We start from the raw sequence: 57,671 nt of genomic DNA on the forward strand, positions 1-57,671 counted from the left end.
CGCCACGCTCATTTTTCTGTATGATATAGTTTTAACAAATAACCTAAGGTATTACTATCATCAAGTTTTCTAAAACTTTAAAGAAAAGTTAAATAAAACAATATGCGCGCGTCGCTCATTTTCATGAATATATGCGCAAAGAGCAGTTTTACTAATCAATTAACGACGATATTTAGCCACTTTCAATGACTGGTTGGACTCACAGCTCAAAGCAGCCCTTTAGTGCAATTATGTTAACTCATCTTGGGGCAGAGACGAGTTATATACATAACCCGCCTCTGGCACTTTTCTACCTATCAAAAATAGAGCTATTCGTCATTTTCACTGGCTTTTATTCGATGGCTCAGATAACCACCAAACAACACCCTGCTCTTTTCGTTAAAACTTGTTGCTGCTTGTAATTGTTTTCGCATTATCCACCATTAGATCACGCTTATTGTCCAAAGGGTTACGCTGTCGAAATGGTCTATGTGATACCGTACTGGTTTTGTTCTTTGTCGTGCTCTGCTGCGAAGGTGCATTAAAATAAGCTCAAGCTATCTTAACTTTATACCAATCGTGTTAAGTTACTGACCATTTATAGCGACAGATAAATACAGTGATAACAAGGCGTAAATTTTGACATGCAGTTGTTCTAATTGAAAAAATTATAACGCAGTTAGCGCTTTATTTAGCTCGCTAGAATGGTTAAATATTTAAGTCGATTGGTATTACACCTTGCCTACTAACAAGCTGAGTTTGTGCAGCATTTGGACCAGCTATAATAGCAAGAAATGCAAATTGCCTTATAAAGATTAACTCTGAACCAATTTATCCAATATGTAAAAGTTACTCTTGATGCTCAAACTGACCGCGATATACTTCAAATACTTTTAAAACCGTATGTTGCGCTTTACTAAGGCCATCAAACCAAGCATCAAAAATTTCATCATCGTCTTGATCACTTAATGCCAAATACTGTGCAAGCAATTCAACAATGTCATTATGGGTGCAGCTTAATGGGTCTATTTGTTGTGCTAGGACACTATGATCACGACTACGTAATGTCTCCATGACGCCCTGATCTATTTCCTGACTTTGTTCACTACTATGCTGTTGCTGGGCTGATCCACTCATAATAATCTGACTCCTATTCTTGATTACTTATTATTTATAACAGGCTAATTCCCAATAGCTAGTTTTTTTAAATCAACTGCTGATTTTTTAACTTGTTTGTGTGAATAAACATCAAATCAGCTACTTTACCAACAACTCAAAAATAGTATTTGCAAAGAATTCTTATTTACTATAAATTATAGTGATAATATCACATAACATTAATTTCCAGTAAAAGGCTATTTATGAAACCTAATATTCACCCTGATTACCAAACGGTTGCTTTTCATGACACGGCCGCCGATAGCTACTTTATTATTGGTTCAACAATTAAAACTGATCGAACCGTTGAGTTAGATGGCAAGACATACCCTTACGTACCTATTGATGTATCAAGTGACTCACATCCATTTTATACCGGTAAGCAAAAATCTGTTGCAACAGATGGTCGAGTTGCTGCGTTTAATCGCCGCTTTAAAAACTTAGGGAGCAAATAATCATGAAAGTCTTGAGTTCATTGAAAAGTGCTAAAAACCGCCCGGGATGTCAAATTGTCAAACGCAAAGGACGCGTTTTTGTGATCTGTAAAGACAATCCACGCTTTAAAGCAGTGCAAGGTATGAAAAAGAAAGGAAGAAAATAAACAACTATCACAGACTGTACACCTTGATATAGGCGTACAGTCTTTAAGGCTAAACTTAAATACAATCTAACACTACTTACCGAACAACAGCTCCCAAAACCCTGGTGGCTCATGCAGTTTATGGTATTGCTTACGGAGCCCATCAATGGCTTTTAACGGTCCTTTGGCTGCTTCGAGTCCTTGCTCATTCGCTAATTTTTTTGCAAGTTCAGCTTTTGCGATCACTTTATCTAAACCTTGCAGTGACTGCTCAGCCTCTTTGTGAAAAGTGGCTGTTTTACTTCGCTTAACCAATATCATAAATTCATCGATCGCGGTATTAAACTCCTGTAGTTGTGTTGCTTCAACAGTATGCTTGAACGCAAGCCCCATATTCTTCATGTTGGCTTCAAGATCTAAATCGTCGTTAGCAAATAAACTCGGAACAAACAGCAGTGCCACAAGACACAGAAATACTTTCATAATAATCCTAACAGTTACAACTCAAAAAAGATGAAAAATCATTATACACTCCAGCAGCTATGAATATAACCTTACTCTAAGTGTGGTGAAAATTAATTTTGTGTTAGAATTCGTTTTTGTTGATGAGATGTGTTTTGGGTTTAGAGCGAATGCGAAGATTAAAAAAACAATTTCTGATTTTCTTGTTGTGTTTAATAATTAGCCCTTCTAGCTTTGCCAAATTAAACATTACCTTTGTAAATCCTGGTTTTGCAGATTCATCAGATGAAATAAACACAACGGGTAACTTTTGGTTCAAAGTATCTAAGATTATGCTAAATGCGGCGGATGACTTAGATATAAACTTGCACATAAAATACGCGAATCGTAATCATATCTTAATGAAAGAACTTATTAGGCAGGCAATTAAAGACAAGCCTGACTATTTAGTTGTGGTAGATGAAAAAAGCGTTGTCAGTAAATACTTAGCAAAATTAAATACCAGAAATATCCCTATTTATTTTTTATATAGCCGACCTGCTATCGGAAAATTTATATCATTAAAACGAGCTGGCGTTAATATTATTGGCAGCCTCATACCGGATAATTATGCTGCAGGGGAAGCTCTTGCACAACAGTTACTTATAAAACACACAACCACATCAACTCAACCTGCTAATATACTCGCTCTGATGGGTGATTATACAACGCCTGCATCGGTAGAACGTGTTGCAGGCCTAACTGAATTTGTTGAGCAACATGAAGATGTTAACTTTATTGGAAAAGAGGTTGCCAATTGGTCTGAACAGGAAAGCTATATAAAAACGTTAGCGTTTATGGAGTTTGCTCCTGAGATCAATATTATTTGGTGCGCAAATGATGCTATAGGATTTGGTGCAAAACGGGCATTACAAGCGCTCAATAGTGCACATAAGGTAGTTGTTGGTGGGATGAATTGGGATTCTGTGCCACAAGGTATCGAAGCATTAGACATAACATTGGGTGGTCATGTGCTATTAGGTGCCTATGCACTTATTAATATAGTTGATCATCATAATGAAAATACTCGAGTTCCCCTAAATCATTCATATTTATCCATATTCAGTAACCTTACTACTGAAACCATACCTCTTGTAAAGCACATAAATGAAACTGATTTAGCCGACATTGATTTTGCTCAATTTAGTAAAACTGTAAAGGGGATTTACAGCCCTTTACAGTAACTCTGCCGTTTTCCAGTAAAATAGCTAACTATTGTCGATTCGATAGCCATAGCGGCTGATAAGGCGCAAGTTCAATACTTTGTTGCCCCTGCTCTATTGCCTGAGCAGAAATAAGTTCAAACCACTGCTCAGTATCAATTAAGTTCAGATCAGCTAATAGCAGAGTCTGAGGCTCATCGCTAATGTTATAAACACAAAAAACACTTTGCCTACGGTCTATACTTTGACGCCAAAAACCAAATAAAGCACCGGTTAAATGTAAGGTAAATTGCGTCGCATTAGGGTGAAAAGCATCTTGCTGCTTACGAATAGCCAGTAAATTATTGATTTGAGTAAACACGTGATAATGATGACTTGATTGATCGGCAAGCTTTTCAAGTAGTGCCGACTCTTGCCAACGATGACGGTTAATACAGCGGTTATGCTGGCTATTTTCAAAGCTTTCATAATCATTGGTGGTACCAAGTAAACTATGAATATAAAGCCCAGGAATGCCTTCGAGGGCAAACATAATAGCATGAGCACAGGTAAAACGTTGTAAGCCCCACTTATCCACGCCTTTATGAGTGCCTTGTAAGGCATCAAATAACGCAATATTAAGTTCATAGGGTGAGCTGGTGCCATTATTCGCTGTGCGCATTGACACCTTTGCGCCAAAGCGACTAACCGTATTGACCATTTGCCCTAGTTCATCCTCGTCAAGCAACCCTTCGACAGGACGTAAGCCAATTCCATCGTGAGAAGCTATAAAATTAAAGTAGGCAGTACCATTTTGCGCTGGCGGCATGCTCATCATCCAATGTTTGAGCGCTTTACTGTCACCACTGAGCAAGGTATGTAATAACAAAGGCGGCAATGAAAAGTTATAAATACAATGTGCCTCATTGGCATTACCAAAGTAAGATAAATTTTCACGATTAGGAATGTTTGTTTCAGTGATTATAACTGCACTTGGCTCCACATGCTCTATTAGCGTTCGCAGTAATCTGATCACTTCATGTGTTTGCGGTAAATTAATGCAAGAAGTATTAAGTTCTTTCCATAAAAAAGCCACAGCATCAAGGCGAAATATCTTTATACCATTATCCAAGTAATGGCGAATAATACCTACAAATTCATTAAGCACTAATGGATTAGCAAAATCTAAGTCAACTTGATCTGGGCTAAATGTGCACCAAACATGGCGCTCCCCTAGTGCCGTTTGCACTGTATTAAGTAGCGGTGATGTTCTTGGTCGCACAACGTCAGATAGATCGTCATTTAAGCTAGCTGTTTTAAAGTAGCTTAACCCCGGCTCTTTGCCCTGAATAAAGTTTTCAAACCAACGACTGCGACTAGAGCAGTGGTTGATCACTAAATCAGCCATTAGCTTTACATCTTGAGCTATTCCTTGAATATCATCCCAACTACCAAGAGATTCATTCACTTGTACATAGTTCATTACCGAAAAGCCCTCATCAGAGCTATAAGGATAAAAAGGTAATATATGCAACGCGTTAATCGTTCCCGCACACTGGTTTTTCATAAACCGATGAAGGGTATGTAACGGTGGTTCACTCGGTACCGCAACTGCTTGATCTGCATCGCGATAACGCATAATTGAATCGCCATAAGCAATCAAAATTACATCTTGCTGATCCCAGCGGTTTTTATGCGGCGTAGGGTCTCGAACCGGGTCGTCTCTTAACATGGTAGTGATCAACATGCTTGCAAGCGCATCAATACTCATACATAAGTCAACACCCTCATATATACTCGTCAGGTGCTGTTCAACCCGTTGTTCAAATAACGCTTTACTCATTACCCTACCCCGTTGTTTATACTAATTTTTAATTATTTATCTGTAATTACTTCTCTGCTTAAGTATTATTATGAAAACTCTTTATTATCAAGCTCTACTGCTTCTTCTAAACGCGCAAACACATCTGGCATTGCTGAAGCAACTCGGTTCCAGCTTGGCACAAATGGCGCTTCCATTGGATACTGTAAAAAATGCTCACCTGCGTTCATAATGTTTTGCGCAAACATTTCTACTGCTTTTTCTTCTTGATGAATATCGAGTTTTAAGCCGTTCATCATGGCATCGTTATGATAAGTTTCAATAAAATCCAGTGCGATACGATAATAAGTTGCTTTAAGTGACCGAATGGTTTCCGTGGTAAATGTCACTCCTTGCGTGGCTAACTTACGAAACAGCGCTTTGGTGATATCTATCGACATTTTTGATAAGCCAGCCGCTTGATTATCCAGTGACAGCGCTTGGTGTTTATGATCATAGTTATCTGCAATATCTACTTGGCACAAGCGATTGTGTGAGTAGTTACGGTACATTTCAGACAGTACGCCAATCTCTAAGCCCCAATCGCTAGGAATACGAATATCGTTGAGCACATCACGGCGAAACGAAAATTCCCCCGCCAGCGGATAACGAAATGAATCCATATATTCAAGGTAGTCAGTGCTGCCTAAAATGGTTTTAAATGAACGCAATAAAGGAGTAACGAGTAAACGCGATACACGGCCATTGATCTTGCCATCAGCAGTACGAGGGTAAAAGCCTTTACAAAATTCATAGTTAAAGCGCGGGTGAGCAACTGGATAAATTAATCGCGCTAATAAACTACGGTCATAAGTTAAAATATCACAATCATGCAGTGCTATTGACTCAACTTTTGCCGTTGCCAATTTATAACCCATGCAGTACCACACATTACGGCCTTTGCCGAGTTCACGCGGCGCGACGCCTAACGCTTGCAACTCTTTATCGAGTGCTTGCAAACGTGGCCCTTCGTTCCAAAGCACGCGGTGATGTTGGTCAAGCTCTGCAAAAAATTGTAATGCATGACGATACTGACTCTCATCGGCCCTGTCTAAGCCAATCGTAATTTGCGACAAATAAGGAACATGTTTCAATTCTTGCACAATATTTTGTAATGCAGAGCCCTCAAGTTCACTGTACAAGGAGGGTAAAATCAAGCCCATTGGCCGTTGTTTTGAAAAGCTAACGAGTTCAGCTTCTAGATCAGCCAGCGGACGGTCGGCAATATTATGTAATGTTGTTATGATGCCATTTTGGTAAAAATCAGCCATGTGATTGCTCCTGATTAGACGCTAATTGCGCTTTGATAACACTTAGATCTGCTACTTCATCGAGCCAACCTTGTGGGGCTGGGTGTTCACTAACACGCCATGGTTTGTGGGATAATTTTGCCTTGGCTTTACTGGCAGGATTATTAATTAAAATCGCGATATCTGCGGCATCCAACATCGCCATATCATTTTGGCTATCACCCAGTGCAATAGTAGTGAAAGCATGACGACAATGTTTTTTAAATTGCTCTACTAACCAGTTTTGCGCTTTACCTTTATTGGTACTGCGATTTAAATGAATAAAACGCCCGCCTATTAACACTTCATAACCAAGCGGTTTTATTGCTTCTAAAAAGTCAAGTAGCTGTTGCTCTGTGCCTTGCCAAAAAAGCGGATCTGAATATTCACGAATACGGGCAAGTTCGCTTTGTGCTAGGCTCAAGTCTGTTATCTGACTGACTTCTTGCGCTGATAATTGACTGAACAAACGGTAATAAGCACTAAACTCGCTACCGTATTCAAGTAATTCACTGTACAACTGCTTATTGGTTGGCGAAAGCGCATAACGCCAGTGTTCATCCAGCTCTTCGCAGCCAATTGGTTTTAATGAAAAATAATTTTTTGGGATATATACAGCCCCGCCATTTTCAATAATAAACGGCTGGTTTAACCCAAGTGATTTTTGCAGTGCGATTACCTCTGCAAACGTTTTGCTGGTATTAAAAACTACAGCGATACCTGCGCGACTCAATTGGCTTAAAAACGGAGCAATCTCAGTACATTGGTAATCGTTATGATCAAGTAACGTACCGTCTAAATCAGTGAAAATAAGTGGCATTGCAACATCATCAGCGCGAAGCTTCATGGCACTAATATCACGTACTTTATCTAGGCTCAGTAATGCATCGGCCTGCTCTGGTAACTGAGTTAAATTTTCTCGCGTAATACGTTCAAAATGAGAAATAAATCGCACTAATTGTTGCTCATCGAACGTTCCTTGGCCTCGTCCTTTATGCGACAGTAATTTTTGCTCTTGCTCTAATCGCCACCCATATACATCGGCAAATGACGGTGCTTTTAGCATCACGGTATAATCAATCATTGCAAAAATATCTTGGTATTCATTCGCTAAACAACTGTTTACACAGCGTCGCCAAATACCTTCAGGATCCTCGTATTGTTCTAATTGATTAACTGATTGATGTAATTGATAAGGTTGTTGCGCTATGCTACCAACACACCAACCTTCAAAAAAAATGATATCAACAGGCTGTTTATTAGTAGGCCATAACGCTTGCGTAACTGGATCATCGGTTTGTTTATCAAACTGTGGCAAAGGCACCCCTACTTCACCTGCAAGTAACGCGGTAAAAGTCTGCTGCATAAGTGCTGTATCATGGGTACCTGGCACACCACGCGTTGCAAATAACGGATGTACATCTTTACTTAATTGTTGACGATGCGCGTGGCTGTGATAAAAATCATCAATCGACATCGCAATACTATTAAACGCTGTATTACAGTTGATCCAAGTAACTAAAAAATCTGCTAATGTCGTTTTACCTGAGCCTTGGCAACCATTGATTGCCACCAGCATTGGACCATCAGTTGGTTTGCTGTGGAGAATATCTTCAGCGAGTGGGACGAAATACTGTTCACTCAAATACTGATATTTGAGTGGCAGCTGATGTTTTGCTAAAAATGGGGGGATATCCACAATATTTGTCTCTTGCATTAAACGCTCCTGATCAGTATGACACTGTTAATGAGGTAAATGCAGTTACTAGACCAGTTTTATAACTTTATATTTTTTAGTTAGTTAAAAAAATAGCGCATATTAAATGCGCTATTTTGGTGCAAATCATTAGCTGAATGTGCAAAATATTACGTTGGCTTATCAGCCTTTGGTAACACTAAATTAAGCACTATGCCTAAAATAGCGCATAGGCTCACGCCTTGTAAGCTAAATTCGTTGCCACCGATATGCATACCACCAATGCCACACACTAAAATGAGTGCCACAATACTGAGGTTACGTGGAGCCGTTAAGTCTTCTCCACTTTTCACTAACGAATTTAAACCCACCACAGCAATTGAGCCAAACAGCAAAATCATGATCCCCCCCATCACAGGTACTGGTATGGTTTGCAAACCAGCGCCCATTTTAGCCACAAACGCTAAAATAATGGCGATAATGGCAGTCCACATCATCACTTTAGGATTAAAGTTACGCGTAAGCATCACTGCACCGGTGACCTCTGAATAGGTGGTATTAGGTGGCCCGCCGAATATAGACGCTGCAGTAGTAGCTAATCCATCACCAAACAAGGTGCGATGTAAGCCCGGTTTTTTCAAATAGTCTTTATTGGTGACTTGGCTAATCGCCATCATATCGCCAATATGTTCAATAGCGGGGGCTATTGCCACCGGCACCATAAATAACACCGCTTGCCATTTAAACTCAGGCCAAGTAAAAGCTGGCATTGCAAACCACGGTGCATTAGTAACAGCATCAAATTGCACGATCCCTAAATATAGCGATAAACTGTAACCTGCGATGACTCCAGCTAAGATAGGGATCAGCTTAAATACACCTTTGCCCCATACCGCGAAAATTAGCGTCACTAACAACGAAAATGCCGCCACCCAAATGGCTTGCTCGTACGCAATCAACTGAATTGAACCATCGCCGCTTTTACCCATTGCCATATTAACTGCAACAGGTGCCAGTGCTAAACCAATTACCATGATCACCGGACCGACCACAACTGGTGGTAATATTTTATGCAGGGTAGCTACACCTTTTAATTTCACTAATAGACTTAACAACATATAAGCCCCGCCTGCAGCCATTAAGCCCCCCATTGTGGCAGGCACACCCCATAGCTGCACGCAGGCAATAATAGGGGCGATAAACGCAAATGATGAAGCTAAAAATATCGGCACCTGACCTTTAGTTACCAAATGGAACAGCAAGGTACCAATACCAGCCGTAAAAAGTGCCACATTTGGATCAAGCCCCGTTAATAAAGGAACTAACACCAAGGCACCAAAGGCGACAAATAACATTTGCGCCCCAGTTAAAATTGTTTTGATTGAAAAGGTAGAGTTATCCACTGTTAGACAGTACCAAAAATTTTATCGCCAGCATCACCAAGACCAGGAATTATATAGCCTTTCTCATTTAAGTGGCTGTCTAATGATGCGGTAAAAATCTCTACATCAGGATGAGCTGCAAGGGTTTTTTCAACCCCTTCAGGTGCGGCAACCAATACAATCACTTTAATTTCTTTACAACCCGCTTTTTTCAGCATATCGATAGTCGCAATCATCGAGCCCCCAGTTGCGAGCATTGGATCAATAACGAGGCTCAAGCGCTCATCAATTTTGCCTACTAACTTTTCAAAGTAAGGAATTGGTTCTAATGTTTCTTCATTACGTTGCAGGCCCACAACACTGACTTTTGCAGCAGGCAGTAACTGCATAACACCATCCATCATGCCAAGGCCAGCACGTAAAATTGGCACAACAGTAATTTTTTTACCTTTGATGTGTTCAACATCTAATTGATTACCATCCCAACTGGTAATTGTTACTTTTTCCAGTGGCAGGTTTTTAGTCGCTTCATAGGTTAATAATGTACCCACTTCAGACGAAAGCTCACGGAAACTCTTAGTACTAATGCCATATTCTCGCATAAGGCCAAGTTTATGTTGAACAAGTGGGTGGTTAATTACATGAATAGTCATAATAGCGCCTAAAAGAAAAATAAATTGCGCTTATTTTAGCTTAAAAAATTCCATCAGACTTTAAAAAAGCATGATCAGTGCAATAAAAAAATTATTTTATGTTCCTAATACAGCGCTTTATCTCATTTAATCCGATAATTGTCATTTTCAACGCAACTACACTATAATAATAGCTATGAATAATTTGCTCACATAGGTTTTATGTCAAAGTTTGTTATTGGGCTCTTGATTGGTATTTTAGCAATAATGCCTTCATTAGCGATGGCTAAAAAACCATTAAAGGTGCAAATGATGACCGACTTTGCATCACAGGAAAATGATGATCCATTTAACATAGCCACTCAATTTTTGCTCGATATTGAAAAGCAGCTCAATGGTGCAATCGCGTTAAACTTTATCACAGCGAGTAGATTAAGGGAGTGGCAACAATTGCATGCAATGAAAGATGTGTGTTTGTACAATAAAGTCAAAACACCTGATCGCCTTGAAAATGCATTATTTAGTACCTCCCCAATTATGGCTTTTCCGGCCAACCGCTTAGTGGTGTATAATCATCCAGAACTGCCTGAAAATATTAGTTTAAATGATGCGGTAAATAAATATAATCTCACCATCGGCATTGCTTCAGGGCGTTCATATGGTCACGAAATAGATAATTATATTACCAAGCATCCTAAATCATTTATGAGCTTAGGCGGCACAACAGGTGCTTATCGCCTTAGTCAAATGCTATTTCAAAATAAGTTCGATGCCGTTATTGAATACAGATCGGTGTTTACTTCTCGTCACGGTACAGATCCAAGCACAGAAAATATCCGCTATCTCAGCCTAGACGACACGAATCAAACAGTGTTTGGCTATATTGCATGCTCGCAGTCAGAACAAGGAAAGCAAGTGATTGCATTATTTGATCAAGCATTACAAACGCCTGAAATCCAGAAAATAATCATTAGTAGTCACACACAAATATTTGCACCGCCGGAGCAGGCGCTGATATTACACGCATTACAAGATGCTTTTAACGTAGCAATACCTGCACGCTGATTTAGTTGTTTAAAATTTGCTCCATCACCCAACTAGTATGTGCGGCCGAATGACCTGTTGACGGATGTGTAATATTTTCAAATAATGACGAGGCCATATTTTGCACATGATATTGTTGAACATGAGGCGGGTTTTCAATGCTCAGTTGTTGCTGACCACTTTCGTTAATAACCGTAATTGCTTGCTCATCAAATACGCTAAAGCTGATCTCGCCCTTTTCACCGTATAAAGTAACAACATCAAAACGAGAAAAACCACCAAAGTTCCAACTTCCTGAGCCGGTAATACCGTTTTTATGCTGCCAACACGCAGTGATTGCATCAAAAGCGCCATATAAGTTTTGCTGGTTTGTCGCCAGTCCTTTCACTTGTTCATAATCACCAAATAAGTAACCAAATAAATCGAGACCATGGCTGGCTAAATCATCAAAATAACCTCCTGGTGCGATAGTTTTATCGGTACGCCAATTGTAAACACCTGATCTATCTTGCTCGCTGGAGGCTTTACTTAAGTGCCAATTAATATGTCGCACCTGGCCGATTTCGCCCGTGTCAATCAGGCTTTTTACTTTATTAAAGCGCGGTAAAGAACGTCGATAATACGCGACGAACAAGGGAACATTTTTACTGCTGAAAGCTTCAAGAATAACTTCACTGTGAGCCAATGTAGGCGCCAGTGGTTTTTCAATACAACATGGTTTGCCCGCAGCAGCAACTTTTAGCGCAAGCTCCATATGGCTATCTGGAGGCGTTGCGATATACACGGCATCAATATCAGAACTTACGATCAATTCATCGGCCGTTTTAAATACCATAGGCACGTTATGGCGTTTTGCGTAATCTTCAGCGAGTGCGGTATCTCGTCGAGTAACGCCTTGCAACACAAAACCTTTCGTATTTTTATACGCAGGGCCACTTTTCACCTCGGTTACAGCGCCACAGCCAATCATTCCCCAACGGATCTGTTTCGTCATTCTACGTTACCCCAAAATTTGTTTTTGTAATTTGATATTGCATATAAGCATTAATTTTTACGTGTTCTGGACTCCAGCCCATTAAAAATCGGTAAAAGTCAGCCCATACAACTGGCCATAAGGTTTGCCATTCGTTAATAGCAGCATGGCTATATGCGCTTTTATCAAATATGTGCATGGCGTTGGCAAAATATTTAAAGTAATCGGCTAAGTAATCATCAGCTCTTTGTTGTAATTGCTGTTCATTTAAACAACTACCCAAAAAGTACATAACGTCAATAACACCTACTCCAGCGCCAACATATTGAAAGTCATATCCTAAAACTTCCATAGTCGAACTATTAACAGCGAAGTTCGCAAGTTTTGCATCACCATGAATAAGCGTTTGATACTGACATGCCCGAATAGTTTGATCGATGCTGTGTGCTTGTTGCTTGATAGCACAATCTGCCATTTTTTCATACTCGTCTGGCCGAGTGGCTAAATGCCAATAACTCCCCTGCGGCCATAAGCCATCAGCTTTGACTTGAAAATGAAAAGCATGAAAATACGCCAACCACTTAATAATGGCTGTAACATGTGTATGGATTGGTTTTGCGTTTACAAAGCCACACTCTGTAAAATCAGCAAACACTAAGACTTTGTGCTGCTCATGTTCTATGGCATTAAAACACCTTAAAGCACCTGCTCTAGATGGTAATCGCGTCGCATAATGCTGATACCAATAAAATTCGACTTCATAAGAGTGACGCTTTCGGTTAATTGCAAACTCAGTTTGCGAAATTCGCGGATGATTTATGTGATCGGGCACACTAATCGCTTTAATGACGCAGGCTTTACCGTCTAAACGACAACGCACTATTTCACCACAGCCACTCCATAAAGCAGTGATTGTTTCAGTGATTTTAATATTTTTATAATGAAGACCAATTAATGGCAGATAAAAAGACATACGCACCAATATTCATAAAACACCTAGTATGACATAAACATTTTAAGATTAAAGCGCTTACAGGCAACACAGCTCACTACTTAACTACATGTTAGCAATCATTATCTTTTGCCAGCTTACTATTTCAACATAATGTAAACCAATGCATTGATTGAAACGTATCAATCTGCACCAGTTATTAAACGAGTAATATATGTTTTCATTCTTTAAGAAAGACCCAACTAAAAAGTTACATAAGCAGCTTTCTATAAAACTAGAACAAGCAATGCATGCCCAACGTAATGGCGATATACGCAAATACTCAGAACTTTCCTTTGAAGCAGATCAAATAGACAAACAAATAATAGAAATAGAAAAACAAAACAAGTAAATATAATATTTAGCCCGCAGTCTAAAATTATGAAATGGGGCTTTTTATTGAGCCCCGAGAATCGTGGTTGAGTCAATTCATACAAATCAGCCCTTTACACAAACTCACCCTCACTATTTCAACTACTTATCCTGACACCTAATGGTGCTGGGCTAGATTGAATGACCTGAACACAAAGAGCATCCTAGCGCTTGTTAGGGAAGGAATAATTTTATTAACATAGCGAGAAACGTTGAGGCACTATGAGTAAAAACCGGAGGTATCGTAATACCTCCCATTTTAAAAGGCGTTGTTACTTAATAAAGTTATCTCGGATTAATGAAATCACTTCATCTGAGCGACCATTAAGAACGGCTTTTACTCCAAATAAGGCAGTAGAAGCAACTTGGTTAGCCTCTATTTTAGGAGGCATTACTAATTCCATGCGATTAACTTTAACTTCTAATAATGCAGGTCCTTTATGATCTAACCAAGCTTGCATCGTATCTGGGAGTCGCTCTGGAGTATCGACTTGCCACCCCTGCAGACCAATTTGTTCAGCTAATGAAGCAAAATTTGGGTTATGCAGACTCGTATAGTTATCTAGTAGACCTTCAACCCGTTGTTCCATTTCAACAAATCCAAGGGATTCGTTATTGAAAACCAATAATTTCACTGGGATTTGCTCTTGTACTAGTGTCAGCAAATCCCCCATTAACATTGTTAAACCACCATCACCACACATCGCAATCACTTGACGCTGTGGGTATGCATTTGCAATACCTAGCGCTTGGGGATACGCATTTGCCATTGTTCCATGCAGTAGGCTTGTTAAGAATCGACGCTCGCCTGTAGCCTCTAAATGGCGTAGTAACCAGACCATCGGACTCCCACCATCAGCGGTAAATATGGCATTTCTATCGGCTTTATCACTGAGTAATTGCGTTAGATACTGAGGGTGAATGAGCTCACTCTCATGCCTTGCTTTTCCTGCATACTCTTTTTTGTCCTTGTGCCACTGCTCTAGTGCATTATTTAGATGAGAATCATCAGAGCGCTGTTCAAGTAAAGGCAGTAATGCCTCAATTGTATTGGCTACATCACCCACCAACCCCAAATCGATAGGTGTACGTCTTCCTAAATGTTTCGCCTGTGTATCAACTTGAACAATTTGTGCATTTTTCGGATAAAACTGGGTATAGGCGAAGTCAGAGCCTAAACATAGCAATAGATCACAGTCATCCATTGCTTGCATGCCAGCCAAATTACCTAGTATACCTGTCATACCTACATTAAACGGATTATTAGGTTCAACAAACTCTTTTGAACGAGAGCTGTGTGCAATAGGTGCTTTTATTTTATCAGCAAGCGCAACTAGTTGGTCATGTGATTCACGTGCGCCAATCCCCGCATAAATCGTGATCCGCTTTGCACTATGGATCATACCCGCCAAGGTGTTTAAATCTGCGTCATTTGGACGAATTAACGGCTGTGGTTGGTGTACCGACCAAGCGATATCATCTTCAATTTTATTTTTAAATATATCGCCATTCACTACAACCACCACGACACCTTGATGAGTTAACGCAGCTTGGGCCGCTTGGGCAACGATCCGTCTTGCTTGACTAGGATGATTAATACGCTGGCAAAAAACGGAGCACTGATCGTATATCTTAGTTTGGTCTAATTCCTGTGGAAACCCCATGCCTTCTTCAGAGCTATCTACATTTGAAGCAATGAGTACAACTGGCGATCCGTTACGATGGCTTTCAAAAATACCATTAACAAAATGCAAGCTTCCAGGACCACAGGTGCCGGCACACACAGCTAATTGCCTAGTCATATATGCTTCACTGCCAGCAGCGAATGCCCCCACTTCTTCATGTCGAACATTGATCCACTCTAGAGACGTTTTACTGATTGCATTAGTAAAGTGGTTAATTGTATCACCCACAATACCATAACAACGTTTTGCACCCGCTTTTATTAGCGTGTCAGCAATTACTTCGGAAACTGTAATACTCATTAATAATGCCCTCTATTATGTGCTGATAAAGTTTTTCCCATCGCTTGTGTTATGTCTTTAATGGGTTTGAATGTATCCGGTGAAGCCGCCTCCCACCAATCGCCATAGGCTGTATCTTTAGGTGCGTCAAGCAAGCTATTTGCAGGCAAAAGCGGGTGAATATCAATAATCGACTTAGATTGAGCAGCGTTAACACGGGTAATAATTTGATGCGGGTTAAGCTCGCTTGGGTGAATAACACCACTTGAGCCTACAATTTCAGCCAGTGCTGAGAGAGTTTTGGCATGAAAGCGAGCAGCCCGTTCAGATTGTATATCAATATCTAAGGAGCGTTGACGTTGCGGATCTTGTGTTGCAATGCCTGTAGGACAAGTTCCCTTGTCACAACGCCGCGCCTGAACGCAACCAATCGAAAACATAAATGCACGCGCCGCATTACACTAGTCAGCTCCTAAAGCAATGTGCTTTGCCATTCCCATACCATTATAAATTTTACCGCTGGCACCTAACTTAATATGTTTTCTGAGCCCTGTGCCCACTAACATATTTTGCATCATTACGAGACCATCTTCTAAAGGCATACCAACCCAATCAGACAGTTCACTAGGAGCTGCCCCGGTGCCGCCTTCGGCACCATCTACAACGATAAAATCAGGATAAATCCCTGTACTTAACATTGCTTTGCCTAATGCCATCACTTCATGAGGCATGCCAACACAGAGCTTCAGACCTACGGGTTTATTGCCTGATAACTGACGCATATTTTGCGCAAATTCCAGAAGCTCAATCGGGGTTGAAAATGCAGAATGCCCTGAGGGAGACAAGCAATCTTGATGAATAGGCACTTGTCGCGCGTTGGCTATTTCTTGGGTTACTTTAGAGCCTGGCAACATGCTACCATGACCCGGCTTTGCACCTTGGCTTAGCTTAATTTCAGTCATTTTTACTTGTTCGATTTGCGCTTGGTCAGCAAATTGCTTGGGATCAAAACGATCATGTTTATCACGACAACCAAAATAGCCAGTGCCGAGTTCCCATACAATATCGCCACCGTGTTTTTTATGATATTTGCTAAGCCCTCCTTCACCGGTGTCATGATAAAATCCACCAATTGAAGCGCCCTTATTTAAAGCCTCTATCGCTCGCCCAGATAAAGCACCGAAGCTCATGGCCGAAATATTTAATAAAGATGCATTATAGGGTTGGCTAGACTGCTCATTACCAATCGTGACACGTGGTTTTTTATCAGGCTCTGCGCTTGGTGCCATTGAGTGGCACACCCATGTATAACCATCTTCACGGACATTTCGCTCAGTGCCCAGCGGCTGTGTGTCACTTTTACCCTGAGCCCGATTATAAATAAGATTACGCGCAGCAAAACTATATGGCGTCCCTTCTAAATCATCTTCTACAATGTATTGACGCAAAAATGGACGCAAATCATAAAAAATATGGCGCACCCATGCAATTACAGGGTAATTTCTCAAAAGTGTATTACTCTTTTGAAAGCGGTCTCTAACGCCAAGAAAGGATAAAAGTGCAAGTATAATAATTAAACTGAGTGTCCAATAATTATATGAGTCAAAAATGATTAGAAACAAGGCTGTTATCGCCGCGCAAATAGGTAGAAAAGATCGTAGTACTAAATGAAAAAAAGACATGACTTACTTCATGAGACTATAATCCTTTGTCTATTTTAATGAAAACAGCAAACACACTATTCCTAGGTGCGAGTACAGCTTACTTAGTAAATAACTTATTTTTACCCTATCATTTACCTTCTGAACACCACCTTAAATAATCAACAAAAAATTTTATCTTACTCGTTTGGCGAGTTTACATATAAAGATTAATCAATAAATCTCATCGCAAAGCGACACGAATAAACTCTGTAGCTAGATGTTGGTGATATTGTAAACGTGTATGCTAGGAGCTGAAGGTACTAAAAAATAGTCGGCTTTGATTTACTTTCATTCGCAAGTTTATGGCTTTTTGCATTACATTGGTGTTTGGCAACAATGACATTGCCCACTCACTTTAAGTACAAAAAGTGATTAGATCTAATCAAGTAAACTACCTAAGAAGGAATAGCTTACCCGCTTTAACTTGCGGGGTAAGCTATGATAAATAGAGAGTGGTTAAAACTGATACCTTACTGAAGCTTCAATATTACGGGGTGCGCCAAAGAAGCCTTGGTTATAAAAATCAATACTGGAGTAGTACTTTTTATCAAATACGTTGTTGATATTCATTTGACCGCTAAACTGATCTGTAAACTTGTAACGCGCCATCATATTAACCAGCCAATAACTTGCCTGCTCTGCACGATAGGCATTATTAGGGCCAACATTTTCATTATAGATTTCATTTTGCCAATGTGCATTTACACCAAATTTGAACGCCTCATTATAATCATACATTCCAGAGAGCTTAACTAAGTGTTCAGGGTTATGGGTTGCAAAATCATCACCATTTTCATCTTCAGATTTAGTGTGTGCATAACTGAAATTAGCGTTAAATGAATCAGTTACTTGCCCCGAAATTTCCACTTCAAAACCTTTACTCTGCGTACCTTTTTTCCCGATATATGGAAAGCTACCATCAGGCAATGGTTCAGTGAATGAAGGGTCTAGTACTGCTACATTATCTTTTTCGACCTTAAATACGGCAGCAGTAACAAGTAATCGTTCATCAAGCCAGGTGCTTTTTACCCCAGCTTCTAAATTACTGCCTTCAACAGGGTCAAGACGTTGATCATTTTTGTCTTTTGCATTTTGTGGCTGGAAAATTTCAGTGTAGCTTGTATAAATTGATACCGTAGGTACAGGTGAGAACACTAGTCCCGCATAAGGAGTGTTAATGCCCGTTTGTTTGTAATTATCAGCACTGTCTATCTCATTTTCATAATCATAGCGACTAAAGCGGTTACCTAGAACAAGGGTTAGTTTATCCGTTATACTCAGTTGTGTAGCAATATACGCCCCAACCTGCTGTTCGTTATTTTTTCCGGTAATAGCGGTATCTGCATAAGTAGGTTCAGATACACTGCCATCCCACTGTAAAAAGTTTCCAACGGGATCACCACTGATAGCATAAAATGAATCAGAAGTGACATGCTGATCACTTAAGTTAGCCCCAACAATCAAGCGGTGCTCTCGAGAAAACAACTCAAAAGGACCATCTGCGTATATGCGCGCACTATCCAAAGTACGATCACTTTGATAAATCATTGACGAACCACTCATACCAAGCCCAGTGTCTCGATCAGGATGCCCGCTTAAGTATAATAGTTTGCCATCCATTTTATCATCTCGGCGTTCGTATTCTGCTCTCAACTGCCACCCATTTGTAAAGCTATGCGCTAAATTAACAAAGGCACTGGTATTATCGCGGTCCCAATAGGTCCAGTTTGCTGCCGTTGTACTTGATATAGCTAAATCATCAGCAGAGGAGCCATCTGCATAAAATAAAGGTAATGCACCCCATGTAGAGCCTTTAGGCCTACGTTTCGCATGCTCTATTCCGATGTTCATCTCAGTATTCGCGCCTAAATCAAAACCCACGGTTGTATAAAGTTGAAGATTATCTTTTTCAGCTAAATCAACATGGCTTTCACCTTGATCAATACTCGCAGCTACACGGCCACGAATACTGCCATCGCTATTGAGTGGCGTGTTAAAATCACCTTCAAGTCTAACATTTTGCCATGAACCAACTTTCGCAGTAACGTAACCTTGTTGTTCAAAACCTGCTTTTTTACGGATCAAATTGATTGCCGCTGAAGGTTCACCTGCTCCAGAGAGTAAGCCAGTGGCGCCTCTAACTACTTCCACACGCTCAAAAAGAATGGAATCTGATACTGCTTCTGAAAAAAAGCTATTGTAAAAAACCGGTAAGCCATCATACTGAAAATTGGTAACGGGATTACCACGTGCGCTAAAGAAAAAACGGCTGGTTTCTGCTTTTTGAACATTGATCCCCGCAGCCATTCCCACGACATCTGCAACATTATCTAGTGCAAAGTCTTGAATTGCTTGCGCATCAATTACAGAGATAGACTGAGGAGTTTGTTGCACTGAAAGCATTAAGCCTGTAGCGCTGGTATTATATTCTAACCGTTGCCCTAGCACAGAGATTTTTTCGATATTTGCTTCTTCTGTGCCTTGCTCATTTGCAAAAGCTACACTCGACATTGCTAATGTAACTGCCATAGAGATGTAAGAAATAGTTGGATTAAACATGGACCCTCAAGTCAAATAAAAACAATTTGCACTTAGATTAACGTTTTTTAACAACAAATACAATCATAAAGTTTTACAACCTATAGACTTACAATTGAATAACATATTACTGTGCCGGCGGAATAACACTTGTCTTATTAACGAATAAATATGGATTCTAAGTTTTTTTAGCACAAAAAAAGCGCCTATACTGCAGGCGCTTACATTGTTGAATTAAAAAATATTACTGATTAACAACACTTTTCAGTGGGTTTATCGGTTTTGCATTTTCGTCTAATAAGTTCATATCAAAATCAAACTCATCAACACGAATTGCGCGTTCACGTTTTTTGTTGTAATCAATCAGTTTAGCGTATTCTTCTTCAGTGATTACATTTGCTACAAGTGCATTATCAAGAGTAAGTGCAAAACGAATACCTGGTTTGATTGTTTTAGCACGCAAGGCTTTTTTCACTTTTGCGAGTAAATCTAAACAGCCCATTTTCGCTTTATACGCTTGCTCGTTAATGTAATGTCCATCACCTTCAATAGGTTTAACTAAGTGTGTGATTTGCTTTTTAAATGCCGTGTCAAGTTGCGCTTGTGTAGCTAATTCGCGAATTAAGTCATCGCTAATTTTTGGCATTTTAGTCGAATAGTTCATGGTAATAAAACGCATAAACTTACGTGTGCCACTTGCAGGGAAGTTGTCTAAAAACTTATGCAATGCTTGTTCGGCGCTTTGTAATGCAAAACGTGTTGCGTAGTGGAAATATGGCGCTGCTTGCTCGCGTTCACTGCTTGCCACTTTTTGCTCATAATATTTAATTGATGCCATTGCCGCATATAAGAAGCTCATTACATCGCCTAAACGGGCTGATAGCATTTCCGCTTGTTTAAGTTTTCCGCCGAGTACCAGTAACGAAAAATCTGCATATACTGCTAATTTAGCTGATAATTTATGAGCTGCTTTTTCATATTCACGTACTTCTGGAAGTGGTGAATTAGCACCTGCTGTAAATGGTAATACGCCTAAACGAAATGCACGTAAACTGTTTGCTACGCTATAACCGACTGTTTTACGTAGAATGCGGTTAAATTCTTTATCTGCGTTTTTATCTTCGCTGTGGATTGATTCAACCATCGATTGTAAATATGGGTGACAACGCATTACACCTTGACCAAAGATCATCAAGTTACGTGTAAGAATGTTGGCGCCTTCAACCGTGATGGCAATTGGCTGTGCAACATAGCCGCTTGCTAACGTATTTTGCGGGCCGTTCTGAATTGCTTTACCAGCTTGAATATCCATTGCTGAGTCAAGCACGTCGCGACCAATTTCAGTCATATGATATTTTGCAATTGCAGTCACAACCGATGGCTTTAAGCCCATGCCTAAACCTTCGGTTGTAAGTACACGCATTGCTTCTTGCAGGTATGTTTTACCAGCAATATCAGCGAGTTTTTCTTGAATACCTTCAAACTGACCGATTGCTAAGCCAAATTGCTCACGTACCGCAGCGTATTCAGAGGCACCTTTAAATGCTACCTGAGATGAACTAACACCTAATGCAGGTAATGAAATACCTCGGCCAGCACCTAAACAGCTAACCAACATTTGCCAGCCACGGCCGATGTTCTTTTGCCCACCAATAATGAAGTCCATTGGCACAAATACTTTGTTGCCACGCGTAGTACCGTTGTAAAAACGAATCCCCATTGGATCATGGCGATTACCAAGTTCAACACCTGGGTGCTCTTTTGGAATAAGTGCACACGTAATACCGAGGTTTTCTTTACCACCTAGCAAGCCATTTGGATCAACCACTTTAAATGCTAAACCAAGTACGGTGGCAATTGGCGCAAGGGTGATATAACGCTTGTCCCAAGTGATCTCAAGGCCAAGAACTTCTTCGCCGTTATACATGCCTTTAGTCACTGTGCCTAAATCTGGAATGCCACCGGCATCAGAACCAGCCTCTGGGCTAGTGAGTGCAAAACATGGAATGTCACGGCCATTGGCTAGGCGTGGTAAATAATGTGCTTGCTGCTCTTTAGTACCAAAGTGCAGTAGTAACTCACCAGGGCCTAACGAGTTAGGAACCATAACGGTTACTGCAACAGCAGAACTTTTAGTGGCGATTGTGCCAACGATAGTTGAGTTTGCGTAAGGGCTAAACTCTAAACCACCGAATGATTTAGGAATGATCAGTGAAAAGAAACGTTCCTTTTTCAGAAAATCTAAAATGTATTCAGGTAAATGAATGCCATTTTGAATTTCTGTATCGTCGATCATACCCAATAGCTCTTGTAATGGGCCGTCGATAAATGCTTGTTCATCTGCGCTCAATACAGCAGCAGGGACTGCGCGAAGTGCGTTGAAGTCAGGCTTACCTTGGTAAATAGAGCCTTCTAACCACACATCACCCGCATCAAGGGCTTCTTGTTCAGTGATAGAAATACTTGGTAATACTTTTTTTAATTTTGTACGTAAACTCATAATCAACTCATCCGACCAGACAATAATACCTACATTACGTCATAAAAAATGGTTTAGATCAATTACTCTAAGCAATTTTTTAACAGTTTTTTCAATTTATTTATTTTTAGGCTATCTAAGCCATTGAATAAAAAGAGCTAACACTTGTACGCTGAAAAGTATTTAGTTGATTTTTTTTTACTAAAAAACGCTAAAATAATTAAACCTCAATAACAATAGAAAAAAATGAGGGAAAATAAACATATGTTAAAGTTTGTGCAAGGTATTACTGTTAGCTTATCGACTGTTAACTAACACTGTAAATCACCACTAAAAGTCAGCTAATTTGCCATTACACAGTTTTATTAATGTATTGGGATCAAGTGCAATTTCAAGGCCGCGTTTACCAGCGCTTACATAAATAATATCAAACTGCTTTGCGCTACTATGAAGGTAAGTTGCTAAGCGTTTTTTTTGCCCTAATGGACTTACGCCACCAAGAATATATCCGGTGCTATTTTCTACCTTTTGTGCAGCGGCCATATGTACTTTTTTAACACCACATGCTTTTGCTAAGAGCTTTAAGTTAACTTGTTGACTCACAGGCGTAATTGCCACTACTAACTGCAATTCATTGGTTTCAAATACTAAGGTTTTGAAAACCTGCTCAGCGGCTAGATTTAACTTTTCAACAGCTTCTAAACCAAAGCTATGTGTACTTGAGTTATGCTCATAACTGAGCAGCTCAAAAGTGGCCTTGTGTTTTTTTAATAATTGTGTGGCTGGCGTCATGACTAACTCCATTGAATTGTTAACTGCTTTAAAATTAACAAAAAAAGAGTACCAAGGTACTCTTTTTTAAACTATATATACTGGCTAAATAATATTAACAACAGGGATTAAACGACTCTTTGCAGCCATTTTATTACCATAAATACGCATAGAGCTTATTGCCAATGCAATAACGACAGCGCACCCGAGTAACCAAAATGCCGAAAACATCGGAGATTGCTTAAAGTTACCCACTTGATACACCACAGAGGCTGTGATGTAAGCAAGCCCTGTTGACCAAATTGCAACAAATAGCATCCATTTCATTCCAGCTTCTCGGTACATAGCGCCCATCACCGCCACACACGGTGTATAAAGCAATACAAAAACTAAGTAACTGAATGCAGCAAGTTGACTGCTAAATAGGTTTTCCATGGTTGCGAAGGTCGATACATTCACTTCTTGATCAATGGCCGCACTACTTTGATCGCTCACATTAGTGACATTTAAACCCAGTGGATCGAGTAAATTACCAAATACGTCTATTAGGTTTGCAGGAATACTCGCGAATGCTTCAGCCACTTTATCGATGACATTAACTGGCTCTTCATTCACAGCCGCTACGCCATCTAAATTTGAATATAAACTATCTAAAGTGCCAACTACTGCCTCTTTAGCAAATACGCCAGTAAAAATACCGACAGTTGCAGGCCAATTATCTTGCTCTACCCCGATAGGAGCAAACACCGGTGTTGCAATTTTTGAAATTTCACTGAGCATCGATTTATCTGTGTTGTCATTGCCAAAAGTAAAATCAGTACCTATGGAGCTTAATATTTTTAAAATAACAAACACCACAATTATAGTTTTACCGGCGCGCATACAAAAGCTTTTTAAGCGCTCCCATGCTTTGTAAAGTACGCCTTTTGCCGTTGGCATATGATACGCAGGTAATTCGAGAATAAACGGGGTAAGCGTTGGACTAAACAAGGTATTTTTAAGTACCAAACCGGTTAATACCGCCATAACAATACCTAAAATATACAGTGCAAATACTAAGTTTTGGCCATTAGTGGTAAAAAAGGCAGCGACAAACAAGGCATACACACTTAAGCGCGCGCCACATGACATAAATGGTGACATGGCAATAGTCAGTAAGCGATCTTTATGGGTTTCTAAAGTACGAGTTGCCATTACTGATGGCACGTTACAGCCAAAGCCAACAATTAAAGGCACAAAAGCTTTACCCGGTAAACCAATGGCGCGCATTAATCTATCCATGATAAAAGCAGCACGCGCCATATAACCTGAATCTTCAATAAAGGCTAAACAAAAGTATAAAAAGCCAATCACCGGGATAAAGGTGGCAACAAGCTGAATACCACCACCTATACCGTCCGCAAGCAATGCGCGTAGCCAATCAGGTGCGCCTAATGAAGTTAATATTTCACCAAAGCCATCGACTAAAATCGCACCTACAGCAATATCGAAAAAGTCTATAAATGCGCCGCCTACATTTACCGCAACAGTAAACATTAAATACATGATCCCTAAAAATATTGGGATCCCTAAAAAACGATTGATCACTACCGCATCTATTTTATCACTAATGGTTTCAGAGGCGATGCCTTTAGTATTTTGAGCAAGTACAGCCAGTTGATGGGCAAACTCATAACGACCATTGGCAAAAAGCACATCAAGTTCATGGTGATCGGCAAACTGTTCAAATTCAGCTTTTGCCACTGCCAGTGTTTGTTTATCAGCATAGCCAAAACAGCTTTCATCTTGCTCTAATAACCGCAATGACAACCAATCAGTGTCGATGTTTTCTATCGGTTTATTATTGGCAGTAAAACTGGCTGCAATGTTGTTGGCCGCTTGCGTTATTTTTTGCTCATAACTAGGGATATGCATTGATACTTTTTTAAGTTTAAGCCCTTGTGCAATAAACTCTTTTAAACCAGTAATGTCTGTTTTATTATTTGCACTTAAGGCAATCACAGGGCATCCAAGTCGCTTTTCTAGCGCCTTTGGATCCGTTACTAAACCATTTCGTTTTGCCACATCGACCATATTTAGCACGACGAGTAAAGGTACTTTCATCTCAAGCAGCTGAGCGGTGAGGTATAAATTGCGTTCAAGATTTGATGCATCAAGAATATTGATGATCAGTTGTGATTCACCACTGAGTGCATAATCACGCGCAATTTTTTCATCTAAAGGGGTTTGTGCATTTACATCTAAAGAATAAGTGCCGGGCAAATCAACCAAGTCGACAGTCTGATCAGCCACTTTAAATTGACCAATTTTCTTATCGATGGTCACCCCTGACCAGTTACCTACTTTCTGTTTGCTACCGGTTAAAGCGTTGAATAGTGTAGTTTTACCACAGTTTGGGTTACCTATTACGGCAATGTTTGGATTCATACTGCGAGTTCCAAATTAATTGATTTTGCCTCGGATTTACGAAGACTAAGAACGGTACCGCGAACTTTGACAATCATCGGATCGCCAAATGGAGAAAAGCGCAATACGTGGACAGGAGCGCCTGGCGTTAAACCCATTGCAAGTAATTTCTGGCGCAACAAACTCGCATTAGGATCGATGCTTACAACAGAGCCATGTTGGCCAATTACTAATTCGTCTAACGTTAACATGCCATCTCATTTCATTTAATACATCAATGGCGCTGATTTTACGCCGATTATTCAATCATGCAAGTGAGACTAATTATCATATCGATAAGTAATGCAAAATAAAGCAGCAATGGCATTTAATTACCCATATAGGGTCCGGAATTTCATTTGATAAGATAAAATAGCCGTTAAGTGACAGGTGATTAACGAGCCTAATCGCTCTGTAAAGGTAGCATTATGAATATGTATTACTGCGTGGTTGTCAACAAAGCGCTTATTTTTGTCAGATTAATAAGCTTTTGTTAGCCAATAAAAAATGGCGCTAATTAGCGCCATTTTGTAAGTAATGAGTGATTACTTAGTTAAATCATCAAAGAACTTTTTTACACCATCAAAAAAGCCTTTTTCTTTTGGACGGTTTTTAGAACCATCCTTACCCATGCTTTGCTCAAGCTCTTGCAATAACTCGCGTTGGCGTTCATTTAACTTAACGGGTGTTTCTATTACCACTTTACAGATCAAGTCACCAACTGCGCCACTACGGACAGACTTAACACCTTTACCGCGCATACGGAACATTTTGCCCGTTTGACTCTCAGCTGGGATCTTCAATTTAGCACGACCATCTAAAGTCGGTACTTCAATTTCGCCACCAAGAGCAGCCGTTGTAAACCCAATCGGCACTTCACAATATAGGTTATTACCATCACGCTCAAAGATACGGTGTTCACGTACCGATACCTGCACATACAAGTCACCAGCGGGTGCACCATGTACCCCTGCTTCACCTTCGCCAGATAAACGAATGCGGTCGCCAGTATCAACCCCGGCTGGGATTTTAACCGATAATGTTTTGGTTTTTTCCACACGGCCTTGACCATGACAGCTATTACATGGATCAGAAATTATCTGACCAGTGCCCTGACAGGTTGGACAGGTTTGTTGCACAGCAAAAAAACCTTGGCGCATTTGCACTTGGCCTGCACCATGACAAGTCGTACATGTTTTCGGTTTAGAACCCGCTTTTGCACCGCTGCCGTCACACGGCTCACAGCTCACCCACGTAGGTACTTTAATTTCTACTTCTTTACCACGAACCGCTTCTTCTAAGCTTAAGTCCATGTTGTAACGTAGGTCTGAACCTCGTTGCTGACGCGATTGACGACGGCCACCACCGCCTCCAAAAATATCACCGAACACGTCACCAAATACATCACCAAAGTCACCATGGCCGCCATGACCACCACCGCCACCGCCTTGTTCAAACGCAGCATGGCCGTATTGATCATACATTTGACGTTTTTGACTGTCAGTGAGGATCTCGTAAGCTTCTTTTACTTCCTTGAATTTAGTTTCAAGTTCTTTATCGCCTGCGGTACGATCTGGATGATATTTCATCGCTAAGCGTTTATACGCTTTTTTTACGTCTCTTTCGCTGGCGTCTTTTGCCACTCCAAGGACTTCATAATAATCGCGTTTTGACATATCTATCACACTACTCTTTTCTTACTGCAGCATTGCTGCGGATAAATCGATAAATCGTATCGATTTATCATCTAATTTACATGCAAAAGGCGCGTCAAGCTTTAGCCCGCGCGCCTTAGTTGTTCATCCTAACTTAAATTGCGATATCAGTCATCGTGTTTTCAGTTAGGCGAAGCGCTAACAACAATTACTTGTCGTCTTTAACTTCTTCGAACTCAGCATCCACTACGTCGTCATCTTTCTTCGCAGATTGTTGCTGCTCGGCACCGGCGTCACCACCTTGTTGTGCTTTAGCTTGTGCAATTTCCATTAACTTTTGTGACTTTTCAGCAAGCGCTTGAGTTTTTGCTTCAATCTCGTCTTTTTTGTCACTCTTAATCGCAGCTTCAAGGTCAACAACAGCCGCTTCAATTGCGTCTTTGTCTTCGCTTGGTAATGCATCACCCGCTTCTTCAATTTGCTTACGTGTACCGTGAACAAGTGCATCAGCTTGGTTACGTGCAGCTACTAACTCTTCAAACTTTTTATCGTCTTCTGCGTGTGCTTCGGCATCACGAACCATTTTTTCAACTTCTTCATCGCTTAAGCCTGAAGATGCTTGAATGGTGATTTTTTGCTCTTTACCTGTGTCTTTATCTTTTGCAGATACATGTAAGATACCATCAGCGTCCACATCAAAAGTAACTTCGATTTGTGGTGTACCACGTTGTGCTGGACGAATACCTTCTAGGTTAAATTGACCTAGTGATTTGTTGTCGCTAGCACGTTTACGCTCACCTTGTAAGACATGGATAGTTACTGCGGCTTGATTATCTTCAGCAGTTGAGAATGTTTGCGATTTCTTCGTTGGAATAGTCGTATTTTTCTCAATTAACGCAGTCATTACAGAGCCCATAGTCTCAATACCTAGAGATAATGGCGAAACGTCTAGTAATAGTACATCTTTCACATCACCAGCAAGTACACCACCTTGAATCGCTGCGCCCACGGCTACTGCTTCATCAGGGTTAACGTCTTTACGTGGCTCTTTTCCGAAGAAATCAGCAACTGTTTTTTGTACTAAAGGCATACGTGTTTGACCACCAACAAGGATGATGTCGTCAATGTCGCTTACTGATAAATCAGCATCAGCAAGGGCACGTTTTAATGGCTCTAGTGACTTCATTACTAAATCTTCAACTAGTGACTCAAGCTTAGCGCGTGTTAGTTTCACGTTCATGTGCTTAGGACCAGTTGCATCAGCAGTTACGTACGGAAGATTTACTTCTGTAGATTGTGCAGATGATAATTCAATTTTTGCTTTTTCAGCCGCTTCTTTAACACGTTGCATTGCAAGTGGATCAGTTTTTAAGTCTAAACCTTGATCTTTTTTGAATTCAGCAACTAAATAGTTGATTACGCGGTTATCGAAATCTTCACCACCTAAGTGAGTGTCGCCATTTGTAGCTAGTACTTCAAATGTGTGCTCACCTTCAACTTCATCAATTTCAATGATTGATAAATCGAAAGTACCACCACCTAAGTCATATACTGCAACAACGTTTTCGCCTTTGTTTTTGTCCATGCCATAAGCAAGGGCAGCAGCAGTTGGCTCATTGATGATACGTTTAACTTCAAGACCTGCAATACGCCCAGCATCTTTAGTAGCTTGACGTTGTGAATCATTAAAGTAAGCAGGTACTGTAATAACCGCTTCAGTTACTGCTTCACCTAAGAAGTCTTCAGCTGTTTTTTTCATTTTTTTCAAAACTTCAGCTGAAATTTGTGGTGCAGCGCGTTTTTCGCCGCCCGCTTCAACCCATGCATCACCATTATCTGCTTTGATAATTTTAAAAGGCATGATGCCGATATCACGTTGTACTTCTTCGTCTTCAAAGCGACGACCAATTAAACGCTTAATTGCAAATAATGTGTTTGTCGGGTTAGTAACCGCTTGACGTTTAGCAGATTGACCTACTAAAGTTTCACCGTCTTGCGTATAAGCTATAATAGACGGAGTGGTACGATCGCCTTCCGCGTTTTCAATAACACGTGCTTTGCCACCATCAAGTACTGCAACACAAGAGTTAGTAGTACCTAAGTCGATTCCGATAATTTTACCCATGAAATATCTCCAACTTCAAAATTCATTAATACTTTCGATGACTAGTAGATAGGGATGCCACAAACTTAATTCAACTGTAAAAATGAAAAAAAAGTGCTTTTTTGTAATTTATTTTGCAAATAACCCTAATTAATGTGTGGATTGACGTTTTTTGCATCATTAGGGGCCATTTCACAATCTGGTCTGATGAGTTTTTCTGTGTTATAAAATCACTAATAAATAAAAAATGTCTCAAAGGATCACTATGCATTTTGACCAACTACTACAGCAAGCGGCACTTATAGGTCAGCTTCCCCCTTCAGAGCAAACTTACGCAACAATGCAATTTCCTGCTAACTGGTGCCAAGGTCGAACTGCTTTTGGCGGTTTATCAGCCTCATTACTGTATCAGGCAATGCGTCAACAAATAGAACCAAGTCGTCGTTTGTTATCTATTAGTACAAATTTTGTAGGTCCTTTATTAGCAGATGCTGATTTTTCTCTTTCCGTCGAAATTTTACGGGAAGGAAAAAGTAGCACACAAGTACTGGCTAAAGCGCTGCAGAACGGCCAAGTAAGCGTGGTCGTACAAGCGTGTTTTGCAAAATCGCGAGATTCAGCTATTAAGGTACCAGTGACAAAAACAATGAGCCTAAAACCGGTTAATGAACGTTACACTTTACCATTTCAGTCAGGTGCCATGCCGGAATTCTTCCAACATGTCGCGCTTTGTCCTCAGCAAGGTGCAATGCCGTTTACAGCAGCCCAAACGTCGCATTTAGGCGGCTGGATGAAATTAAAACAGTCGCCAGCAGAACTAAGTGAGGCACATATTATTGCCTTAACGGATGCATGGCCGCCTACTTTATTACAAATGTTTAACCAACCAGCGCCCGCCAGTAGCATGTCGTGGTATTTAGAGTTTGTGAAAACACCGCAGTTGGCAGCCGACGAGTGGCTTGGATTTGAAGCAGTAACCCACCACTGTAAAGATGGTTATGGTTTAGAAGATGGCTGTATTTGGTCACAATCCGGTGAGTTGCTTGCGCTTACCCGCCAAACAGTAGCATTATTTGATTGAGTTTGGTTCTACAGCCTGAGCATAATCGCTGCCATCAAAGGCCATAATTTTACTGTACTGCCCATTTGCAATGATATGGGCAAGTCCCGTATCAAAAATCTCTTGTAGCACTTTACTATTAAAGTAGGCAGGGCGAGGTGCCTCAGGAAATATAGGGTGTATAGTAATAGGCTTAATTGGGTGCGATTCTTTATACTGCTGTAAATAATGTAAAAACACCCGTTTCTCTAGTACCACCACATCAACCCACTCTTTCATTAAATGATCCACCTGCGCCGCTTGGTATACAACTTCTTCATAGGAACTCAGTTTAGTTGTTAATGTTTTAAATGGTGGCGGCAAAAATTCGGTGGCATTTTGAAAGGCGACAACACTCTTACCCGATAAATCATACACAGTGTTAATTTTAAAATGATTTTTCTGCAGGCTCACCGCTACATTTTGATAAGCCAATAGACTTTGACTGGAAAAAATAGCAGGGCTCGTCACGCCCGCATAATTCATCGCAATATCGACCTGCATTTGTTCTAAGGACTGCCCTGCACGCTTATTAGACATGTAAACGATATCTAGGTTGGTTATACCTTGATCTTTAAACGCAGATTTTAAAATCTGCAACTGCAAGCCGGTATCATCCTCACTAAAGACGTAAGGAGGCAAAGAAGGGCTTACCGCAACGGTAATAATGTCGCTAGATTTTGGCGCAGCTAAACTCAATGCAAAAGTGCTATATAAAACAAAAAAAAACACTATAAAATACTTCATTCACCACCCACAGATAGATGCTTTTTAGCAACTGTAAAATTACATGACAACTTTCTTATTAGGCTAGCCTAGTTAAACCAATTTCGCATTTGTATTTAGCATATAATTGATGCAAACTTGATCTAAGATACTTCTAAGTGGTTATTAATTTGCAAACTGCCTGCCCTAATTGTGACTTGATTATTGATATCCCGCACATAGTTGCAAAACAAATGGCTGTCTGTCCACATTGTCACAGTAAACTATGCGCAGCAAATATAAATTATGACAGCCGTATTGTAGCACTCAGTATTAGTGCTTTACTCATGCTGCTAAGCAGTATGTTTTATCCATTTATCTCATTTAGTAGTAATGGCATTACACAGACGATTACCTTGCCCGATGCCGCTCGTATTTTGTTTAATTACGACAGCGATTTATTAGGCATTTTTATTGATGTTAGTATTATTGGTTTACCAATGGCATTACTCACTATTTTGATCCCACTGCATTTAGGCTTACTTAAAGTACTTCCACAAACGATTGCCAGACGCTTACTCAAATTCACCTTAGCGCTAGAGCCATGGATAATGTCAGAAATATTTTTAATCGGCGTATTGGTCAGCATGGTAAAAATAATGTCGCTAGCGGAAGTCAGCTTTGGCGTTAGTTTTTGGGCCTATGCCGCGTTTGTACTCTTCTATATTGGCTCATTAGCACACTTAAATCGTGCTCGATTATGGGATCAAGTACAGCCTCAGGCTGAAATTGCAGCCGCAAAACTTTCTTATCGTGCCATAGATAGTAACATTCGAGCCTGTCATGTCTGCCATCAACTAAGCGATAGCGAATACTGTTCTCGCTGTAATAGCAAAACCCATATCAGAAACCCCCACAGCGTACAAAAAGCAACGGCATGGTTAATAACTTCAATTGCCTGTTATATTCCGGCAAATTTATTGCCAATAATGTACACCACTAGTTTGGGGGATGAATCCCCCTCAACATTAATTGGTGGGGTAATAACACTGTGGCAAGCTGGCTCATACCCTATTGCATTAATCATTTTTTTAGCGAGTGTAGTAGTACCATTAGCTAAAGCGCTCATTTTAACATTTTTATGCTTTTTGGTTAGCAAACCCGCTAACGGCCAAACAAAGGGCTATACTAAAGTTTATCAATTAACTGAGTTTATTGGTAAATGGTCCATGATCGATGTATTTGTTGTCGCAATTCTAGTAGCCTTAGTGCAACTTGGGAATTTAATGTCGGTAACACCAGGTTTAGGCACTGTATTTTTTACTATCATGGTGATTTGCCAAATGTTGGCAGCACACGCGTTTGATCCTCGGCTATTATGGGATTCGCCAAACAATGATAAAAAGACCATAAATTAGAGAAACAGCATGAGTGAAACGGCTAATATAAAAAAAGAACCTATTATTTCTGCGATTTGGATCATACCGGTTATAGCTTTGCTCGTTGGTGTGTGGATGCTTTACCAATACCAAGCTAATAAAGGCGCAACCATTTATATTTCAATGCCTCATGCTGAGGGTATCGTGGCAGGCAAGACTGAAATAAAAGTACGTAGTGTGAAAATCGGCCAAATTGATCACGTTCGCCTCTCTGATACTAAAAACAGTGTGATTGCTCGAGCTCAAATTGATAGACATTATGATGGCTTACTCACGGAAGACGCCAACATCTGGGTAGTAAAACCACGTATTGATGAAACGGGTATCAGCGGTATGAGCACGTTACTATCGGGTGTATATTTAGAATTTTCACCAGGTGAAAGTAGTAAAACAAAAGAGCATTTTAAATTACAAGAAGAGCCAGCGCTGATTGATAAAGATGTCAAAGGCGGTCGCTTTTCATTACTCAGCTATGATGCTGAGGTTATGGATGTCGGCACCGGTATATTTTTTAAGAATTATAAAATTGGTCAAGTTGAAACAGCGACATTTGATTGGAAGAATCAAGCGATGAAGTATGGTATTTTCATCAACGAACCTTATCAAAACCTGATCACCTTAAATTCTATTTTCTGGGTCAATACGGGTGTTGAAATTGATTTATCTGCCGATGGCATTAATGTAAAAACAGGTTCATTAAGCAGGTTATTAAAAGGAGGGATCTCGGTTGGTTTGCCTAAACAACAGTCACCGGGTAATTTAGCCCAAGAAGGCCATAGCTTTTCGCTTAGTAACAGCTACAAAGATGCTCTTGAGGAGCGTTTTTATAATTTTGACTATTACCTAATTGAGTTTGAACAGTCTATTCGAGGTTTACGTGCCGGAGCCCCGGTTGAATATCGTGGCATGCGCGTCGGTACTGTTGTTAAAGCACCTGCAAATGTGATGATCGATGGCAAACCCGCTCACTTTAGAACTGATAATACCGCTGTGCCAGTACTGATAAAAATAGAGTATGGCCGCATTTACCACGATAATGCCTCAGCCAAACAATTTTGGCAAAACAGTGTTGATGGTTGGATCAAAAATGGCATGCGCGCTTCTTTAAAACCAGGCAACTTACTCACCGGTGCTGTGTATGTCGATTTTGATATCTACCACGATGCCCCAGCTGCGAAGTTAGAAACACTGTCTCAATATCAAGTATTTCCAAGTGTTTCCAGTGGCATTACCGTATTAGCAGATCAAGTGTCTGACGTATTAAATAAGGTAAAAAACTTAAAAATTGAAGACAGCTTAGCGCAAATTGATTCCGCGTTTGCTGATTACCAAGCGCTGGCGAATGAAATGCGCACATTGTTAAGTAAACAAGATACCCAAGATTTACCCGGTGATATTAATCGTAATTTTGCTGAAATGACCAAAAGTATGCAGCAATTTGATGTCACTATGAAACAGTTTGAAAAAACCATGGCCAGTTATCAACAAGGTTCCTCATTACATCAACAATTACAACAAACGCTCTCAGAGTTTAAGCGTTTAAGTGAAGAACTACAGCCACTCTCGCGTGGCTTAAATGAGCAACCAAATATGTTTATTTTTGATAAATCATTGCCTGCCGATCCAACGCCGAGGAAACAATAATGCGGACATTTTTACGTATACAATTTTTTGCTGTTATCGGCGTAGTGTTATTATCAGGATGTAGCCAATCACTTAATGCCCCCGTTAAATACTACCAGTTTGAGCAAAGTATTAAACCAATGCAGCGCAGTAGCACTAACACATCAGCTCAATTACGGATCAATACAGTAAGTTTACGAGGCGCATTAAATAACCGTGGTATTGCAATGAAAATGGATAATAATCAGGTCAATGCTGCTAATTATCACTTATGGAGTGAAGCGCCAGATCAAATGCTAACAGCAAGCGCCCATCAAACATTATTTACCACGCTTGATAACTGGATGGTGGTCAAAGGATTACCTGTTATAACAGATAAAGATCAGCAAAGTTATTATGAATTAGAATATGAGCTACATCATTTCAATGGTGATAACCAAGGTAATGCCGATATTTCTGGTTTGTGGCGCCTATATTATACGTCGTTTGAAAATGGCCGCTCTTTAAAAACAATTCATTATTTTAGTGAGGTTAACCCTTTAACTGGTGATGATTACGAAGGCCTCGTCGAAAGCTTAGAGCAAAACTGGCAGAATATTAATCAACAGGTAGCAACTACCCTGAGTGTTCTTATTCAAGAATAAACACCACTAAAGCAGTGCCATCATTATTAAGCACTGCTTTGCTTATATACCTAAACCCGAGTTTATTTAATAACCCATGCGAAGCGGTATTGTCAGCGTCGGCTATCGCGGCAATGTAGCTGAACTTACCTTGATACGCGTGTAATAGTTTTGCAGCCGCTTCATAGGCACTGCTAATGCTTCTCGTTGGAATAAGCCCACCATGCCCATGGCAACGCCTTGTTTATTTGCCACAATATAAGGTCCAAAACCTTGCTGTTGGTGGCCATCAATAAAGGTTTTTTGTAAATAATCTTCGGCTTGTTGTTTGGTATAAATGCTTTTATCAGCAATATAACGATAAAAACTCGGCTGATTTAATAAACTCAAGATAAACGACGCGTCACTAAGCTGGCCATGGCGAAGAATTAAACGTTGCGTATTCATATCTCGTTTTCCTATTAATGATAGTGATCGTTTAAGCTAAATTAAAATGCAGCACTATCAACTGTACCGGTATAATTTAAACAGGCTGCGACACGATGTTGTTGAACCTTGGAAAGCTCCGACAATTTATAATAACGATGTGCTAAGTGTTCATCGCTGAGCGTGATCACAGCATCTTTTAACAAACTAACTCTAAAAATAAAAGCATGAGAATTAAACGCTTTGTGATAATAAATACCGGTTAAGTGTTCAATTTTCACTTCACAGCCGAGCTCTTCTTGGCATTCGCGTATGAGTGCTTGATGTACAGTTTCACCGACATCTAAGGCGCCACCAGGTAATCCCCAGCTTAGCTCGCCATAGCTTGCCTTTAGCAGCAAAACCTCCCCGCTGGCATTAGTGATCACCCCATGGGCGCTGAGTCGATAAAAATCTGTAAATGCCATGTTTCCCCCTAAGTTGATAACCTTAAACAATAACAAAAAGCCCCGCAATTGCGAGGCTTAAAGATTATGAATCACGGTTAATAATTAATCATGGCTAATTTTCACTACCTGCTTTCCGGTAAAGCCACCAGCAATTTGTTTATTCAGCGCCTGTGAAATACTACTGGCGTTAAATTCAACCTCAATGATCTGCGGTATTTTGATACTGCCACTGGCTAAATTGTCTAGCAATAAATTGCCCATAAAACTCATTTTTTGCTGAGCACATAAACTGTTTGCTAACCACGCTCCACCTAAAGAAACAATACCTATATTTGGCGCACGTCTGAACATCAGCTCCTGCTCAAACTTAGGCAGTGGATTTAAGCACGCAATACGGCCACAAAAACGCATTAATTCAACATTACGCACCGTGGTTTCACCACCAATCGAATCGAGCACCGCATCAAAGCCTTGTGGACCAAGTTCTTTACGAATTTTATCGCTAAGCTTTTTATCGTTGTAATCAAACACCACATCAGCACCCAATTGTTTAACAAGCTTATGGTTGCGTTTGCTCGCGGTGGTAAATACCGTAGCACCACGTTGTTTGGCAAATTGAATGGCGAACTGACCGACGGCCCCCGCACCAGCTTCAATTAAAAGTGAATCACCTTCGGTTAATTGCAGTTTATCAAGAGCTATTAATGCCGACATCCCTGCGCAGGGTAATGTCGCGGCTTGCTGTAACGTAACGCTATCAGGAATTTGCGATACAGCAAAGTTAGGCACTTTAGCGTATTGTGATAACACCCCTTGGTCGCCAACATTACCATGCCACATAACCCGAGTACCGACACTTGGAAATACCCCTTTAGTGGCTTTTACCACCACACCTACAGCATCAAGGCCTAGGGTATGAGGATAGTGCCATTTACAAAAACCTTGTTTAGCAAAATACGCATCAACCGGATTCAACGCAACATACTCAACCTTTATCAACAATTCGTTGTCTACAACATCAGGCACCGGCAATTCAAGCTCAGATAAATTAATCTGTTCATTAGGTTCAAGTAACGCAATCGCACGCATTGTCGCGGGGATTGTTGATAAAAGATCAGTATGTGGCATCAAAAACTCAACTTAACTTAATTAACTAACGCATAACTCCAACGACCATTAAATACTTGGTAAGTGTCTACTTTAGCAAGTAATGATGAAATCGTTGAGTCAATTGCATTTTCCTGCGCTATTAAAACATCCTGTCGCGCATCTAACAACTCTAAGTAAGGTATTTGCCCTTCTTGGTACATCGCCTGCGCTTGTAAAAAGGCATTATTAGCAAACTCATAACGTGCTTTGGCATAGCCTAGTTGTTGAGTTTGTTTGACTAATAACTGCAGTGAAAGTTCACTCTGCGCTAATGCCTCCAACACCACTTGTTGATATTGGCTGTAAGCGGCTTCACTGAGATATTGCTGAGCATCACGTTGCGCCAATAACGCAGGGTAGCTCAATAATGACCACTGAATGCGTGGGGCAACTTGCCATTGCTGCGTAGTGTCAGAAAGCTGGTTGTTATCTAAGCTCAATACACCTGCAAACGCCGTTAAACTGATATCAGGTAATAATGCTTTACTCGCAGCCACGCTTAATGAATTAGCTTGGCTAAATTCAAATAATGCTTGGCTAATATCAGGACGCAGTGCAATGGCATCACTTGGAGTGGCTAAACTTACAGTAAATGCATGCTCAAACAGCGCTTGCTCATCAACTAAGGTTAGATCAGCAGGTAACTGCCCTGTTAATGTCGCAAGCGTTGCTAGATCACGAAATTGCGCGTATTCAATATCTGGCAACAAAGCTTGCTGCTGCTTCAATTGTGCTAAGGTTCGATTTAAATCAAGCTCATTAGCGACCCCTTCCTCAACGCGAGCCCGCAGAACCGCAATACTTTGCTCTAATGCTTCAATTTGTAGGTTAATGATCTGCTGTTTTTGCTTATTACCTTGAAAACTGACAAACCCTTTTACCACAGAGGTAACAACTTCAATATGCAAAGCACGTAATTGTTCCGCTTGACTCATTGCCCCTGCATTCGCAGCATCAACAAGCGCAGTTATTTTACCAAATAAATCAAGTTGCCAATCAAGGTTAACATTGGCTTCCGATTGACGCGTGTTAACGTTACCAGTACTTGAGCGAGTGGCATCAACTGCCACTGCACCTTGGGGAAGATACTGTGCTTTTTGCCCACCTAAACGAGCAAGCGCGCTTTGTAACTGCAACTGACTAGTGTGCAAATCATGATTATTAGCGCGCGCACTGAGCACTAGATTATTTAACTGGGTTGAATTTAATTGCTGCCACCAGTTAAGTTCGTCTTGACCTTGTAACTGTGCAGCGATCTGTGTTTTTGCAACAAATTCTTGTAGCTGATTTTGCTGTTGCTGCTCATCAATTTTACTGGCGCAGCCACTTAATAAACCCGCCACAACAAGAGCGGTTAACTTATACTTACTCATTAATTTGCTCCTGCGTAGTCACTTTACGGGTTTTAGTTACCAAAATATAAAATACAGGGGTAAATAATAAACCAAACACGGTTACACCAATCATACCCGAGAACACTGCGTTGCCCATTGCATGGCGCATTTCTGCTCCAGCTCCCGTTGCTAATACTAAGGGAATAACACCCGCAGTAAAGGCAATTGACGTCATTAAGATAGGTCGTAAACGCATCCGACAAGCTTCTAAAATAGCGTCGAAATGACTCAACCCATGATTATTTTTATCGCGTGCAAACTCCACCATTAAAATGGCATTTTTAGAAGCCAAGGCAACCAATACAATCAATGCTATTTGCGTGAAAATATTATTATCAGCGCCAACCAACCATACACCCATTAATGCTGAGAATATTGTCATTGGTACAATAAGAATAATAGCCAGTGGTAGACGTAAGCTTTCATACTGCGCAGCCAATACCATGAACACTAATAACACCACTAATGGGAATACATAGACCATGGTATTACCCGCTAGAATTTGCTGAAAAGTAACTTCGGTCCATTCGTACTCAATACCCGTAGGTAAATTATCAGCCAAGATCAGTTCAATTGCCTGCTGTGCTTGATCTGAACTGTAACCAGGCGCTGGACTACCATTAAGCTCTGCACTTGGGTAACCATTGTAATGCATCACTCGATCAGGGCCTGTTGTAGGCGTTGCCGTTAATACCGAGCCCAATGGCACCATATTCCCTTGATTATTGCGCACTTTTAGATTCAATATTTGTTCTGGATCAAGGCGGAAATCAGCATCAGCTTGGGCATTAACTTGGTACGTACGGCCAAATAAATTAAAGTCATTAACGTACATTGAGCCCAAATACACTTGCAACGCATTAAATACTTCATTCAATGGAATACCTTGAATAAGCGCTTGCTCTCGGTCGATATCAATATCCATTTGTGGTACTTGAATTCTAAAACTTGAATAGAGCCCCATTAACGCAGGATCTTGCTGAGCTTTAGTTATCACCGTTTGCAAACTGTTAAATAGTGTTTCAAAGCCTTTATTACCGCGATCTTCAATTTGCAGTTTAAACCCACCCGTGGTGCCTAAACCTTGGATTGGCGGCGGTGGAAATACAGCCACAAATGCTTCATCAATGGCACTAAAACGCTGGTTTAACTGTGCCGCAATAGCCATCGCCGATTTACTCGGATCGCTTCGCTCACTAAAGGCTTCTAGCGGTGTAAATACAATGGCACTATTAGGGCTGTTAGTAAAACCATTTACCGACAAGCCAGGAAAGGCAACTGTGTTTGCAACACCAGGTACTTGCAGTGCAATTTCTTGCATTTGCCTAACCACATCTTGAGTACGGTCTAAACTCGCTGCATCAGGTAATTGTGCTATCGCAACTAAATACTGCTTATCTTGTGCAGGAATAAAACCACCCGGCACGGCATCAAATAGCTTAATTGTTCCGCCTAATAAAACCACGTATGCAATCACCACTACCACGCTCATGCGCATTAGTTTTTGTACCAGCTTTTGATAGCCTTTGGCGCCACGGTCAAATACTCGATTAAAGGGTGCAAATAACCAGCGACCAAATAAACGATTTAATAAACGCGTCAGCGCATCCGGTTTAGCATCATGGCTTTTAAGTAATAGTGCCGCCAACGCCGGTGATAAAGTTAATGAGTTAAATGCTGAGATAACCGTTGAAATAGTAATAGTTAACGCAAACTGTTTATAAAATTGACCTGATAAACCACTAATAAACGCGGTAGGAATAAACACTGCACACAACACTAACGCAATCGCGATTATAGGCCCTGTCACTTCAGTCATCGCCACGCGCGTTGCTTCCAGAGGTGATAAACCTTGTTCAATGTTACGTTCAACGTTTTCGACCACCACGATAGCATCATCGACCACAATACCTATGGCAAGTACTAAACCAAATAACGACAGCGTATTGATCGAGACCCCTAACCACTGCATCACCGCAAAAGTACCAATCAGTGAAACTGGCACAGCTATAAGTGGAATAATCGAAGCACGCCAGGTTTGTAAAAATAACACCACTACAATTACCACTAACGCGATAGCTTCAAGTAACGTTTTGATCACCGCATCAATCGAACCGCGAACAAATACCGTAGGGTCGTAGACAATGTCGTACTCAACACCAGCTGGAAAATCTTTCGATAAACGCGCCATGGTTTCGCGTACTTGATCTGAAAGCTCAATCGCATTAGAGCCAGGACGTTGAAATATCGGCATCGCCAGTGCTGGTTGATTATCAAGTTCAGCTCTAAGTGAGTAAGTATTTTGGCCTAAATCGACTCGAGCAACATCGCTTAGACGTGTTAATTGACCTTGTTCACCCACTTTAATGATCACTTGCTGAAACTCTTCAATACTGTTTAAGCGCCCTTTTACATTTAACAATATTTGAAATTGACTGTCTGTTGAAGCAGGTTGTGCACCTAAGCTACCCGCTGCAACTTGTTGGTTTTGCGCACGCAATGCGTTGACGACGTCCATTGCGGTTAATTCTCGTGCCGCTAATGCATCGGGGTTAAGCCACACTCGCATTGAATATTGACCACCACCAAATAATTTTACATCGCCTACGCCACTCAAACGTGCAATTTGGTCTTTCACATATAAGTCAGCGTAGTTAGATAGATACGCCGTATCATGTGTTTTTTCCGGTGAGAATAAGTGTACCACCATGGTTAGATCCGGTGATGATTTTTCAGCGACGACGCCTAAGCGCTGCACTTCTTGTGGTAGTCGCGGCAAAGCACTGTTAACCCGATTTTGTACTTGTACTTGCGCACGATCTAAATCCGTTCCCAATGAAAACGTTACCGTCAGTGTCATACGCCCATCACTGGTCGCCTGGGAAAACATATACAACATGTTTTCAGTACCATTGATCTCTTGCTCCAATGGAGTAGCCACAGTTTGTGCTATTACGGTTGGATTTGCTCCTGGGTAGTTCGCAGTTACCACAACTGTCGGCGGAACAACTTCAGGATACTCACTGACCGGCAGTTGAAACAACGAAATACCACCGGCGATTAAAATCACCAATGACAGCATGGCTGCAAATATCGGTCGTTGAATAAAAAAGTGAGAAAATTTCATTATTCGTCCTACTTCTTAGCCATAAGCGTGTGCTGCGCCGTTGGCGATAACGTAAAAGCAACACCAGTTGTGTCTAGGGTCACTGTATTAGGTGAAATCGGCATGCCAGGTCCAACACGCGCAGGACCATTAACCGCAATCACATCGCCAGCTTTTAAGCCCGAGGTAATAGCGCGAAAACTGCCATAGCGCTCACCGGTTGTAACCAGTTTATATTCGAGAATATTGCCTTCACCGACAGTGAGCACAAAGCGATTTTTCAAATCGGTGCCAATTGCTCTATCAGGCACAATAACTTGCTGTGTAACGTCATTGGCCGCTAACTTAATACGTGCAAATGAACCGGCGCGTAAGGCGGTATTTTCATCAAATCGTGCACGCACTCGCAAAGTACCTGTTGCTGCATTGATTTGATTATCAATAAAGTCGATATAACCGGTGTGTGCAAAGCCATTTTGACCCACTTTTTGCATGACTACTTGCTGATGATCAGCGGCGGTTACTTCATCAAATGAACTATTCCAAGTACGTTCATCAACATCAAAGTAAGCATACATAGTTTGATTTGATACGATTGAAGTCAGTACACTTTGCCCTGCAAGCACATTATTACCTTTGGTAATATTTGCACGCGAGATCACACCATCAATGGGTGAACGTATATCTGTAAATTCTAAATCTAAATTAGCTGCAATTAGCTGGGCTTTTAAGGCAGCAAGTTGTGCTTCACGTTGGCGTAACGTTGAGGTACGTGATTCCGCTTGCTCTGTTGAAATCGCTTTTCGCTCGGTTAATCGCACCGCTCTTTTAGCTTCACTTTGCGCTTGCGATAAAGCGGCTTCAGCACTGACTACTTGTGCCTCTAAACTTGCTACAACCGCAGCATATGGGCGAGCGTCAAGTTTAAACAGTAAGTCACCCTGTTTAACCTCGTCGCCCTCATTAAACGCAATATGCTCAATAACTCCGGCAACACGTGGCATAAGTGATACTTCTTCCGGCGCTTCTAAACGCGTAGTGTAGGTGTGCCAGTTTTGCACTGGCTTAATGATCACCGAGGCAACATCTATTGGTTGAAGATGTGGTTGATTGCTCTGTTGAGCAGGCTCTTCTGCACAACCGGTGAGGGCAAGTGATGCCCCTAAAACTGCAATAGCTATTAAGTGTTTGTTCATGACGACGCTCCATTTAGTGTATTTTTCTATGTTACGGAACATTGTTGTGGACAAAAACCATAGATTTTTAAATTCATTAATGCCAATATGGCATCAATTAAATATTGGTGAGTAATTAATGGATACCACAAGTCGCTTATTGATGTTGTTAGAAGTCGTTGAGCGAGGCTCATTCGCTAAAGCAGCAGAAACCCGTAATATTGATCGTTCAGTGATCTCAAAACAAATAAGTCGTCTCGAAGATGATTTAGGAGTACGTTTACTGAACCGCACCACCCGCTCATTTTCACTGACAGCTGCAGGGGCCGAAATGATTAAAAAGGCCAGTGAGTTGAGGCAACTACTAGGTGAAACTGTACGTTTAGCCGAGAATTATCACCAAGAGCCACGCGGTGTATTAAAAATCACTTCATCAACTATTATCGGCAGGCGTTATCTACAACCTGTGATTAATGATTTTCAAAAACGCTTCCCGCAAGTAGAAGTTGAACTAAGACTCGATGATAAGTTAGTTGATCTGGTATCTGAAGGCTTTGATCTTGCTTTTCGGGTCGGTGAGCCAAAAGACTCATCACTGATCGCACGTAAAATTGCGCGCAATAGATTACTAATATTAGCCGCACCTGAGTTTATTCAAACGTATGGATTGCCAAGTAAAATAGAGGACTTAATTGATTTACCCGCAGCCAGTTATTCCAGCACTTCGTTGCGCGTTGAGGGTATTCGTTATGTAGATCAATATGGTCTACCGCAAGAGCAAAAAATTAAGAGTGTGTTTAGAGCCAATGATGCCGAGGTACTGCTCGATAAAACGCTTTCTGGAACAACCTATGTGCTCGCGCCAGCATTTATTATTAATGATGAAATAAAACAAGGACGTTTAGTGCCCTTATTAACAGACATCAAATTACAAGAATACAGTGCGATGTACGCGGTATATCCACACCGTGATTTACCTGTAAGAACACGGTTATTTTTTGATGCGATACGTGATCACTTAGGTAAAGAAACACCACTTTGGGAAAGTAACATTCCCGGTTTCGAGCACATGTATCAAGGTTAAGAAACCTGTTCTAGTTTTGCTGAGTATTGCTGCGAGTCAGAATAAACGTTATTTCGACCATGTTTTTTTGCATAATAAAGTTGCTCATCTGCTGCTTTAACCGCTTGTTTTAGGCTATCGCCATCACGATAAGCAGCTAAACCGATACTTGCTGTTAAACTTATTTCACGCTCACCAACATTGATAGCCGTACTTTGCAAACCGACTCTGATATTTTCAGCAATTTGATAAGACTCCTGTTGATTCGAATCAGGAATGAACAGCGCAAACTCTTCGCCACCAGTACGAAAAACTCGCCCCTTGTTAAGTGTTTCTCTTAATATAGTGGCAATTTCGACCAGAACTTGATCGCCCACATCATGACCAAATTCATCATTTACTTTTTTAAAGTAATCGAGATCTAGCACCATAATAAATAAATTAATTTTGTCTACCAGCTCAACTTCAAAGTAATGGTTCATTGCTAAACGGTTGCCGGTGTTTGTCAGCGGATCTAACAAGGCAAGGTTTTCTAATCGTTCTGCAAATTGTGCTCGACTCGCTTCAAAAGTATGTGCAATGACCCAAATGCTCAAATAGCTAAAGCTCATATTTAGGTACAGGTTAAGGTCTAAAAATGGTGCTAAAGAGGTTTTACTAGTAAACACAGCGGTTTGTATACACACCAATAATAGCGATAGATAATAGCCGCGTTTACATCCTAATAATAAATAAAATAATACGGGTAAGGTAAAGGTCCAAATGAACAAACCGCTCCTCATCGCAGCTAGGTAAGTTCCCAAGGTTACTAATAGCATAATACAAAGGCACAATAATAACGGCTGCCAAGTCTGAAATTTTCGTGTCCGAGCATAGTTAAAAGTATAAAAACAATAAATAGCAAACACCCCTTCTAAAATCCCTAATGAGTAAAAGTCATTAATAAAAAGATTAAAATAGGTAAAAACACTCGCTAAAATTCCGAAACAGAAACAAATCCATTTCAGTAAATTTTCACGTAATACTTGAGCGCTATCTAAGGCTGCGATATCCATTGATTAACTTTAATTCGAACGAAAAAAAGTCAGTCTAACGGTTAATTGAAAGAGTACAAGCTCTATTTGTTTTTGATATATTCATTTTTATAAAAAATTTTTAAAATTAAGATCTTAGTAACTAACAGCCTATTCATCATTAATTAATTGTTCTATATCTTCTAACATATCGGAGAACTCAGCATTAGCATGTTGGCGCTGTTTTGCTGTCAACGTGGCTCTTAAACTCACAAGTAAACGCGCATAGCGCTTTGAATTTTCAGCATCTAAGCGAATTAATTGGTCACTCATAAACACCTCTCGCTCAGTAATGACAGCTGATAATTGGCTAATAAATTGATCGCGGCTAAGTTGGCTATCAAAAAATACCTGTTTGAGTTTATCCAGCCGAGTTTGCTTGTAAGCTTGCCTTAATAAAAATGTTGCTTGAAATTCGCTGTTCGCTTGGGTGATCAAAGACACTTGTTGTTCACTCAGTTTACCAAGCCACTGTTTATAAGTATCTAACTGACGTTCAAGGCGATCTTGCTCACGCTGTGTTGGGGTTTGCTCATTATACTCGTCACTTTCTGTGGTTATATCCTCTGCAATGGCAGCAACAAATTCTTCTCTTTGCTCCGTGGATAAACCAATAGCAAGTTCAATAAGATCGTCTCTTACATACATAACTAACGATTGCCAATGTGTTTTAAAACCTTGAAAATACGTTAATAATGCTTGCTCTGAAGGGTCTTCATCAAGTAGCTTTTGTAATGCCAACAGATCCTGTCGATACAAAGGTAATTGCGTCTTACGATGCCAATCCCGACTTTGCTTAATTAAGTCTTTAGCTTGTTTGCTTTGCTGCTTCGATAAATCAACGTAGTCATCAATCCAAAACGCCGATAACCAGCCTATATTATTGTAGGTAAATGTAGCTGAGCACCCAGTCAGAGCTAATAGCAACACACCAACTACTGCGAACTTATAATTCAAGCACATGTTTTTTATCGACATTTTTTATTTTTCTTACGATTATTTATAGCACTACGTTAATCAACTTAGCGCATTATGTAAATGAGGGAATTAAAATAAAACCGAACAAATAGAAATAATTATCATTTAGCTATTGACGCACACTCAAATACAAGTAATAATCGATCGCATCAACACCAAGCAGCCCAACACGACAGGTTTGCGCTTCTTGTAAGAATTGAACGTACCGACCTCAGTGCCCTAGGGAAGATCGACCAGTAAGGATGCTGGGCCCCTTTAGTACAAAGTTGTTGATGAAGATGGTGACGCTTCGAGCATATTACTTACTCGACCCAAGTAATATAATTAAAAGATCACACTCACTTGCTACATTGCTCATATCGGTGACGGTTGATATGACCCAAAAAGCCCCATCAGGGGCTTTTTTTATTCCTTTAAATTTTCTGTAATATCTGTATCTTATGTCTAAGTTTTATCATTTATAGTGCGAAGCTGGGCAATTGTGGTTGTTGAGACTAAAATTAAACAGTAACACGCTAATTGGAGGTATTGTCATGTGGCAGCCGAAGTTTAAGATATTGTTGATGGTCGGTGCACTTAGCATCTGTGGTGTTGCTCATGCGGGACTTGAAGAAGGGATCCGCGCAGCCAATGAAGGTCAATTTGAAGATGCACTTAGAGAGTTTAACTACCTTGCAGAAAAAGGCTTTGCACCAGGAATTTACGAGCTAGGGCAGCTATATGAAGGTGGCCACGGCGTAACGCGCGACTATCACAAAGCTGCTGAACTTTACCAGCAAGGCGTTAAAAAGAACCACGTCGACTCAATGTTTGCATTAGCTGTACTTTATCAAGAAGGTAAAGGCGTTAAACTTGATAAACAAATGTCAGTTTCACTCTTTAAGCAAGCCGCGGCAAAAAACTTACCTGCTGCTCAGTTTAACTTGGGTGTGATGTACGCCAACGGCGATGGCGTTGCGCAAGATTATAAAGAAGCTATTAAATGGTATGAAAAAGCCGCTGGTAATAATTATACGCTAGCACAGTTTAATATGGCGCTGATGTATTTCGAAGGCCATGGAGTCGAAAAAAACATCGAAAAATCATACATCTGGAACACTGTTGCTGAGTATAATGGTAATTTAGATGCCAGTCACAGTCGCAAGCTAGATGAGCGCAAGCTGATGCCTGCGCAAATTGCAGAAGCCAAAGAAAAAGCTGATGCATTGTATGAAAAAATCCAAGCTGGGCTGTATGCGGGCGAAGATCGGATGTTTTAACTGCCAGTTAAAACGCTATTGGATTGTACTTAACGCCAATTTATGGCCGCAAGTACAACCATTTAAGTATTTTAATCAATATCTTATTTTGCGCCAGCAACAATCCCAATTTAGGATTAAAACCACCCGTTTTCAATGTATTACGTGCATGGCTAAAAGTTAAAAAGCCTTCTATACCGTGATAGTTTCCCATCCCAGAAGGACCTAAGCCACCAAATGGCGCATCATCAGCAGTCACCTGCATTAAGGTGTCATTTATTGCGAAGGTACCACTTTGTGTTTGCTGTTGAATACCTTCATTGATTTGTTTATCTTGCCCCATTATGTACAAAGCTAACGGCTGAGGACGTTGATTTATGTATGCAATCGCCTGAGGTAAAGCTTGATAACTGACAATCGCAAGAATTGGTCCAAACAGTTCTTCTTGCATCAACTTCATATTGTCATTCACATCAGTCACAATGTGCAAACCAAGACGATGCTTATGTTCGTCGCTTTGGTTTTCATCTAACGGCTTAATTATCTGTGCGCCCTGTTGCTGTGCATCTGCCAATAAATCGGTTAAACGCTGAAAATGGTGGTGATTAATAACCGAGGTTAAATTTTTCCCCTCGACACCTAAGTTATAATGTTTTTTATATAAGCTACAGAGACTTCTGACTAACTGATGCTGTAAGTTTTCCGGCACTAAAACATAATCGGGGGCAACACAGATTTGCCCTGCATTGGTCATTTTACCAAATAAAATAGCTTTAGCTGCCTTATCTATATCCGCTTGCGCGGTAATGATAACGGGCGATTTGCCACCTAACTCAAGAGTTACTGGGGTAAGGTTTTTACTCGCAGCGGCCATAACATGGCGCCCTACAGCTGTAGAGCCGGTAAAAAATAAGTGTGCGAATGGCAAACAGCTAAACTGTTGACTTAATTGCGCTTCACCTTCGATCACTGCGCAATGTTCGCTAAGCTCGCCGATAAATAGTTTTTTGATTACTTGATTGGTGTGCGGAGTAAATTCACTGACCTTTAATAATACCCGATTACCTGCGGCAATTGCGGTTATCACCGGCACGATTGATAATTGAATTGGGTAATTCCATGGAGAAATTATTCCCACCACTCCTTTGGGTTGATAGCTCACAGCAACTTTTGATGGCGCTAGGCTCAAACCCGCTTTTCGTGGTGAATTTTTTGCCCATTTAGGTAAATGCTTGATGGTGTGGCTGATCGTTTTGACCGTAGGCAGTATATCACCCAAAATCGTATCAAAAGCAGTGCGAAAGCCAAAGTCTTTCGAGCTTGCAGCTACCAATTCAGCCTCTAATGCCAACAGTTCACGTTTTAAAGATTTTAATAAACGGATCCGCTGTGATAATGCTAAATATGGCTGGGCATCAAAATGCAGCTGCATTTCATCAAATTGCGCTTTTAGCTCAGGGTTACATACAGTGCCAGTGTCAGACAAAAGCATACTCATAAACAAAATAAAGATTTAACCACTATAACTTTGTTTCTTAGCAGGGGCAATATAGAGCGCTATCAACAAACGAATAGCGCTCCGGTTGGGTAACTTTGAATTACTTAAAAATTAAATACCGATGCAGCAAGGGTCATAGTGACAAATGTGATCAGCGCAATTGCAACAATATTTAATGCAAAGCCGGCTTTGATCATATCCCGCATTTGAATTTGCCCAGAGCCAAACACAATGGCATTAGGCGGGGTCGCTACAGGCATCATAAACGCACAACTACAGGCTATAGCCGCAGGAATAACCCAGACCAATGGCGAACCTGTGACTGACTCAGCGACAGGGCCAAGTAGTGGTAAAAATCCAGCTGCGGTTGCTGTATTACTGGTGATCTCAGTTAAGAAAGTGATTAAGGTTGCAATTACTAATACACTCAATACTAATGGAATGGCGCTGACGCCTTCAATCATATGAGCTATGTATTCAGCCAAACCTGATGACTTTATTTGTGCCGCTAGGGTTAAGCCACCACCAAACAACAATAACACTCCCCAAGGAACTCCTGCCGCACTTTGCCAGTCAAGAATACGTTCATCACTGCCTTTATTAGCAGGCAAAACAAATAATAATAATGCTGCAGCAATGGCAATACCGGTATCCGATATTTTTAAACCAGAAAAATCAGCGATCAGAGGTCTAAATATCCAGCACACAGCTGCAAATAAAAACACACATAACACCCCTTTCTCAGCGCGTTGCATGGTGCCAAGACCTTTTAACTGCGAGCTAAATAGTGACTTGGTGTCGACTTTTTGAGATTTTTCATTTGTTTTATCAACTTTATAAGCAAACTTGGTCAGCCACAACCAACAGATGATCAACATAGTCAGTGACAATGGCACACCCACCATCATCCATTGCGCAAAACCAATTTCAATTTTATAACTATCTGATAAATAAGCGGCCATCAATGCATTCGGTGGCGTACCAATTAATGTTGCAATGCCGCCAATGCTGGCACCATAAGCAATAGAAAGTAACAGTGCTTTACCAAAACCATTATTATTTGGATTAGATTTTTGCACTAAATGGGTGATAGACATAGCAATAGGTAACATCATCACTGCTGTTGCAGTATTTGACATCCACATTGATAAGAATGCCGTTACTAACATCATCGCTAATATCTGCAAACTCGGTTTTGAGCCCGCGTAGAGCATAGTACGTAAAGCAATGCGCTTGTGTAAGCCCCAACGTTCCATCGCAATGGAAATTAAAAAGCCACCTAAAAACAAAAATATTAAGGGGTGCGCATACGGTGCAGCGACACTTTTTATCGCAGCAATGTCAGCCAACGGAGAAAATACCAACGGCAATAGCGCCGTAGCTGGGATAGGAACTACTTCACTCACCCACCATGATGCCATCCAAAATGCTAATCCTGAAGTACGAAGAGCAGCGGTACTCATGCCAGCAGGAGGATCGATCAAACACGTAAGTAGCATGACCGCAGGGCCCAATAACAGCAGCAACATCTGTATCATTGGATTTTTTTCAGGTTTATCGTCTAAAGTTTGTGTGCTCATATTCAACCCCTTTAAAATTTATACTTTAAGCCAAGGGCTAAGCTACTATCCGTTTGCTGTTGCAAATCTAAGTCAGTATAGAATAAGTACGCGGTAGTTTGTTTATCAAATAAATAATCCACACCTGCAGTCCACTGGCTGCCCTTAGTACTTTGGCGAATAGTTGAGTCATCACTGGCAAATTGTAGTTTTGGCTGCCATTTGTCAATGGTATAACTGGCACTCAACACATAGCCGTTTCCTGATTTAGTACCATCTACTGACTCACTGTGCTGGTAAATAGCACCTAGTTGTAAATCATTTTTTTGCCACGCGCCAACGATGCGACTGGCGTTGATATTATTGAGTGAATCAATATGGCTGATCGCCACATAATAATTTTTATTTTTTAAACCACGGTCACCATAAATTAACGTAGCGGCATAACCGGCTTCATTATTGGCACTGTCATCCTTCAAAGCATAGGTAAGTGATAGCTGAGCACCCGCATATGATTTTGAACTATACGTTATGGTATCACCAAGGCGATCTTGACCCGGTAGTAATTGAGCAATATCGGCTTGAGTTTCATTGAAGTTATCAACTTTACCTTCTGAATACTTAAAGCGTGTATCGTTTCGACCAACTACAACTTCACCAAAATTTCCCGCTAAACCTAAATATGTATTACGGGCACTAAATGGCTCATCGGTATCATCGTGCTCAAAGCCCTTTACTTGCACTTCGTATTTAAATACCGCTTTTAACGAGTCAGTGAGTACATGTTGCCCTTTCACACCAATGCGTGAAAAAGGCGCATCGATTTGCGTTCCTTTTTTAGCATAGCGCATTACACCGTTGTCAGTATTAGCAATTTGCACTTCTGCTTTACCATAAATGTCATACTCTGCGGCATGAACACTTTGTCCAAAGCAAGCTGCTGCAAAACTCGTTGCTACAAAAACAGGGGTTAGCTTTTTGTCTATTATTATCATTGTGTGCCCTTATTATTAGGATCATTTGTTGTTCCCGCTAATAAAGGCAAGTTTACTGCCAACTGCTTATAAAAAAGTAAAATTTAATATATTCAAATAGTTAAATTTAAAATTAAATTATACTTACAATAAAGTGTGCGGGATCCCACACACTATCAAAACGTCTGTGTCACCGTTTCCACCCATCAAATTAAGCTGAGCAGGTAAATCACTTAAGCAAAGCTCTGGTTAATCAATAAACATGTCACGATTGAGGCCATATTTACTCATTTTGTCATACAAGGTTTTACGGGCAATCTGTAAGGTATTCATAGTTTCTTTAATACTACCTTGGTGGCGCTCAAGGGCTTCTTCGATTAAAGATTGCTCATAAAAGCACACTTTTTCCGCCAAACTCAGATCGGGCGATAACTCACTGCCATTATTATTTTCGGTATTGGCGAACGCTAATTCAGCACCCAGCAGCACCGCTCGTTCAGCTTGGTTTCTAAGCTCTCTGACATTACCTGGCCACTGGTAACTAAGTAAACGCTGTAATATATCGCTACTTAGAGGAGCCGGAGGTTTATGAAAACGAGTCGCGGCAATAGAGCTAAAATGTTTGAATAATAAAGGAATATCAGCTTTCCTATCACGCAATGCCGGAATACTTACCCTCACTAAATTGAGTCGATAATATAAGTCAGCTCTGAAGTCCCCTTTTTCGACCAAGGATAATAAATCAACTTTGGTTGCCGCAACGATACGTATGTCTAAGTCAACGGCGGTATTAGCGCCGACGGGGGTCACTTTTCGCTCTTCTAAAACGCGAAGTAACTTTACTTGTAATGATGCCGGTGTGCTTTCTATCTCATCTAAAAACACCGTACCACCTTGAGCAAACTCAAACTTACCTTGGCGACTGTGTGTTGCCCCTGTAAACGCGCCACTGGCCGCACCAAATAGTTCACTTTCAATCAGTTGCTCTGGTATGGCACCACAGTTAATTGCCACAAAATTACAGTTTGAACGGCTGCTTTGGTCGTGTAAAAAGCGTGCAACTAACTCTTTACCGGTGCCAGTTTCACCTTCAATCATTACATCTGCGGGAGTGTCGATCACCGCATTGAGCAAGTGCATCATTTGCTGCATTTGCACGGTTTCCCCTAAGATCCGTACACCTGGGGCTGACGTTTTTTCTACCGCTAGTTTTAAAGCACGATTTTCCATTACCAAGGCACGCTTATCACACGCTCTGGCAATACAATCTAATAACTGCTCTGTAAGGGGTTTTTCAAATAAGTCGTAAGCCCCTAATTGCATGGCTTTAACGGCCACCGATACATCAGCAAATCCAGTCAGAAAGATCACCGGTAATTCGCTATCAAATGCTTGAACTTGTTCTAAAAAAGCCAGTCCATCCATTTTCGGCATATTAATATCACTGAGCACCACCCCGTTAAAACGACGATTAAGTTTTGATAAAGCACTCATTGGATCGCTAAAACACTGTACTTGATAGCCTTCGAGTGTCAGCAATTGGTCAAGTGAATCGCGGATCATCGCTTCGTCATCAATAACAATGACCTGTTTACAATCAGTTGCTAACGTATTCATAACGCTCCTTTAGTACTTGCTAAGGTAATAATGAATTGAGCACCACCGCCAGGGCGATTATGCGCACTTAAACAGCCATTAAATGAATTAATAATTTGCTTAGAAATAGATAGCCCTAAGCCAAGGCCATTAGTCGATTTAGTGCTATAAAAAGGCTCAAAAATAGTCCCAAGCGCATGTAACTCGATACCAGGCCCAGTATCCAAAATAGACAGCTTAACGCGGTCGTCAAACTGCTCTATCTCAAAACTCAGCTCTCGCACAGTACTGTCAGCCATTGCTTGGCTGGCATTGGTGATCACATTCACTAATACTTGCTCAAATTTAATGCCATCAACCCATACTTTTACAGTGTCAGCGATATCAGCGGTGTTAACGTTGACATCATCCTGCTTTAATTGCGCGGAGGCGATCACCATGGCATTTTTAAGTAACTGGTTTAAGCTTTGCTCTCTTAACTGTGTTTGTGCCGGTTTACTAAAGTGCTTTAATTGTCCAACAATTTTATGTACTCGTTCGATCAACGATTGCACAATAACAATATTTTCAGCTGCCTTTGCAATATCACCTTTGGCAATCAAGCGTTTAGCACTAACCAAATACGTACTCATTGCACTCAAGGGTTGGTTAATCTCATGATTAATACCCGCGCTGAGTTGACCTATGGTGGCCAATTTGGCTGTTTGCACCAGCGCTGTTTGTGCTTTTTCGAGTGCATGGGTGCGCTCTATAACTTCTTGCTCAAGGCTATGACGAGAAAAAAGTAATTTTTTATAGCCGGCAAAACGTGCCATTAAACTGTAAAAAAGCATTAACCCCCCAGCATAAATCACACTCAACCAAAACAATCGCCCTAGTTGATTAATATTCACCGACGATATATCAACAAGCACAGTTATTTTTGCATTAAGTCGCTCAATCGGCGCACTTGCAGGCACATATTTACTGCGTTTATTCGCATCATTAACGTATAACAGGGGCATCCCTTGGCTAATAATGTGCTCAGCAGTGATAACTTTTGGTACATACTCTAGGTAGCGTCGGCTTGTCGTAAAGTGTTGATAGTCTGCTGCTGTGAGGCTATGCAACGAATTGAGTCGCCATGATGGGCTATCGGACATAGCAATAATATTATCGTCTAAGCTTAAATAAAAATGGCTAGCGTGGGACGCATTCAGTAATTGTCGATCAGTTTCAAACTTAGATACATTCACTTTTAAGGTGACCACACCTATTACTTGACCATCGCGATAAATCGGTTCAGAAAAATAAATACCCCGTTCTTTAGATCGTAAACCAAGAGCAAAATAGGCAATTTTGTTACCCGCCAATGCCTGATAAAAATACGGACGAAATGCAAAGTTATTACCGATATAACTGTAATCAAGTTGCCAATTGCTCGATGCAATAACATCCCCTTCACGATTAAGGACATAGACGTCTGATGCACCACTGGCTTGTTGGATATCAGCCAAGTAATTATTAATAGGCTGCACGGGCTGATCAGTATCACTGAGAAATGCAGTGAGTAACTGGTTATCAGTAACTAAATGAGGAATAGTTGCAAAACGAGAGAGTTCGGTATCAAGATAATTACGCAATTGACCCACTTGGAGTTCAGCTTGCTGCTTTGCTTGACTTAAATCATAGTGTCGGCCAAATAAAAAACTAAGCAACAATACACTAATTAAAATGGCAACAGCGATTAATATTTTTCGGGGAAAACGCAGCATGATCAACCAAAGGGCACACCTGAGCGTCCCTAAAACTTAAAATTTGATTTGATAGTGTAACGAGTATTCACTGCCGACACCAGCAACAGTGCCATCTGTAACTCTTGGATCGTACACACGGTAGTGCTTATCTAAGAGATTATGGGCTTTAAAACTAATTTCACCGCGTGCAGAAAATTGCCAACTCACAGCCCCGCCGAGCAAAAAGTAAGCCGGTTGAGTAAAGTCGCTTGTCATTGTCGGGCCACTGACGGCATCGCGCCAAACACTATTGAGGCTCAGCACCCATTGCTGATGATGATAATTAGCAATCACACTAGCAAAGCGCTTAAACGTTGGCTTAATTGGCGTATCAAAATACTCGCTGTAAGTCGCTTCCACTGATAAATCACTAGTAATGTGGATCATGCTATCTAATTCAACACCACGATTAATGTCATCTAATTGGTTTTCAAAGGTAAACTGATTATTGGCAGCTGAATTCGGCACTAGATTAATAAAATCAACAAGTTGATTATAAAAAAGCACCGAATTAATATGCCAATCTTGTCCCTCGTAGCGCCAAACAAGCTCTGTGGTTTTAACATATTCAGACTTTAAGTTTGGATTGCCCTTAGTCACATCATCATCTGAATACAATTCATTCGTCACAGGAGTGCGAAACGATTCACCGTATTGTAATTTAAAAGTATGCGCGCGAGTTGGTGAGTAGATTGCGGAAATGCGCGGCGATAATTTACTGTCTATCGCTTTAACATCATCATAACGTGCCCCTAAAAATAAGGTCAATTGCTCAGCAAAAGGCACTTTGATTTGCCCATAAATACTTCGGGTTTCAAAAGTCGATTGCAAACTCTGAAATGGCGCATAATTACTGATTGTAACAATCCCCCCTTGATAAAACGGATCTTCAACAATAATTTCACCGCTGTTAATATCAAAATAATTAACACGTAAGTCCGCTTTATGTTGCTCTGCGCGGCTATATTGCAAGCCTGAGTTGATTGACCAACCATTATTAAATTGCTGACTGGCCTCTACACTGACTGTTAAATCCGTTGTATGCCAATCAGGACCAACAAAAAAATCATAACTAGCGTTAGGTAAAGTTGCTGCAGGTGCGATTAATCCTGCACTTTGTATTTGATGATGTGCATACGCTATTTTTGTAGCCAAAGTACGTGTATCAGTTTCAAGCCAATCATAACCTACAGATAGGAAAGTATTCTCACTACGATGTTGATTACTGTCAGAATAACCACCAAGGTTTAAAAACTCTTTCAGTTCAACATGATTATAACGCGCTCTCACAGCCAGTTTATTGATATCGACACCCGCTTCAAAGTAAACTGATTGCAGTGGATCGTTTACCCCTTGTGGATAACGCTTACCACTTTTTTGGTTATACGCGCCATTAGCAAATAGATGTGTTTGCTGATTAACTTGATGACTAACCGAGAATGCAGCGCTGGTTTGACCTACATTACCCACAGCCAGCGACATTTCATTATTTTGGCTTTTAGTCACTATATTCATCACCCCTAAGAATGCATTACTGCCATATAAAGCAGAGCCAGGGCCACGTATAAATTCAACTTTATCAATAACTTCTACAGGTATATAAGGCATATAAACTGACGCTTTGCCAAATGATGACTCATTTAAACGTTCACCATTGATCATCACTAAGATATTGCCGCTATCAAGGTAAACACCTCTTGCGTGATCTTTTGGTACAGCGCCTACCCAATCACCACGAGTAGATTGCATACCAGGAACAAAATTCATCAATTCAAACGCATTATTCACCCCAAGTAAGGCTATTTTTTTGCGATTAAAAACAGTGATAGTTGAGGGGGCAGAAGCGAGAGTTTCTAAGGTTTTTGAGGCAATATCGACATGAACGTCAAGCAAATCTTCAAAGCTAAGCGCAAATAAATCATCAGCGTCGCTCGCCAGTAAGGGGGCTGTGTTAACACATAAAAAAAGACATGCTGTTAGCTTTAAAATCATTACGCCGCTTTACACCTATATTTTTCATTGGAGTTAGCACATCATAAGTAACGTGCTATTTACAATATTAATACAAATACGCGACGGCGTGAGAGTTTTTCTCTATTAATTTATAAATTTAGGCTACAGCTGAAATCTGCTTAGCTTTTAGGTATTTATATAAACCAATTAATGAGGCTGCGATCCAAAATATTTCAATCACAAAACTTGCTAAATTAAAGTTATAACAAAGACTTATAAGCAACAAAATAGCGCCAGATAAATTCATCATGTTATATAAAAGCCCTGTTGGCGTGGCTTTACCCAGTTGTAGCATAAAAAACGCGCCAACCACTAAAAACGTACCTGTCATACCAACAATATCAAATAAAAGTGCAATCACGGGTGTCCCCTATCCTTTTTAATCATACCCAACAAACTGGCCCATTCCATGGGGAGGGTTGTTTTCAATCATTGAAACAGCAAACCGGGTAAGTTTAGCAGCCTCGCCAAAAGCGCACAGGATAAATGTCCGTATTTGAACTGAATAACCCCATATTTATCAGAGACTCTTGAACTTTAATTCAAATAATTGTGCTATTCATAACGAATCGACTCTAGCAAACGCTCTATTATAGGTAAGCAGTGTGTTTTATCTTTTTCCATAAAGGTAAACGTTAAAACCATAAAATATTTGTCAAATTTTAAAGCGTATACCATGTAAGAAGTGACTTCAGTTTCGCCTTTCCAAACGCCTTGCATCAATTGTTCTTTAACAGTGCCAATGGGGAGGTTTCGTTCATTTTCAACTCCAACCCGTTTATACCATGGCATATGCTTCATACCTCCCTGACGCAAATGAGTCTAATGTATTTTCGTCACTTAGATACACAGTACCGGCACACTCCAAACCTTCATCATGGGTGATTAATGATAAACGTTGTTCACTCTCATTTAGCCAAGCACCATCAAGCGATAGACTTAGTCGAGTTAAGCCAGGGTAAGTGATTGTATTTAATGCCTGCTCTTTTTGTTGAAGCTCTTTTTTAACGCCCTTTTCTTTCGGTAACTGTTCTGGTAGATCAAAAAAACCATAAGGAAAATATTTACCAAAATGAGTGTTTTTTAGGCTTATACCACGCATTTTTGCGACAGCAGCGGCTTCTACTGCCCAGTACCCAAAATAACCTATATGATAATCATCATTGTGGCTATTGTACCAATGTAAGCCTTTATAACGAATGTACCATTTTTTAGAATACTTTTTCAGTTCTTCTAAAAATTCACAATCGTCACTAATATTTGAGATAGTCAAAATTTGACCGATTTTTTTAAGGCGAACATCTTGACCTAGCTGTACATTGTTTGAACGATAACTCAACAGTTTTGCCAATATATAGCCATTACTGCCGCTACTTTGCCATTTTTCAGCCAATAATGCCCACGCTTTATCACTAACATCAACCAAAATAGCCAATGAAATAAGTTTGACTAATGTA

At 40.5% G+C, this 57,671-nt stretch carries 46 protein-coding genes and 1 pseudogene (1 of these 47 running past the window's edge); 11 read left to right on the plus strand and 36 right to left on the minus strand.

Annotated features, from left to right (window positions below):
- Window positions 1-828 precede the first annotated feature (828 nt).
- Window positions 829-1,116 (minus strand): hypothetical protein, encoded by a 288-nt coding sequence (locus tag FW757_RS19465; protein ID WP_182740086.1) that lies wholly within the window; start codon window positions 1,114-1,116, stop codon window positions 829-831.
- 224 nt (window positions 1,117-1,340) lie between these two features.
- Here FW757_RS19465 and FW757_RS19470 point away from each other — a divergent pair, with 224 nt between their 5' ends.
- Both FW757_RS19470 and ykgO read left to right on the plus strand, forming a co-directional pair.
- Window positions 1,341-1,592, plus strand: coding sequence for a type B 50S ribosomal protein L31 (locus tag FW757_RS19470; protein ID WP_145236032.1), 252 nt, complete (start codon window positions 1,341-1,343; stop codon window positions 1,590-1,592).
- A gap of 2 nt (window positions 1,593-1,594) precedes the next feature.
- Window positions 1,595-1,738 carry a type B 50S ribosomal protein L36 gene (gene ykgO / locus FW757_RS19475; protein ID WP_149980141.1) on the plus strand — a complete coding sequence of 48 codons (144 nt, stop codon included), beginning with the start codon at window positions 1,595-1,597 and terminating at the stop codon, window positions 1,736-1,738.
- 72 nt (window positions 1,739-1,810) lie between these two features.
- On the opposite strand, the gene FW757_RS19480 is transcribed toward ykgO, so the two are convergent.
- The gene (locus tag FW757_RS19480; RefSeq protein ID WP_182718730.1) at window positions 1,811-2,200 is read right to left on the minus strand and encodes a cytochrome b562; all 390 of its coding nucleotides are present in this window, start codon (window positions 2,198-2,200) and stop codon (window positions 1,811-1,813) included.
- 149 nt (window positions 2,201-2,349) lie between these two features.
- Between FW757_RS19480 and FW757_RS19485 the strand changes: the two genes are divergently transcribed.
- Window positions 2,350-3,402, plus strand: coding sequence for an ABC transporter substrate-binding protein (locus FW757_RS19485; RefSeq protein WP_446441584.1), 1,053 nt, complete (start codon window positions 2,350-2,352; stop codon window positions 3,400-3,402).
- Between the two features lie 28 nt (window positions 3,403-3,430).
- Here the strand turns inward: FW757_RS19485 and FW757_RS19490 are convergent, their stop codons facing one another.
- From FW757_RS19490 to upp, 5 genes are all read right to left on the minus strand, one after another.
- Complete coding sequence (locus tag FW757_RS19490) at window positions 3,431-5,203, minus strand: sugar phosphorylase (protein WP_446441585.1); 1,773 nt, start codon at window positions 5,201-5,203, stop codon at window positions 3,431-3,433.
- Between the two features lie 68 nt (window positions 5,204-5,271).
- The gene (locus FW757_RS19495; RefSeq protein ID WP_149980138.1) at window positions 5,272-6,492 is read right to left on the minus strand and encodes a glycosyl transferase; all 1,221 of its coding nucleotides are present in this window, start codon (window positions 6,490-6,492) and stop codon (window positions 5,272-5,274) included.
- Entirely contained in the window at window positions 6,485-8,227 is a 1,743-nt protein-coding gene (locus FW757_RS19500; protein WP_446441586.1) for an HAD-IIB family hydrolase, read from the minus strand. The genes FW757_RS19495 and FW757_RS19500 overlap by 8 nt, the downstream gene beginning before the upstream one ends.
- A gap of 149 nt (window positions 8,228-8,376) precedes the next feature.
- The gene (locus tag FW757_RS19505; RefSeq protein ID WP_182718725.1) at window positions 8,377-9,609 is read right to left on the minus strand and encodes a uracil-xanthine permease family protein; all 1,233 of its coding nucleotides are present in this window, start codon (window positions 9,607-9,609) and stop codon (window positions 8,377-8,379) included.
- Between the two features lie 2 nt (window positions 9,610-9,611).
- Complete coding sequence (gene upp, locus FW757_RS19510; protein WP_145236059.1) at window positions 9,612-10,241, minus strand: uracil phosphoribosyltransferase; 630 nt, start codon at window positions 10,239-10,241, stop codon at window positions 9,612-9,614.
- A gap of 201 nt (window positions 10,242-10,442) precedes the next feature.
- Here upp and FW757_RS19515 point away from each other — a divergent pair, with 201 nt between their 5' ends.
- Window positions 10,443-11,285: an ABC transporter substrate-binding protein gene (locus FW757_RS19515; protein ID WP_182718724.1), complete on the plus strand. Its 843-nt coding sequence runs from the start codon at window positions 10,443-10,445 to the stop codon at window positions 11,283-11,285.
- Window position 11,286: 1 nt separating this feature from the next.
- Here the strand turns inward: FW757_RS19515 and FW757_RS19520 are convergent, their stop codons facing one another.
- The gene (locus FW757_RS19520) at window positions 11,287-12,258 is read right to left on the minus strand and encodes a Gfo/Idh/MocA family protein (protein WP_182718723.1); all 972 of its coding nucleotides are present in this window, start codon (window positions 12,256-12,258) and stop codon (window positions 11,287-11,289) included.
- 1 nt (window position 12,259) lies between these two features.
- The gene (locus tag FW757_RS19525) at window positions 12,260-13,210 is read right to left on the minus strand and encodes an oxidoreductase family protein (RefSeq protein ID WP_182718722.1); all 951 of its coding nucleotides are present in this window, start codon (window positions 13,208-13,210) and stop codon (window positions 12,260-12,262) included.
- A 193-nt stretch (window positions 13,211-13,403) separates the two neighbouring features.
- On the opposite strand from FW757_RS19525, the gene FW757_RS19530 reads away from it, so the two are divergent.
- Window positions 13,404-13,580 carry a DUF6435 family protein gene (locus tag FW757_RS19530; protein ID WP_182718721.1) on the plus strand — a complete coding sequence of 59 codons (177 nt, stop codon included), beginning with the start codon at window positions 13,404-13,406 and terminating at the stop codon, window positions 13,578-13,580.
- A gap of 292 nt (window positions 13,581-13,872) precedes the next feature.
- On the opposite strand, the gene FW757_RS19535 is transcribed toward FW757_RS19530, so the two are convergent.
- The 9 genes and pseudogenes from FW757_RS19535 to dnaK form a co-directional block, all read right to left on the minus strand.
- Window positions 13,873-15,585, minus strand: coding sequence for a thiamine pyrophosphate-dependent enzyme (locus FW757_RS19535; protein ID WP_446441587.1), 1,713 nt, complete (start codon window positions 15,583-15,585; stop codon window positions 13,873-13,875).
- Window positions 15,585-17,246, minus strand: a pseudogene (locus tag FW757_RS19540) (FMN-binding glutamate synthase family protein). The gene FW757_RS19535 and the pseudogene FW757_RS19540 overlap by 1 nt, the downstream one beginning before the upstream one ends.
- Window positions 17,247-17,723: 477 nt before the next feature.
- The gene (locus FW757_RS19545) at window positions 17,724-19,826 is read right to left on the minus strand and encodes a TonB-dependent siderophore receptor (RefSeq protein ID WP_446441588.1); all 2,103 of its coding nucleotides are present in this window, start codon (window positions 19,824-19,826) and stop codon (window positions 17,724-17,726) included.
- A 223-nt stretch (window positions 19,827-20,049) separates the two neighbouring features.
- Window positions 20,050-22,305 (minus strand): acyl-CoA dehydrogenase, encoded by a 2,256-nt coding sequence (locus FW757_RS19550; protein WP_145236077.1) that lies wholly within the window; start codon window positions 22,303-22,305, stop codon window positions 20,050-20,052.
- 309 nt (window positions 22,306-22,614) lie between these two features.
- Window positions 22,615-23,076 (minus strand): Cys-tRNA(Pro) deacylase, encoded by a 462-nt coding sequence (gene ybaK, locus FW757_RS19555; RefSeq protein WP_145236081.1) that lies wholly within the window; start codon window positions 23,074-23,076, stop codon window positions 22,615-22,617.
- Window positions 23,077-23,160: 84 nt separating this feature from the next.
- Window positions 23,161-25,482 carry a Fe(2+) transporter permease subunit FeoB gene (gene feoB / locus FW757_RS19560; protein WP_182718718.1) on the minus strand — a complete coding sequence of 774 codons (2,322 nt, stop codon included), beginning with the start codon at window positions 25,480-25,482 and terminating at the stop codon, window positions 23,161-23,163.
- Window positions 25,479-25,712: a FeoA family protein gene (locus tag FW757_RS19565; protein ID WP_149980124.1), complete on the minus strand. Its 234-nt coding sequence runs from the start codon at window positions 25,710-25,712 to the stop codon at window positions 25,479-25,481. Before FW757_RS19565 ends, feoB begins: the two co-directional genes overlap by 4 nt.
- Before the next feature lie 333 nt (window positions 25,713-26,045).
- On the minus strand, window positions 26,046-27,176 hold the full coding sequence (gene dnaJ / locus FW757_RS19570; protein WP_446441589.1) for a molecular chaperone DnaJ: 1,131 nt from the start codon (window positions 27,174-27,176) through the stop codon (window positions 26,046-26,048).
- Between the two features lie 187 nt (window positions 27,177-27,363).
- Window positions 27,364-29,280 carry a molecular chaperone DnaK gene (gene dnaK / locus FW757_RS19575; protein WP_149980123.1) on the minus strand — a complete coding sequence of 639 codons (1,917 nt, stop codon included), beginning with the start codon at window positions 29,278-29,280 and terminating at the stop codon, window positions 27,364-27,366.
- Between the two features lie 244 nt (window positions 29,281-29,524).
- Between dnaK and FW757_RS19580 the strand changes: the two genes are divergently transcribed.
- Entirely contained in the window at window positions 29,525-30,340 is an 816-nt protein-coding gene (locus tag FW757_RS19580) for an acyl-CoA thioesterase (protein WP_149980122.1), read from the plus strand.
- On the opposite strand, the gene FW757_RS19585 is transcribed toward FW757_RS19580, so the two are convergent.
- A complete protein-coding gene (locus FW757_RS19585; protein ID WP_259398786.1) occupies window positions 30,329-31,057 on the minus strand; it encodes a substrate-binding periplasmic protein in 729 nt (242 codons plus the stop codon). The genes FW757_RS19580 and FW757_RS19585 overlap by 12 nt on opposite strands.
- Window positions 31,058-31,254: 197 nt before the next feature.
- Here FW757_RS19585 and FW757_RS19590 point away from each other — a divergent pair, with 197 nt between their 5' ends.
- The 3 genes from FW757_RS19590 to FW757_RS19600 are packed head-to-tail and all read left to right on the plus strand — an operon-like array spanning window position 31,255 to window position 34,769.
- Complete coding sequence (locus FW757_RS19590) at window positions 31,255-32,481, plus strand: paraquat-inducible protein A (RefSeq protein ID WP_149980384.1); 1,227 nt, start codon at window positions 31,255-31,257, stop codon at window positions 32,479-32,481.
- A 9-nt stretch (window positions 32,482-32,490) separates the two neighbouring features.
- Window positions 32,491-34,146 carry an intermembrane transport protein PqiB gene (gene pqiB / locus FW757_RS19595; RefSeq protein WP_446441590.1) on the plus strand — a complete coding sequence of 552 codons (1,656 nt, stop codon included), beginning with the start codon at window positions 32,491-32,493 and terminating at the stop codon, window positions 34,144-34,146.
- Window positions 34,146-34,769, plus strand: coding sequence for a PqiC family protein (locus tag FW757_RS19600; RefSeq protein ID WP_145236105.1), 624 nt, complete (start codon window positions 34,146-34,148; stop codon window positions 34,767-34,769). Before pqiB ends, FW757_RS19600 begins: the two co-directional genes overlap by 1 nt.
- A gap of 102 nt (window positions 34,770-34,871) precedes the next feature.
- Here the strand turns inward: FW757_RS19600 and FW757_RS19605 are convergent, their stop codons facing one another.
- From FW757_RS19605 to FW757_RS19630, 6 genes are all read right to left on the minus strand, one after another.
- Window positions 34,872-35,195 carry a GNAT family N-acetyltransferase gene (locus FW757_RS19605; protein ID WP_145236108.1) on the minus strand — a complete coding sequence of 108 codons (324 nt, stop codon included), beginning with the start codon at window positions 35,193-35,195 and terminating at the stop codon, window positions 34,872-34,874.
- A 41-nt stretch (window positions 35,196-35,236) separates the two neighbouring features.
- Window positions 35,237-35,641: an NUDIX hydrolase gene (locus tag FW757_RS19610; protein WP_149980118.1), complete on the minus strand. Its 405-nt coding sequence runs from the start codon at window positions 35,639-35,641 to the stop codon at window positions 35,237-35,239.
- Between the two features lie 84 nt (window positions 35,642-35,725).
- The gene (locus FW757_RS19615) at window positions 35,726-36,751 is read right to left on the minus strand and encodes a zinc-binding dehydrogenase (protein ID WP_145236115.1); all 1,026 of its coding nucleotides are present in this window, start codon (window positions 36,749-36,751) and stop codon (window positions 35,726-35,728) included.
- Between the two features lie 17 nt (window positions 36,752-36,768).
- Window positions 36,769-38,145 (minus strand): TolC family protein, encoded by a 1,377-nt coding sequence (locus tag FW757_RS19620; RefSeq protein ID WP_149980117.1) that lies wholly within the window; start codon window positions 38,143-38,145, stop codon window positions 36,769-36,771.
- On the minus strand, window positions 38,138-41,293 hold the full coding sequence (locus FW757_RS19625; protein ID WP_182784825.1) for an efflux RND transporter permease subunit: 3,156 nt from the start codon (window positions 41,291-41,293) through the stop codon (window positions 38,138-38,140). Before FW757_RS19625 ends, FW757_RS19620 begins: the two co-directional genes overlap by 8 nt.
- 8 nt (window positions 41,294-41,301) lie before the next feature.
- Window positions 41,302-42,468, minus strand: coding sequence for an efflux RND transporter periplasmic adaptor subunit (locus FW757_RS19630; protein ID WP_182831409.1), 1,167 nt, complete (start codon window positions 42,466-42,468; stop codon window positions 41,302-41,304).
- Between the two features lie 118 nt (window positions 42,469-42,586).
- Here FW757_RS19630 and FW757_RS19635 point away from each other — a divergent pair, with 118 nt between their 5' ends.
- Window positions 42,587-43,531, plus strand: a complete 945-nt coding sequence (locus tag FW757_RS19635) for a LysR family transcriptional regulator (RefSeq protein WP_182718707.1) — start codon at window positions 42,587-42,589, stop codon at window positions 43,529-43,531.
- Here FW757_RS19635 and FW757_RS19640 read toward each other — a convergent pair.
- Window positions 43,528-44,565, minus strand: coding sequence for a GGDEF domain-containing protein (locus FW757_RS19640; protein ID WP_182740073.1), 1,038 nt, complete (start codon window positions 44,563-44,565; stop codon window positions 43,528-43,530). The two genes, FW757_RS19635 and FW757_RS19640, sit on opposite strands and share 4 nt — an antisense overlap.
- Before the next feature lie 129 nt (window positions 44,566-44,694).
- On the minus strand, window positions 44,695-45,561 hold the full coding sequence (locus tag FW757_RS19645; RefSeq protein ID WP_182718705.1) for a DUF6279 family lipoprotein: 867 nt from the start codon (window positions 45,559-45,561) through the stop codon (window positions 44,695-44,697).
- A 533-nt stretch (window positions 45,562-46,094) separates the two neighbouring features.
- Between FW757_RS19645 and FW757_RS19650 the strand changes: the two genes are divergently transcribed.
- The gene (locus FW757_RS19650) at window positions 46,095-46,820 is read left to right on the plus strand and encodes a tetratricopeptide repeat protein (protein WP_145236141.1); all 726 of its coding nucleotides are present in this window, start codon (window positions 46,095-46,097) and stop codon (window positions 46,818-46,820) included.
- A gap of 40 nt (window positions 46,821-46,860) precedes the next feature.
- Here the strand turns inward: FW757_RS19650 and FW757_RS19655 are convergent, their stop codons facing one another.
- The 9 genes from FW757_RS19655 to FW757_RS19695 all read right to left on the minus strand — a co-directional run.
- The gene (locus tag FW757_RS19655) at window positions 46,861-48,291 is read right to left on the minus strand and encodes a coniferyl aldehyde dehydrogenase (protein WP_259398280.1); all 1,431 of its coding nucleotides are present in this window, start codon (window positions 48,289-48,291) and stop codon (window positions 46,861-46,863) included.
- Window positions 48,292-48,401: 110 nt separating this feature from the next.
- Window positions 48,402-49,877 carry an SLC13 family permease gene (locus tag FW757_RS19660; protein WP_182761813.1) on the minus strand — a complete coding sequence of 492 codons (1,476 nt, stop codon included), beginning with the start codon at window positions 49,875-49,877 and terminating at the stop codon, window positions 48,402-48,404.
- An 11-nt stretch (window positions 49,878-49,888) separates the two neighbouring features.
- The gene (locus FW757_RS19665) at window positions 49,889-50,851 is read right to left on the minus strand and encodes a porin (protein WP_145236151.1); all 963 of its coding nucleotides are present in this window, start codon (window positions 50,849-50,851) and stop codon (window positions 49,889-49,891) included.
- 228 nt (window positions 50,852-51,079) lie between these two features.
- On the minus strand, window positions 51,080-52,447 hold the full coding sequence (locus FW757_RS19670; RefSeq protein ID WP_145236154.1) for a sigma-54-dependent transcriptional regulator: 1,368 nt from the start codon (window positions 52,445-52,447) through the stop codon (window positions 51,080-51,082).
- Window positions 52,444-54,180 (minus strand): sensor histidine kinase, encoded by a 1,737-nt coding sequence (locus tag FW757_RS19675; RefSeq protein WP_446441591.1) that lies wholly within the window; start codon window positions 54,178-54,180, stop codon window positions 52,444-52,446. Before FW757_RS19675 ends, FW757_RS19670 begins: the two co-directional genes overlap by 4 nt.
- A 36-nt stretch (window positions 54,181-54,216) precedes the next feature.
- Window positions 54,217-56,193 carry a TonB-dependent receptor gene (locus FW757_RS19680; protein ID WP_182718701.1) on the minus strand — a complete coding sequence of 659 codons (1,977 nt, stop codon included), beginning with the start codon at window positions 56,191-56,193 and terminating at the stop codon, window positions 54,217-54,219.
- 118 nt (window positions 56,194-56,311) lie between these two features.
- Window positions 56,312-56,575: a CBU_0592 family membrane protein gene (locus tag FW757_RS19685; RefSeq protein WP_145236163.1), complete on the minus strand. Its 264-nt coding sequence runs from the start codon at window positions 56,573-56,575 to the stop codon at window positions 56,312-56,314.
- Between the two features lie 194 nt (window positions 56,576-56,769).
- Window positions 56,770-57,015, minus strand: a complete 246-nt coding sequence (locus tag FW757_RS19690) for a hypothetical protein (RefSeq protein ID WP_182784821.1) — start codon at window positions 57,013-57,015, stop codon at window positions 56,770-56,772.
- Window positions 56,993-57,671, minus strand: the 3' portion of a protein-coding gene (locus tag FW757_RS19695; protein ID WP_182740071.1) for a PoNe immunity protein domain-containing protein. The gene runs 293 nt beyond the window's last position; only the last 679 of its 972 coding nucleotides appear in the window; its start codon lies beyond the right edge, outside the window; it ends in the stop codon at window positions 56,993-56,995. Before FW757_RS19695 ends, FW757_RS19690 begins: the two co-directional genes overlap by 23 nt.

The sequence above is a fragment of the Pseudoalteromonas sp. 1181_04 genome (assembly GCF_052850545.1).

What these genes read in the sequence shown, in the direction of transcription:
- FW757_RS19465 (WP_182740086.1), bottom strand. Translation starts at nt 1,116, where the DNA reads ATGAGTGGATCAGCCCAGCAACAGCATAGTAGTGAACAAAGTCAGGAA.
- FW757_RS19470 (WP_145236032.1), top strand. Translation starts at nt 1,341, where the DNA reads ATGAAACCTAATATTCACCCTGATTACCAAACGGTTGCTTTTCATGAC.
- ykgO (WP_149980141.1), top strand. Translation starts at nt 1,595, where the DNA reads ATGAAAGTCTTGAGTTCATTGAAAAGTGCTAAAAACCGCCCGGGATGT.
- FW757_RS19480 (WP_182718730.1), bottom strand. Translation starts at nt 2,200, where the DNA reads ATGAAAGTATTTCTGTGTCTTGTGGCACTGCTGTTTGTTCCGAGTTTA.
- FW757_RS19485 (WP_446441584.1), top strand. Translation starts at nt 2,350, where the DNA reads ATGCGAAGATTAAAAAAACAATTTCTGATTTTCTTGTTGTGTTTAATA.
- FW757_RS19490 (WP_446441585.1), bottom strand. Translation starts at nt 5,203, where the DNA reads ATGAGTAAAGCGTTATTTGAACAACGGGTTGAACAGCACCTGACGAGT.
- FW757_RS19495 (WP_149980138.1), bottom strand. Translation starts at nt 6,492, where the DNA reads ATGGCTGATTTTTACCAAAATGGCATCATAACAACATTACATAATATT.
- FW757_RS19500 (WP_446441586.1), bottom strand. Translation starts at nt 8,227, where the DNA reads ATGCAAGAGACAAATATTGTGGATATCCCCCCATTTTTAGCAAAACAT.
- upp (WP_145236059.1), bottom strand. Translation starts at nt 10,241, where the DNA reads ATGACTATTCATGTAATTAACCACCCACTTGTTCAACATAAACTTGGC.
- FW757_RS19515 (WP_182718724.1), top strand. Translation starts at nt 10,443, where the DNA reads ATGTCAAAGTTTGTTATTGGGCTCTTGATTGGTATTTTAGCAATAATG.
- FW757_RS19520 (WP_182718723.1), bottom strand. Translation starts at nt 12,258, where the DNA reads ATGACGAAACAGATCCGTTGGGGAATGATTGGCTGTGGCGCTGTAACC.
- FW757_RS19525 (WP_182718722.1), bottom strand. Translation starts at nt 13,210, where the DNA reads ATGTCTTTTTATCTGCCATTAATTGGTCTTCATTATAAAAATATTAAA.
- FW757_RS19530 (WP_182718721.1), top strand. Translation starts at nt 13,404, where the DNA reads ATGTTTTCATTCTTTAAGAAAGACCCAACTAAAAAGTTACATAAGCAG.
- FW757_RS19535 (WP_446441587.1), bottom strand. Translation starts at nt 15,585, where the DNA reads ATGAGTATTACAGTTTCCGAAGTAATTGCTGACACGCTAATAAAAGCG.
- FW757_RS19545 (WP_446441588.1), bottom strand. Translation starts at nt 19,826, where the DNA reads ATGTTTAATCCAACTATTTCTTACATCTCTATGGCAGTTACATTAGCA.
- FW757_RS19550 (WP_145236077.1), bottom strand. Translation starts at nt 22,305, where the DNA reads ATGAGTTTACGTACAAAATTAAAAAAAGTATTACCAAGTATTTCTATC.
- ybaK (WP_145236081.1), bottom strand. Translation starts at nt 23,076, where the DNA reads ATGACGCCAGCCACACAATTATTAAAAAAACACAAGGCCACTTTTGAG.
- feoB (WP_182718718.1), bottom strand. Translation starts at nt 25,482, where the DNA reads ATGAATCCAAACATTGCCGTAATAGGTAACCCAAACTGTGGTAAAACT.
- FW757_RS19565 (WP_149980124.1), bottom strand. Translation starts at nt 25,712, where the DNA reads ATGTTAACGTTAGACGAATTAGTAATTGGCCAACATGGCTCTGTTGTA.
- dnaJ (WP_446441589.1), bottom strand. Translation starts at nt 27,176, where the DNA reads ATGTCAAAACGCGATTATTATGAAGTCCTTGGAGTGGCAAAAGACGCC.
- dnaK (WP_149980123.1), bottom strand. Translation starts at nt 29,280, where the DNA reads ATGGGTAAAATTATCGGAATCGACTTAGGTACTACTAACTCTTGTGTT.
- FW757_RS19580 (WP_149980122.1), top strand. Translation starts at nt 29,525, where the DNA reads ATGCATTTTGACCAACTACTACAGCAAGCGGCACTTATAGGTCAGCTT.
- pqiB (WP_446441590.1), top strand. Translation starts at nt 32,491, where the DNA reads ATGAGTGAAACGGCTAATATAAAAAAAGAACCTATTATTTCTGCGATT.
- FW757_RS19600 (WP_145236105.1), top strand. Translation starts at nt 34,146, where the DNA reads ATGCGGACATTTTTACGTATACAATTTTTTGCTGTTATCGGCGTAGTG.
- FW757_RS19605 (WP_145236108.1), bottom strand. Translation starts at nt 35,195, where the DNA reads ATGAATACGCAACGTTTAATTCTTCGCCATGGCCAGCTTAGTGACGCG.
- FW757_RS19610 (WP_149980118.1), bottom strand. Translation starts at nt 35,641, where the DNA reads ATGGCATTTACAGATTTTTATCGACTCAGCGCCCATGGGGTGATCACT.
- FW757_RS19615 (WP_145236115.1), bottom strand. Translation starts at nt 36,751, where the DNA reads ATGCCACATACTGATCTTTTATCAACAATCCCCGCGACAATGCGTGCG.
- FW757_RS19620 (WP_149980117.1), bottom strand. Translation starts at nt 38,145, where the DNA reads ATGAGTAAGTATAAGTTAACCGCTCTTGTTGTGGCGGGTTTATTAAGT.
- FW757_RS19625 (WP_182784825.1), bottom strand. Translation starts at nt 41,293, where the DNA reads ATGAAATTTTCTCACTTTTTTATTCAACGACCGATATTTGCAGCCATG.
- FW757_RS19630 (WP_182831409.1), bottom strand. Translation starts at nt 42,468, where the DNA reads ATGAACAAACACTTAATAGCTATTGCAGTTTTAGGGGCATCACTTGCC.
- FW757_RS19635 (WP_182718707.1), top strand. Translation starts at nt 42,587, where the DNA reads ATGGATACCACAAGTCGCTTATTGATGTTGTTAGAAGTCGTTGAGCGA.
- FW757_RS19640 (WP_182740073.1), bottom strand. Translation starts at nt 44,565, where the DNA reads ATGGATATCGCAGCCTTAGATAGCGCTCAAGTATTACGTGAAAATTTA.
- FW757_RS19645 (WP_182718705.1), bottom strand. Translation starts at nt 45,561, where the DNA reads ATGTCGATAAAAAACATGTGCTTGAATTATAAGTTCGCAGTAGTTGGT.
- FW757_RS19650 (WP_145236141.1), top strand. Translation starts at nt 46,095, where the DNA reads ATGTGGCAGCCGAAGTTTAAGATATTGTTGATGGTCGGTGCACTTAGC.
- FW757_RS19655 (WP_259398280.1), bottom strand. Translation starts at nt 48,291, where the DNA reads ATGCTTTTGTCTGACACTGGCACTGTATGTAACCCTGAGCTAAAAGCG.
- FW757_RS19660 (WP_182761813.1), bottom strand. Translation starts at nt 49,877, where the DNA reads ATGAGCACACAAACTTTAGACGATAAACCTGAAAAAAATCCAATGATA.
- FW757_RS19665 (WP_145236151.1), bottom strand. Translation starts at nt 50,851, where the DNA reads ATGATAATAATAGACAAAAAGCTAACCCCTGTTTTTGTAGCAACGAGT.
- FW757_RS19670 (WP_145236154.1), bottom strand. Translation starts at nt 52,447, where the DNA reads ATGAATACGTTAGCAACTGATTGTAAACAGGTCATTGTTATTGATGAC.
- FW757_RS19675 (WP_446441591.1), bottom strand. Translation starts at nt 54,180, where the DNA reads ATGCTGCGTTTTCCCCGAAAAATATTAATCGCTGTTGCCATTTTAATT.
- FW757_RS19680 (WP_182718701.1), bottom strand. Translation starts at nt 56,193, where the DNA reads ATGATTTTAAAGCTAACAGCATGTCTTTTTTTATGTGTTAACACAGCC.
- FW757_RS19690 (WP_182784821.1), bottom strand. Translation starts at nt 57,015, where the DNA reads ATGAAGCATATGCCATGGTATAAACGGGTTGGAGTTGAAAATGAACGA.